This window comes from Mesorhizobium sp. LSHC420B00 (assembly GCF_000503055.1).
GTDB lineage: Bacteria > Pseudomonadota > Alphaproteobacteria > Rhizobiales > Rhizobiaceae > Mesorhizobium.
Map to the genome: position 1 here is coordinate 680,138 of NZ_AYVY01000002.1, position 55,994 is coordinate 736,131.

At 62.7% G+C, this 55,994-nt stretch carries 56 protein-coding genes and 1 pseudogene (2 of these 57 running past the window's edge); 20 read left to right on the forward strand and 37 right to left on the reverse strand.

What is annotated here, in order from left to right; all coding sequences use genetic code 11:
- The 4 genes in view from trpD to glp are tightly spaced (at most 4 nt apart) and all read left to right on the forward strand, a layout consistent with a single transcriptional unit that may run on beyond the window.
- Positions 1–394 carry the end of an anthranilate phosphoribosyltransferase gene (gene trpD / locus X760_RS47190; protein ID WP_023717710.1) on the forward strand. Its footprint begins 617 nt before the window's first position, so 394 of the gene's 1,011 nt are visible here — the last part of the coding sequence; its start codon lies off the left edge, out of view; the stop codon is at positions 392–394.
- A gap of 4 nt (positions 395–398) precedes the next feature.
- Positions 399–1,211 carry an indole-3-glycerol phosphate synthase TrpC gene (gene trpC / locus X760_RS47195; protein ID WP_023717711.1) on the forward strand — a complete coding sequence of 271 codons (813 nt, stop codon included), beginning with the start codon at positions 399–401 and terminating at the stop codon, positions 1,209–1,211.
- A 2-nt stretch (positions 1,212–1,213) separates the two neighbouring features.
- Positions 1,214–1,720: a cyclic pyranopterin monophosphate synthase MoaC gene (gene moaC, locus X760_RS47200; protein WP_023717712.1), complete on the forward strand. Its 507-nt coding sequence runs from the start codon at positions 1,214–1,216 to the stop codon at positions 1,718–1,720.
- Positions 1,720–2,925: a gephyrin-like molybdotransferase Glp gene (gene glp, locus X760_RS47205; protein WP_023717713.1), complete on the forward strand. Its 1,206-nt coding sequence runs from the start codon at positions 1,720–1,722 to the stop codon at positions 2,923–2,925. Before moaC ends, glp begins: the two co-directional genes overlap by 1 nt.
- Positions 2,926–2,932: 7 nt before the next feature.
- On the opposite strand, the gene X760_RS47210 is transcribed toward glp, so the two are convergent.
- Positions 2,933–3,763 (reverse strand): alpha/beta hydrolase, encoded by an 831-nt coding sequence (locus X760_RS47210; protein ID WP_023717714.1) that lies wholly within the window; start codon positions 3,761–3,763, stop codon positions 2,933–2,935.
- A gap of 95 nt (positions 3,764–3,858) precedes the next feature.
- A complete protein-coding gene (gene kynU / locus X760_RS47215) occupies positions 3,859–5,106 on the reverse strand; it encodes a kynureninase (RefSeq protein ID WP_023717715.1) in 1,248 nt (415 codons plus the stop codon).
- Between the two features lie 471 nt (positions 5,107–5,577).
- On the opposite strand from kynU, the gene lexA reads away from it, so the two are divergent.
- Complete coding sequence (gene lexA / locus X760_RS74425; RefSeq protein WP_084642503.1) at positions 5,578–6,309, forward strand: transcriptional repressor LexA; 732 nt, start codon at positions 5,578–5,580, stop codon at positions 6,307–6,309.
- A 21-nt stretch (positions 6,310–6,330) separates the two neighbouring features.
- Here the strand turns inward: lexA and X760_RS0137270 are convergent.
- Positions 6,331–8,769: pseudogene (locus X760_RS0137270) on the reverse strand (ComEC/Rec2 family competence protein); the annotation flags it as partial.
- A 96-nt stretch (positions 8,770–8,865) separates the two neighbouring features.
- Here X760_RS0137270 and gltX point away from each other — a divergent pair.
- Both gltX and gltA read left to right on the forward strand, forming a co-directional pair.
- A complete protein-coding gene (gltX, locus tag X760_RS47220) occupies positions 8,866–10,287 on the forward strand; it encodes a glutamate--tRNA ligase (RefSeq protein ID WP_023717717.1) in 1,422 nt (473 codons plus the stop codon).
- A gap of 178 nt (positions 10,288–10,465) precedes the next feature.
- Positions 10,466–11,794, forward strand: coding sequence for a citrate synthase (gltA, locus tag X760_RS47225; protein WP_023717718.1), 1,329 nt, complete (start codon positions 10,466–10,468; stop codon positions 11,792–11,794).
- A gap of 116 nt (positions 11,795–11,910) precedes the next feature.
- Here the strand turns inward: gltA and lpxB are convergent, their stop codons facing one another.
- From lpxB to X760_RS47285, 12 genes are all read right to left on the reverse strand, one after another.
- The gene (lpxB, locus tag X760_RS47230) at positions 11,911–13,077 is read right to left on the reverse strand and encodes a lipid-A-disaccharide synthase (RefSeq protein ID WP_023717719.1); all 1,167 of its coding nucleotides are present in this window, start codon (positions 13,075–13,077) and stop codon (positions 11,911–11,913) included.
- Positions 13,067–13,969 (reverse strand): UDP-2,3-diacylglucosamine diphosphatase LpxI, encoded by a 903-nt coding sequence (lpxI, locus tag X760_RS47235; RefSeq protein ID WP_023717720.1) that lies wholly within the window; start codon positions 13,967–13,969, stop codon positions 13,067–13,069. The genes lpxB and lpxI overlap by 11 nt, the downstream gene beginning before the upstream one ends.
- Before the next feature lie 6 nt (positions 13,970–13,975).
- On the reverse strand, positions 13,976–14,809 hold the full coding sequence (lpxA, locus tag X760_RS47240; protein ID WP_023717721.1) for an acyl-ACP--UDP-N-acetylglucosamine O-acyltransferase: 834 nt from the start codon (positions 14,807–14,809) through the stop codon (positions 13,976–13,978).
- A 13-nt stretch (positions 14,810–14,822) separates the two neighbouring features.
- Positions 14,823–15,287, reverse strand: coding sequence for a 3-hydroxyacyl-ACP dehydratase FabZ (gene fabZ / locus X760_RS47245; protein WP_023717722.1), 465 nt, complete (start codon positions 15,285–15,287; stop codon positions 14,823–14,825).
- Positions 15,280–16,338 (reverse strand): UDP-3-O-(3-hydroxymyristoyl)glucosamine N-acyltransferase, encoded by a 1,059-nt coding sequence (gene lpxD, locus X760_RS47250; protein WP_023717723.1) that lies wholly within the window; start codon positions 16,336–16,338, stop codon positions 15,280–15,282. Before lpxD ends, fabZ begins: the two co-directional genes overlap by 8 nt.
- A gap of 182 nt (positions 16,339–16,520) precedes the next feature.
- On the reverse strand, positions 16,521–18,875 hold the full coding sequence (bamA, locus tag X760_RS47255) for an outer membrane protein assembly factor BamA (protein WP_023717724.1): 2,355 nt from the start codon (positions 18,873–18,875) through the stop codon (positions 16,521–16,523).
- A gap of 217 nt (positions 18,876–19,092) precedes the next feature.
- Entirely contained in the window at positions 19,093–20,235 is a 1,143-nt protein-coding gene (gene rseP / locus X760_RS47260) for an RIP metalloprotease RseP (protein WP_023717725.1), read from the reverse strand.
- Positions 20,236–20,339: 104 nt separating this feature from the next.
- Entirely contained in the window at positions 20,340–21,173 is an 834-nt protein-coding gene (locus X760_RS47265) for a phosphatidate cytidylyltransferase (RefSeq protein WP_023717726.1), read from the reverse strand.
- 3 nt (positions 21,174–21,176) lie between these two features.
- Positions 21,177–21,899, reverse strand: a complete 723-nt coding sequence (locus X760_RS47270; protein ID WP_023717727.1) for an isoprenyl transferase — start codon at positions 21,897–21,899, stop codon at positions 21,177–21,179.
- Positions 21,900–21,931: 32 nt separating this feature from the next.
- Entirely contained in the window at positions 21,932–22,486 is a 555-nt protein-coding gene (gene frr / locus X760_RS47275) for a ribosome recycling factor (RefSeq protein WP_084642476.1), read from the reverse strand.
- A 105-nt stretch (positions 22,487–22,591) separates the two neighbouring features.
- On the reverse strand, positions 22,592–23,314 hold the full coding sequence (pyrH, locus tag X760_RS47280; protein ID WP_023717729.1) for a UMP kinase: 723 nt from the start codon (positions 23,312–23,314) through the stop codon (positions 22,592–22,594).
- A 133-nt stretch (positions 23,315–23,447) separates the two neighbouring features.
- On the reverse strand, positions 23,448–24,554 hold the full coding sequence (locus X760_RS47285; RefSeq protein ID WP_023717730.1) for an aldo/keto reductase: 1,107 nt from the start codon (positions 24,552–24,554) through the stop codon (positions 23,448–23,450).
- Between the two features lie 599 nt (positions 24,555–25,153).
- Here X760_RS47285 and X760_RS47290 point away from each other — a divergent pair.
- Positions 25,154–26,092 (forward strand): LysR family transcriptional regulator, encoded by a 939-nt coding sequence (locus X760_RS47290; RefSeq protein ID WP_023717732.1) that lies wholly within the window; start codon positions 25,154–25,156, stop codon positions 26,090–26,092.
- A 1-nt stretch (position 26,093) separates the two neighbouring features.
- Here the strand turns inward: X760_RS47290 and tsf are convergent, their stop codons facing one another.
- The 6 genes from tsf to X760_RS47320 form a co-directional block, all read right to left on the reverse strand.
- Positions 26,094–27,017 carry a translation elongation factor Ts gene (gene tsf / locus X760_RS47295; protein ID WP_023717733.1) on the reverse strand — a complete coding sequence of 308 codons (924 nt, stop codon included), beginning with the start codon at positions 27,015–27,017 and terminating at the stop codon, positions 26,094–26,096.
- Between the two features lie 119 nt (positions 27,018–27,136).
- Positions 27,137–27,934: a 30S ribosomal protein S2 gene (gene rpsB / locus X760_RS47300; protein WP_023717734.1), complete on the reverse strand. Its 798-nt coding sequence runs from the start codon at positions 27,932–27,934 to the stop codon at positions 27,137–27,139.
- A 177-nt stretch (positions 27,935–28,111) separates the two neighbouring features.
- Positions 28,112–28,723 carry a LysE family translocator gene (locus X760_RS47305; RefSeq protein WP_023717735.1) on the reverse strand — a complete coding sequence of 204 codons (612 nt, stop codon included), beginning with the start codon at positions 28,721–28,723 and terminating at the stop codon, positions 28,112–28,114.
- The gene (locus X760_RS47310) at positions 28,720–28,998 is read right to left on the reverse strand and encodes a DUF4031 domain-containing protein (protein ID WP_023717736.1); all 279 of its coding nucleotides are present in this window, start codon (positions 28,996–28,998) and stop codon (positions 28,720–28,722) included. The genes X760_RS47305 and X760_RS47310 overlap by 4 nt, the downstream gene beginning before the upstream one ends.
- Before the next feature lie 43 nt (positions 28,999–29,041).
- Entirely contained in the window at positions 29,042–30,340 is a 1,299-nt protein-coding gene (locus X760_RS47315) for a hypothetical protein (RefSeq protein ID WP_023717737.1), read from the reverse strand.
- Positions 30,341–30,478: 138 nt separating this feature from the next.
- On the reverse strand, positions 30,479–31,306 hold the full coding sequence (locus X760_RS47320; RefSeq protein ID WP_023717738.1) for a cell envelope integrity EipB family protein: 828 nt from the start codon (positions 31,304–31,306) through the stop codon (positions 30,479–30,481).
- A gap of 138 nt (positions 31,307–31,444) precedes the next feature.
- Here X760_RS47320 and X760_RS47325 point away from each other — a divergent pair, with 138 nt between their 5' ends.
- From X760_RS47325 to X760_RS47340, 4 genes are all read left to right on the forward strand, one after another.
- Complete coding sequence (locus X760_RS47325) at positions 31,445–31,909, forward strand: RidA family protein (RefSeq protein ID WP_023717739.1); 465 nt, start codon at positions 31,445–31,447, stop codon at positions 31,907–31,909.
- A gap of 14 nt (positions 31,910–31,923) precedes the next feature.
- A complete protein-coding gene (locus tag X760_RS47330) occupies positions 31,924–32,652 on the forward strand; it encodes a glycerophosphodiester phosphodiesterase (RefSeq protein WP_023717740.1) in 729 nt (242 codons plus the stop codon).
- 40 nt (positions 32,653–32,692) lie between these two features.
- Positions 32,693–33,907 (forward strand): GNAT family N-acetyltransferase, encoded by a 1,215-nt coding sequence (locus tag X760_RS47335; protein ID WP_023717741.1) that lies wholly within the window; start codon positions 32,693–32,695, stop codon positions 33,905–33,907.
- A 121-nt stretch (positions 33,908–34,028) separates the two neighbouring features.
- Positions 34,029–34,460 (forward strand): HIT family protein, encoded by a 432-nt coding sequence (locus X760_RS47340; protein WP_023717742.1) that lies wholly within the window; start codon positions 34,029–34,031, stop codon positions 34,458–34,460.
- Between the two features lie 86 nt (positions 34,461–34,546).
- On the opposite strand, the gene clpA is transcribed toward X760_RS47340, so the two are convergent.
- From clpA to X760_RS47355, 3 genes are all read right to left on the reverse strand, one after another.
- Positions 34,547–37,015 carry an ATP-dependent Clp protease ATP-binding subunit ClpA gene (gene clpA / locus X760_RS47345; RefSeq protein WP_023717743.1) on the reverse strand — a complete coding sequence of 823 codons (2,469 nt, stop codon included), beginning with the start codon at positions 37,013–37,015 and terminating at the stop codon, positions 34,547–34,549.
- 6 nt (positions 37,016–37,021) lie between these two features.
- Positions 37,022–37,348, reverse strand: a complete 327-nt coding sequence (clpS, locus tag X760_RS47350) for an ATP-dependent Clp protease adapter ClpS (protein ID WP_023717744.1) — start codon at positions 37,346–37,348, stop codon at positions 37,022–37,024.
- Between the two features lie 275 nt (positions 37,349–37,623).
- Positions 37,624–37,953: a phasin family protein gene (locus X760_RS47355; RefSeq protein WP_023717745.1), complete on the reverse strand. Its 330-nt coding sequence runs from the start codon at positions 37,951–37,953 to the stop codon at positions 37,624–37,626.
- 300 nt (positions 37,954–38,253) lie between these two features.
- Between X760_RS47355 and X760_RS47360 the strand changes: the two genes are divergently transcribed.
- A complete protein-coding gene (locus X760_RS47360; RefSeq protein WP_023717746.1) occupies positions 38,254–39,642 on the forward strand; it encodes a D-alanyl-D-alanine carboxypeptidase in 1,389 nt (462 codons plus the stop codon).
- A 45-nt stretch (positions 39,643–39,687) separates the two neighbouring features.
- On the opposite strand, the gene X760_RS47365 is transcribed toward X760_RS47360, so the two are convergent.
- The 4 genes from X760_RS47365 to X760_RS47380 all read right to left on the reverse strand — a co-directional run bounded on the left by X760_RS47365 (position 39,688) and on the right by X760_RS47380 (position 43,168).
- The gene (locus X760_RS47365; protein ID WP_023717747.1) at positions 39,688–40,386 is read right to left on the reverse strand and encodes a DnaJ domain-containing protein; all 699 of its coding nucleotides are present in this window, start codon (positions 40,384–40,386) and stop codon (positions 39,688–39,690) included.
- On the reverse strand, positions 40,386–41,117 hold the full coding sequence (locus X760_RS47370; protein ID WP_023717748.1) for a hypothetical protein: 732 nt from the start codon (positions 41,115–41,117) through the stop codon (positions 40,386–40,388). The genes X760_RS47365 and X760_RS47370 overlap by 1 nt, the downstream gene beginning before the upstream one ends.
- A gap of 124 nt (positions 41,118–41,241) precedes the next feature.
- Complete coding sequence (locus X760_RS47375; RefSeq protein ID WP_023717749.1) at positions 41,242–41,679, reverse strand: DUF1489 family protein; 438 nt, start codon at positions 41,677–41,679, stop codon at positions 41,242–41,244.
- Positions 41,680–41,764: 85 nt separating this feature from the next.
- Positions 41,765–43,168, reverse strand: a complete 1,404-nt coding sequence (locus X760_RS47380) for an L-serine ammonia-lyase (protein WP_023717750.1) — start codon at positions 43,166–43,168, stop codon at positions 41,765–41,767.
- A 170-nt stretch (positions 43,169–43,338) separates the two neighbouring features.
- Between X760_RS47380 and X760_RS47385 the strand changes: the two genes are divergently transcribed.
- A complete protein-coding gene (locus X760_RS47385) occupies positions 43,339–44,058 on the forward strand; it encodes a DUF599 domain-containing protein (RefSeq protein ID WP_023717752.1) in 720 nt (239 codons plus the stop codon).
- Here the strand turns inward: X760_RS47385 and X760_RS47390 are convergent.
- From X760_RS47390 to X760_RS47415, 6 genes are all read right to left on the reverse strand, one after another.
- Positions 44,031–44,828, reverse strand: coding sequence for a YdcF family protein (locus X760_RS47390; RefSeq protein ID WP_023717753.1), 798 nt, complete (start codon positions 44,826–44,828; stop codon positions 44,031–44,033). The two genes, X760_RS47385 and X760_RS47390, sit on opposite strands and share 28 nt — an antisense overlap.
- A 28-nt stretch (positions 44,829–44,856) precedes the next feature.
- The gene (locus X760_RS47395; RefSeq protein WP_023717754.1) at positions 44,857–46,422 is read right to left on the reverse strand and encodes an amidase family protein; all 1,566 of its coding nucleotides are present in this window, start codon (positions 46,420–46,422) and stop codon (positions 44,857–44,859) included.
- Positions 46,422–46,880, reverse strand: coding sequence for a GNAT family N-acetyltransferase (locus X760_RS47400; protein WP_023717755.1), 459 nt, complete (start codon positions 46,878–46,880; stop codon positions 46,422–46,424). The genes X760_RS47395 and X760_RS47400 overlap by 1 nt, the downstream gene beginning before the upstream one ends.
- A gap of 7 nt (positions 46,881–46,887) precedes the next feature.
- The gene (gene gatC / locus X760_RS47405) at positions 46,888–47,175 is read right to left on the reverse strand and encodes an Asp-tRNA(Asn)/Glu-tRNA(Gln) amidotransferase subunit GatC (protein ID WP_023717756.1); all 288 of its coding nucleotides are present in this window, start codon (positions 47,173–47,175) and stop codon (positions 46,888–46,890) included.
- 75 nt (positions 47,176–47,250) lie between these two features.
- A complete protein-coding gene (locus X760_RS47410; RefSeq protein WP_023717757.1) occupies positions 47,251–47,667 on the reverse strand; it encodes a hypothetical protein in 417 nt (138 codons plus the stop codon).
- 23 nt (positions 47,668–47,690) lie between these two features.
- Positions 47,691–48,398 (reverse strand): metal-dependent hydrolase, encoded by a 708-nt coding sequence (locus X760_RS47415; RefSeq protein ID WP_023717758.1) that lies wholly within the window; start codon positions 48,396–48,398, stop codon positions 47,691–47,693.
- Positions 48,399–48,515: 117 nt separating this feature from the next.
- On the opposite strand from X760_RS47415, the gene ruvX reads away from it, so the two are divergent.
- Positions 48,516–49,001, forward strand: a complete 486-nt coding sequence (gene ruvX / locus X760_RS47420) for a Holliday junction resolvase RuvX (RefSeq protein WP_023717759.1) — start codon at positions 48,516–48,518, stop codon at positions 48,999–49,001.
- Here the strand turns inward: ruvX and X760_RS47425 are convergent.
- From X760_RS47425 to X760_RS47435, 3 genes are all read right to left on the reverse strand, one after another.
- Complete coding sequence (locus tag X760_RS47425; protein WP_023717760.1) at positions 48,968–49,279, reverse strand: DUF6105 family protein; 312 nt, start codon at positions 49,277–49,279, stop codon at positions 48,968–48,970. The genes ruvX and X760_RS47425 overlap by 34 nt on opposite strands.
- On the reverse strand, positions 49,279–49,833 hold the full coding sequence (locus X760_RS47430; RefSeq protein WP_023717761.1) for a hypothetical protein: 555 nt from the start codon (positions 49,831–49,833) through the stop codon (positions 49,279–49,281). Before X760_RS47430 ends, X760_RS47425 begins: the two co-directional genes overlap by 1 nt.
- A 163-nt stretch (positions 49,834–49,996) precedes the next feature.
- Positions 49,997–51,625: a DNA alkylation response protein gene (locus tag X760_RS47435; protein WP_023717762.1), complete on the reverse strand. Its 1,629-nt coding sequence runs from the start codon at positions 51,623–51,625 to the stop codon at positions 49,997–49,999.
- A gap of 155 nt (positions 51,626–51,780) precedes the next feature.
- On the opposite strand from X760_RS47435, the gene X760_RS47440 reads away from it, so the two are divergent.
- The 5 genes in view from X760_RS47440 to X760_RS47460 are tightly spaced (at most 57 nt apart) and all read left to right on the forward strand, a layout consistent with a single transcriptional unit that may run on beyond the window.
- Positions 51,781–52,746 carry an aspartate carbamoyltransferase catalytic subunit gene (locus X760_RS47440; protein ID WP_023717763.1) on the forward strand — a complete coding sequence of 322 codons (966 nt, stop codon included), beginning with the start codon at positions 51,781–51,783 and terminating at the stop codon, positions 52,744–52,746.
- Complete coding sequence (locus tag X760_RS47445) at positions 52,743–54,029, forward strand: dihydroorotase (RefSeq protein ID WP_023717764.1); 1,287 nt, start codon at positions 52,743–52,745, stop codon at positions 54,027–54,029. Before X760_RS47440 ends, X760_RS47445 begins: the two co-directional genes overlap by 4 nt.
- Positions 54,030–54,086: 57 nt before the next feature.
- Positions 54,087–54,674 (forward strand): glycerol-3-phosphate 1-O-acyltransferase PlsY, encoded by a 588-nt coding sequence (gene plsY, locus X760_RS47450; RefSeq protein WP_023717765.1) that lies wholly within the window; start codon positions 54,087–54,089, stop codon positions 54,672–54,674.
- Entirely contained in the window at positions 54,671–55,795 is a 1,125-nt protein-coding gene (dprA, locus tag X760_RS47455) for a DNA-processing protein DprA (RefSeq protein ID WP_023717766.1), read from the forward strand. Before plsY ends, dprA begins: the two co-directional genes overlap by 4 nt.
- Before the next feature lie 44 nt (positions 55,796–55,839).
- Positions 55,840–55,994, forward strand: the 5' end (the start) of a protein-coding gene (locus X760_RS47460) for a hypothetical protein (protein ID WP_023717767.1). 241 nt of this gene lie beyond the right edge of the window; 155 of the gene's 396 nt are visible here — the first part of the coding sequence; the start codon lies at positions 55,840–55,842; its stop codon lies off the right edge, out of view.

Genomic DNA, 55,994 nt, shown 5'->3' on the forward strand with positions numbered 1-55,994 from the left:
AACGTTGAAGGAGCTTGGTGCCGACCATGCCTGGGTCGTCCATGGCGACGGTTATGACGAGATCACCACCACCGGCGAGACGCAGGTCGCCGAATTGGCCGGCGGCGAGATCCGCAGCTTTGTGCTGACCCCGGAAGCGGTCGGGCTGAAGCGTCACACCAAGGACGAGTTGCGCGGCGGCGACGCCGCCCACAATGCCCAGGCACTGCGCGACATGCTGGGCGGCGCCGCCGGCGCCTTTCGCGACACGGTGCTGATGAATGCCGGCGCCGGGCTGGTGGTGGCCGGCAAGGCGACGACACTTGCCGACGGCATGGTGACGGCGGCGCAGGCCATCGACAGCGGCCGCGCGCTGAAAGTGCTCGACAGGCTGGTCGAGATTTCGAACGGTTAGAACTATGTCCGACATCCTGCGCAAGATCGAGGCTTACAAGCGCGACGAGATCGCGGCGGCCAAGGCGCAAGTGCCGTTTGCCGAGATCAAGGCACGGGCAACGGACGCCGAAGCGCCGCGCGGCTTTCTTTCCGTCCTTGAAGCAAAGCGCCAATCCGGCAGGTTCGCGCTGATTGCCGAAATCAAGAAGGCTAGCCCATCCAAAGGCCTGATCCGCGCCGATTTCGATCCGCCGGCGCTGGCCAGGGCCTATGCGGAAGGCGGTGCCGCCTGTCTTTCGGTGCTGACCGACGCACCCTCTTTCCAGGGGGCGCCCGCGTTCCTCAGCGATGCGCGCGCTGCCGTCGAGTTGCCTGCCTTGCGCAAGGATTTCCTGTTCGATCCCTATCAGGTCTACGAGGCCAGGGCATGGGGCGCCGATGCCATACTGATCATCATGGCCAGCGTCGACGACGCGTTGGCAAGAGAACTCGAAGCGACAGCTTTCGGGCTCGGCATGGACGCGCTGGTCGAAGTGCATGACGAGGCTGAGATGGAACGCGCGCTGCAGCTGTCGTCGCGGCTGATCGGTATCAACAACCGCAATCTCCGGACCTTCGAAACCAGCCTCGAGACCTCGGAACGGCTGGTCGCGATGGTGCCCGCCGACCGCCTTCTGGTCAGCGAGAGCGGTATCTTTTCGCATGACGATTGCCGCCGGCTGGAGCGGAGCGGCATCGCCACTTTTCTGGTCGGTGAGAGCCTGATGCGTCAACAGGACGTGGCCGCTGCAACGCGCCTGCTTTTGACGGGCAAGGCGCCGGCAGAGGCGATCTGAGGATGGCGGCCGCCCTCACCCATCTTGGCGCGCGCGGCGAAGCCAACATGGTCGATGTCGGCGACAAGGCTGAGACGGTGCGCACGGCAGTCGCGGAGGGCTTCGTGTCGATGCGGCCCGAGACGCTGGACATGATCCTCGCCGGCGATGCCAAGAAGGGCGACGTGCTCGGTACCGCGCGTATCGCCGGCATCATGGCGGCCAAGAAGACGCATGAACTGATCCCGCTCTGCCATCCACTGCTGCTGACCAGGATATCTGTCGATATCGAGCCGGACGCAGCTTTGCCCGGCCTGAAGGTCACAGCATTGACCCGCGTCACCGGCAAAACCGGCGTTGAGATGGAGGCCCTGAGCGCCGTCTCGGTCGCTTGCCTGACCATCTACGACATGGCCAAGGCGGTCGACCGCGCCATGGTCATCTCCGGCATCAGGCTGGTTGAAAAGACCGGCGGCAAATCCGGCGACTACAAGATCACCGAAGATGGGGTCACCGAGGCAGGCCGCTGATGGCGCTGGTCCCAGTTGCTGAGGCGCTCGAGCGCCTGTTGGACGGCGCAGCTGCACTGCAGGGCGAACGCGTCGCGCTGCTGGATGCCGCCGACCGCGTGCTGGCGGAGCCGGTTGTGGCGCTCCGCACCCAGCCGCCGTTCAACGCCTCCGCCATGGACGGCTATGCCGTGCGGGCGGCTGATATCGCGTCCTTACCAGCAAAGCTTTCGGTGGTCGGCATGGCGCCGGCCGGAAGCGGCTTTGCCGGGACGGTGCAGCAGGGGCAGGCCGTCCGTATCTTCACCGGCGCGCCGCTTCCCGAAGGCGCCGACACCATCGTCATCCAGGAGAACGTCCGCGATCTCGGCCGCGGTGTCGTCGAAGTGACGGAGCCGACGGTGCAGGGGCGAAACATCCGCCGCCTCGGGCTCGATTTCGCCAAAGGCGACGTCCTGCTGCACAAAGGCCGCCTGCTCGACCCGGCGGCCTTGTCGCTGGCGGCATCGGCCAACCACCCCGAGGTCGGCGTGGTCAAAAGGCCGTTGGTCGCCATCATCGCCACCGGCGACGAATTGCTGCCGCCGGGCAGCGAGCTTGGCCCCGACCAGATCATCTCCTCCAACGCCTATGGTGTCGCCGCCGCCGCACAGTCGGTCGGTGCGCGAGTGCTCGACCTTGGCATCGCGCCGGACCGCAGGGAGGCGATCGCTGCGCTGGTGGAAAAGGCCGTGAAGGCTGGCGCGAACGTCATCGTCACGCTGGGCGGTGCCTCGGTCGGTGACCACGATTTCGTCCATGACGTGCTGACCGGGCAAGGCATGACTCTCGATTTCTGGAAGATCGCCATGCGGCCGGGCAAGCCGCTGATGTTCGGGCGGCTGGGCGACATTCGCTGCATCGGCTTGCCCGGCAATCCGGTGGCGAGCCTGGTCTGCACCCAGCTCTTCCTGAAGCCGCTGCTGGCGCGGCTCGGCGGCCGCGCCTTTCAGCAGGATATGCGTGAGGCACGGCTCGGCGCTGCCATGCCGGCCAACGATCTCAGGCAAGATTATGTGCGGGCTGTTGTCACAGACGACGCCGGCACGCTCGTGGCGACGCCGTTCAGCATCCAGGATTCCTCGATGCTGAAAATGCTGGCCGATGCCAACGGGCTGATCGTCCGTGCGCCGTTCACGCCCGCCGCGGCGGCGGGCGCCGCTTGCGACGTGCTGATGCTACGCTGAACCTGCCTCACTCCGAGATCAAGGTCCGGGTCAGCGGATGGTCTGGATCGGCCAAACCGTCGATGATGTTGAAATGATGCCGGTCAGGCTCGACCACCGAACTGGTCGCGGCACCCAGGCCGATCCAGATGTTGGCCAGCAACGCGCTCTGGCGCAGGAATTCGGCGCGCTCACCGCCGCCGGCCCAGCAGGTCAGGCGGGCCTTGTCCATCGGGCGCAGCAGCACCGGGCTTTCGGCCTGCGCCTCGGCCTCATCGATCGCCAGCGTCTCGTTCATGTCGGTGCGCATGATCGGGCGCAAATCGTGCACACCCGAGATCGATACGACATGGCGAATGCGCCGGACAATTTCGGGCGCCAGCGGCGTCGTCGTAGTAACCATCCGGCTAACAAGATGGCCACCGGCCGAGTGTCCGGTCAGCATCAGCGGCCCTGCGACCATCCCCGCCGCCTTGCCGATCGCCGCGCCGACTTCCTTGACGATGCCGCCAATGCGCATCTGCGGACAGAGCGTGTAGGACGGCATCGCCACGGCATAGCCGCGATCAACAGCGCCAGCGGCAAGATGCGACCAGAAACTCTTGTCGAATGCCATCCAGTAGCCGCCATGGACGAACACCACGAGCCCCTTGGGCTTGGTGGCCGGCAGGAAAAGATCGAGCCGGTTGCGTGGGCCATCGCCATAGGCCATGTCGAGCCGCGCCCGGCCCTCGGTCGAAAGCACGTCGCGAAAAACCCGCGCGGGCTCGACCCAGGCCGCCGGCCAGCGATCGCTGCCGGCTATGTTGGCGCCGTTGGCATAGGCGTTGTCCCAATCGGCAATGTGACGTTCGAACACCCTGCGCCCTCCCCTGGCAATATGGCCCTGCAACGAGCGTGAGCATCGCGCGGCGCGTCGTCGCCAGCCTCACGATTCCAGCTCTCGCATCAATCTCAAGTGACAGCCGCCTTGATGGCGAAGCGCGCATCCTTCCACGCACCGGTGCGCAGGATGTCCTCAAGCACTTCGACGGCCTGCCAGACATCGGCATAGCCGACATAGAGCGGGGTGAAGCCGAAGCGCATGGTCGATGGCGCGCGAAAATCGCCGATCACGCCACGTTCGATCAGCGCGCGCATGATCTGGTAGCCATGCTCGTGCATGAATGAAATCTGGCTGCCGCGTTTTTCCCCGTCGCGCGTGCTTTCGAGCGTTAGCCCGTAAGTGCCGCACTTTGCCTCGACAAGCTCGATGAACAGATCGGCCAGCGCGATGCTCTTCTTGCGCACCGCCGTCATGTCGACATCGTTCCAGATGTCGAGCGCGCCCTTCAGCGTGCGCATAGACAGGACCGGCTGGGTGCCGCACAGAAACCGGCGGATGCCGGTGCCGGCCGCATAGCCTGGCTCGAAGGCGAAGGGCCGTGCATGGCCCCACCAGCCGGTGAGCGGCTGCTGGATGTCGGCAAGATGCCGCTCAGCCGCATAGATGAAGGCAGGCGCGCCCGGTCCGCCATTCAGATATTTGTAGGTGCAGCCAACGGCAAAATCGGCGTTTGCCGTGTCGAGCTCGACTGGCATCGCACCGGCGGTGTGGCAGAGATCCCAGACGATCATCGCCCCGGCTTCCTGGGCCCTGCGCGTCAGCGCCGGCATGTCGCGCAGTTCGCCCGACTTGTAGTTGACGTGGTTGACCAGCACCACGGCGGTGCGTTCGTCGATCAGCTCTTCGATGCTCGGCGCGTCGACCCCCGAGAGGCGCAGCAGCGTATCTTTTCGCGTCGAAACCACACCCTCAGCCATGTAGAGGTCTGTCGGAAAACTGTCGCCCTCGGCGACGATGACCTGCCGCTCCGGCCGCATGGCCATGGCGGCGTGCAGCAGCTTGTAGATGTTGACCGATGTCGTGTCGCAGACCACCGTCTGGCCGGCCGCGGCACCGATCAGGCGCCCGAGCTGGTCGCCAAGTTCGAGCGGCATGTTGAACCAGCCGGCCGTGTTCCAGGCGCGGATGAGATCATGCGCCCATTCTTCGGTCACTGCCTTGCTCAATTCATCGAAAGCGGCACGCGAAGCGGCCCCTAGCGAATTGCCGTCGAGATAGATCACTCCTTGCGGCAGCACAAAGCGGTCGCGCATCGCGCGCAGCGGATCTGCAGCATCCATCGCCCTTATGGCCACGAGATCGGGAATTCCTGTCATGATTTGTCTGCTCCCCAAGATTCACCGCAACGCCGGACACGCATCGACGGCATCCATCGGTCACGAGCGGTTCTCCATTACCTGGTATCGCGCAGCAAGGCTCCACCGGCGACAAGTTGCCTGACCACGCGGTGGAAACCAGGAGCCAAGCCAACCCAAGGTTGGCGTTTTGAGTTCGTTTCGTTCACGGTGCATTGACCAAACCGCACAGTCGATACGGCTTCAATTCCGTGCCCCTTTGCCGGCTGACGGCCGATACCAGTGCCGCCTTCTGGAAACCCAGAGGCCGCAAACGAAAGCAGAATCAAGGCGATGAGGCCCGCGGCGGTGAAAATGCAGCGTCCCGGTTTGGCGAGTGGTATCGTTACCCGAGCCCTAACACATTCATTAAACTTTAAACAGTTGCGGAACACAACTGGAACAGATAGTGTTTGTTCTGGGTTTGTTTTTCTGATTCTGTTGGGGGTCGCTATGCTGACACGCAAACAACACGAACTGCTTATGTTCATCCACGAAAGGCTGAAGGAAAGCGGTATCCCGCCCTCCTTCGACGAGATGAAGGAAGCGCTCGACCTGGCTTCCAAATCGGGAATCCACCGGCTGATTACGGCGCTGGAGGAGCGCGGCTTCATTCGCCGTTTGCCCAACAGGGCCCGTGCGCTGGAGGTGCTGCGCCTGCCCGATTCGATCGCCCCCGGCCTCAATGCGGCACGCAAGTTCTCGCCGAGTGTCATCCAGGGCAGTCTTGGGCAAGGTCCTCGGCAAGGCAAGCCGACATCGTCGCGCGTCCCTGCAGCCGGCAATGACGACGATGTCGTCGCCGCCGTGTCTATCCCGGTGATGGGCCGCATCGCCGCTGGTGTGCCGATCGATGCCATCCAGCACCAGACGCATTCGATCTCGGTGCCGCCGGACATGATCATGGGCGGCGAGCATTATGCGCTCGAGGTCAAAGGCGATTCGATGATCGAGGCTGGCATTTTCGACGGCGACACGGTGATCATCCGCAATGCCGATACGGCGAGCCCCGGTGAGATCGTGGTGGCACTGGTCGACGAGGAAGAAGCGACGCTGAAGCGGTTCCGCCGCAAGGGCGCCTCGATCGCCCTGGAAGCCGCCAATCCGGCCTACGAGACGCGCATCTTCGGACCAGACAGGGTCAAGGTGCAGGGCAAGCTCGTTGGGCTGATCCGCCGCTACTGAGCTGCGCCCTTGGCGCCGGCTTTTTGGCTTGTCGGCTCTGCGGTATGGCGGCATGCCCCGCGCCGCGCGTGAAAATTTCCGCTGCACGTGCCAGGGCCGGTATGATTTTTCGACGGCGAAGCGGATTTCGGCGCGTGTTGCCGCTTGTGGATCGAAATAGACGGCCGCACTTCCCGCGCGCGCCAGTTGCCGTTTGGTGACGACGAGGACCAGCCGGTCGTAGTAGCAGGGATTATGGGCGGTGGCGTCGTCGATGACGATCAAGCTGGCAAAGGCGCAGGCTGGCCGTGCAGTATCGCGGTCATTGGCTAGCGCGATGATCGCGCCGGATGGATGCCTGGCAAGGCAGAGACCGTCCGTGCAAATGAACGGCATGCCCGGCGGTAAGTCGGCCGGATCGGCAATGTCGAATTGCGGATCGTTCTTTCCAGGTGTTTCCGGCGCGACGATAGCCTCTGATGTGAGCGCGCGTTTCCAGTTGTCGATGGTGAACTCATTCGGGCGTGCCCGGTTGACCGCGAGTTCACCGCTGCCGATCGGCAGCGCGACGAGCCGTGCGTCCTCCGAGATCAATACATCGGGTACGCGCGTCTGCGTTGTCGTTAGCAAGCCGGCGAGCGCAAAAGGAAGGGCCACGAGCCGCAACCAGGTCGTCGCCATGCTGGCAATGACGAGGGCGATCGTCACCAAAAGGACAGATCTCAGCGAAATCAGCCCGACCGCATCGATCGGCGAGCGCTCGGAGATCCACCCGGACAGGGCGATCATCGCCGTCAGCCCCTTGCCCATCACGTAGAGGAAAGGCCCATCCGCGCCGAACGGCATCGCCAGCGCACTGAGGACGGCGAAGGGCATGACGACCAGTGAGACGATAGGCATGATGGCCAGATTGGCGAACAGGCTGAGCGGCGCCACGCGCTGGAAATGCCATATGGCGAAAAGCGCCGTGGCGCTCCCTGCAATGATCGAGGTCATCGCAAGGCCGCCCATGCCCATCAGTACCTTTCTAGTGGCAAAGCGTAGCGGCGACCGCCGGGGCGGCGGCGTGGTGGCCCCGCCGGCGCGGTAATCGGACCAGCCTGCATAGGCGCCGACAAGGGCCGCCGTCGCGGCGAAGGACATCTGGAAGCTCGGACCGACCACCTCGTGCGGCGACACCAGAATGACCGCGATGGCCGAGATCGCCAGGTTGCGCATGGTGAGCGCGGCCCGGTCGAACAGCACGGCGATAAGCATCACCGCCAACATGATGAAGCTGCGTTCGGCCGCCACCACAATGCCGGAAAAGACGAGGTAGGCCGCAATCGAAAAAAGCGCGGCGGCCGCCGCGTATTTCTTGACCGGCCGTCGCGATGAGAAATCGGGAAACAGCGCAAAGGCGCCGCGCAGCAGCGCCATAATGGTGCCGGCGACCAACGCCATATGCAGCCCCGAGATGGAGATGATGTGGTAGATGCCGGTACGCCGCATCGCTTCGTTGATCTCCTCGGGAATGCCGGCGCGCACGCCGACGATCAGCGCAGCAGCAATCTCGCCCTCGGCGCCGCCGATGCGGCTGCGGATATGGTCGGCGATGGATTCGCGCGCGTCTTCGATCGCGGAAGAAAGCCGCGCGGCAAACGGCATGCTGCCCGACGACACGACTTTCGGATTGCCGAGAAAAAAGCCGCTGCCGCCGATACCGGCAAAATAGCTGTCGAAGGAGAAATCATAGCTGTCGGGCCGCACCGGCCCGGTCGGCGGCAGCAGCCGCACATAGCCGGCGATCTCGGAACCGGCGGTCAGCTCAGCCGGTATTTTCATCGCCGAAACGCGGACCCGTTCCGGCATGTAGCGCAGTGTCGGCCTGGCGGTTGAGATCACATCGATCGTCAGCCTGATGCGGCCGCTCGCCATGGGCTCGAACGATACGACGCGACCCGTGAGGCGCGTCGAGATTTCGGAACCGAGCATATGCGTTCCGACACGCCAGGTCTCGACCTTGGCGGCAAGCACGCCAAGCGCGCAGAGCAACGCCGCCATGAAGCACAGGCGGGTTCTGGGCCACGACCGCGAGGCGACGGCACAGAGGGCTGCCAAGGCGACGATTGCGATCGGCTGTGGAAAGGCCGGCTCCACCGCCAGCGCAAAATATACGACCACCCCGCATGCGAGGAACACCGGCACCAGCAGGAAGGCGACCCCACGGTCGAGCTCCAGGCCGACCGCCGAGGTTACGCCGTTGCGGATACGGGACGGTGACGGGAGGCGGAAACGCCGGCGTAGGCGCACGATGGGCTCGGCCGCGGGCACGAGAACCGTTGCTGGGTCGCTCGCCGGCAGCGACGGGGCATCAAAGCGTGGAACCGGCAGCAATGCCGGTGCCGGCAGGACAGGCACGGGCGCGGCAAACAGCAAGCGTTCGCTGACGCCGCTGCCAACGTCCTCGCCCTCGCCCGCACCACGGCCTCGCACAGCCATCGGGTCTGCCCCTTGCGCCCTCGACCTCCTATGCTACATGAACGCGCAACGCGCGAAAGTCCGCAAACCCACTTCCTTCGCCTGCCTGAGAGTTCCATGCCCGACAAGGTCGTCACCCGTTTTGCCCCCTCGCCCACCGGCTATCTGCATATTGGCGGGGCGCGCACGGCGCTGTTCAACTGGCTGTATGCCAAGCACACAGCCGGCACGATGCTGCTGCGCATCGAGGACACCGACCGCGAGCGTTCCACCGATGCGGCAACCGCGGCCATCCTCGACGGGCTTTCCTGGCTTGGCCTGACATGGGACGGTGAGCCGGTGTCGCAGTTCGAGCGTGCGCCGCGCCATCGCGAGGTGGCCGAGGAACTCGTTCGCATGGGCAAGGCCTATTATTGTTACGCGACGCCTGCCGAGTTGGAGGCAATGCGCGAGAGCGCACGAGCCAAGGGGCTGCCTCCCCGCTATGACGGCCGCTGGCGCGACCGCGACCCCTCCGAGGCGCCGGCCGGCGCCAAGGGGGCGATCCGCATCAAGGCGCCGACAGACGGCGAGACGGTTGTGCATGACCGCGTCCAGGGCGACGTGCGCTTTCCCAACAAGGATCTCGACGATTTCATTATTCTGCGCTCGGACGGCAACCCGACCTACATGCATGCCGTCGTCGTCGACGATCACGACATGGGCGTCACCCACATCATCCGCGGCGACGACCATTTGACCAACGCCGCCCGCCAGACGGTGATCTACCATGCCATGGGGTGGGAGGTGCCGTCGATGTCGCATATCCCGCTGATCCACGGTGCCGACGGCGCCAAGCTGTCGAAACGGCACGGTGCGCTCGGCGTCGAGGCCTATCGCGCCATGGGCTACCTGCCGGAGGCGCTGCTCAATTATCTGGCGAGGCTTGGCTGGAGCCACGGCGACGATGAGATCATGTCGATCGCCAACATGATCGCATGGTTCGACATTGGCGACGTCAACAAGGGCGCCGCCCGTTTCGACTTCGCCAAGCTCGAGGCGCTGAACGGCGTGCACATGCGCCGCATGAACGACGCGGCGCTGCTCGACATCTTCATCGCCACTCTGCCCTATCTCGACGGCGGTCCGGCGATCGCAGCTAGCCTCGACGACAGACGCAAGGCGCAATTGCTTGCCGCTTTGCCAGGCCTGAAGGAGCGCGCCAAGACGCTGGTCGAACTTGTTGAAGGGGCTGCATTCCTGTTCGTCGAGCGGCCGATGCCGGTCGACGAGAAGGCGGCGGCGCTGCTCAGCGGTGAGGCGCGCGCGATCCTGCGGGGCGCTCATGCGGCACTGGCCACGATTTCGGACTGGTCTGCCGCCTCGGCGGAAGCCGCGATCCGCGACTATGCGCAGGCCGGCGGCCACAAACTCGGCGCCGTGGCCCAACCTCTGCGCGCCGCGCTCACCGGCAAAAGCACCTCGCCCGGCGTCTTCGATGTGCTGGCCGTGCTTGGCCGCGAGGAAGGCCTGGCGCGGATTGCCGATCAAATCGATTAGGAAACTGGCCCAAGAAGATTGGCATTGAAAGGTGTGTTTCGCAGTGCAACATTGGGTCTTGGCCTAATCTGGCGCGCAGATTCAATTGCGGGCGCAAATGTGCGTATTCCGATGCTTTTGACGTGTTGGGTTCAATGTTTTGCCGTTGCCGGCCTGAGGAAACAAAAAGGAGTTTGCTATGACCGAACCTGCGACAAAGATGGAATTTGGCGGCAAAACCCAGGCGTCGACGGCAAAACTGGAACTCGACGGCAAAACCCATGAATTCAAGATACGAAGTGGTTCGGTAGGACCTGATGTCATCGACATCGGTTCGCTCTACAGCACCACCGGCGTATTTACCTACGATCCCGGTTTTACGTCGACGGCGAGCTGCGAATCGGAAATCACCTTCATCGATGGCGATGCCGGTATTCTCTTGCACCGCGGCTACCCGATCGACCAGCTGGCCGAGCACGGCGACTTCCTCGAAGTCTGCTATCTCTTGCTCTACGGAGAACTACCGACCAAGGCGCAGAAGGACGATTTCGACTACCGGGTGACGCGCCACACCATGGTGCATGAGCAGATGTCGCGCTTCTTCACCGGCTTTCGCCGCGATGCCCATCCGATGGCGGTGATGTGCGGCGTGGTCGGCGCGCTGTCCGCCTTCTATCACGATTCCACCGATATCTCGGACCCTTATCAGCGCATGGTCGCCTCGATGCGGCTGATCGCCAAGATGCCGACGATCGCGGCGATGGCGTATAAATACCACATCGGCCAGCCGTTCATTTATCCGAAGAACGAACTGAATTTCGCAGCCAACTTCCTGCATATGTGCTTCGCCGTGCCTTGCGAGGAATACAAGATCAATCCGGTGCTGGCGCGCGCGATGGAGCGCATCTTCATCCTGCACGCCGACCACGAGCAGAACGCCTCGACCTCGACCGTCCGCCTCGCCGGCTCGTCGGGCGCCAATCCCTTTGCCTGTATCGCTGCCGGCATCGCCTGCCTGTGGGGTCCTGCACATGGCGGAGCCAACGAGGCAGCCCTGAACATGTTGGGCGAGATCGGCCATGTCGATCACATCCCGGAATTCATTGCGCGCGCCAAGGATAAGAACGATCCGTTCCGATTGATGGGCTTTGGCCACCGCGTTTATAAGAACTACGATCCGCGCGCCAAGATCATGCAGAAGACCGCGCACGAAGTCCTGGGCGAGCTCGGCATCAAGGACGATCCGCTGCTCGACATCGCCATGGAGCTGGAAAAGATCGCGCTGACCGATTCCTATTTCATCGAGAAGAAGCTCTACCCCAACGTCGATTTCTATTCCGGCATCACGCTGAAGGCGCTGGGCTTCCCCACTACCATGTTCACCGTGCTGTTCGCGGTTGCCCGCACCGTCGGCTGGATCGCGCAGTGGAAAGAGATGATCGAGGACCCGCACCAGAAGATCGGCCGTCCGCGCCAGCTTTATACCGGTGCGCCGGAACGGGATTACGTGCCGATCGCGAAGCGGTGAAGGTAGCGAGTAGCGAGTAGCGAGTAGCGAGTAGCGAGTAGCGAGTAGCGAGTAGTAGCTGAAGCAGCTTGGCTGTTACGGCCAGCACCATTTCCTATTCGCTACTCACTACTCGCTCACTTCCTCACCATGCCCATCACCACCCCCGCCGCCATCTCGCCTGACGGCTTGTCGGTTGCCATACGCCCGGCGATGTCGGCAAAACCGTCCTTCTGCCAGGCGCGGTAGGCGGTATCGGAGAATAGCGCCTCCAGCTGGCGCGCCAGATAATGCGGACGCACATATTGGTTGTAGTGTTCCGGCACGACCGGCCGGTCGGCGATGAGATTGGGCAAGGCTGCGCTCCAAACTTTGATCAGTCCCTGCGCCATGCGCATGACCGGATCGAGCCGGTAGCAGGAGATCATCGGCACGCCCGCCAGTGCCAGTTCCAGCGATACCGTCCCCGACGCGATCAGCGCCGCATCGGCCTTGCCGAAGGTCTGCCATTTGCGTTCGGCATCAAGGATGATCTCCGGCTTCTCGTTCCAGCTCGCGACCGAGGTCCTGACCAGGTCGGCGACGTGCGGCACCGTCGGCAACAGCAAGCGCAAGCGGTGCCCGCGCGCCCGCAGGATCGATACCGTTTCGCCGAACGGCCCGACCAGGCGCCGCACCTCGCCGCGACGCGAACCGGGCAATACAAGCAACGTTTTCACACGGTCGGCGGAGAGGTCACGCGGCTGCGCCTGCGCCCTGGCGGCACTGACTATGCCCGGATCGTGTGCAAGGCGATGCCCGACATAGGTGCCGGGCGGCCCGCCCAGGCGAGCGAGTTCCTTCACCTCGAACGGCAGGATACAAAGAATGTGATCGACATATGGCTTCATCGCCGCCGCCCTGCCCGGCCGCCAAGCCCATACGCTCGGGCAGACATAGTGGACGATCGGGATCGTCGGATCGGCGGCGCGCACCTTCTTGGCGACGCGCAGCGAGAAATCCGGACTGTCGATGGTGATAAGGCAGTCGGGCTTTTCATCGACAATCGCGTTTGCCGTCTGGCCGATCCGCCGCATCAGGCGCGGCAGGTCGCGCAGGATAGCGCTAAGCCCCATCAGCGCGATCTCGCTGCCGTCGAACAATGGCGCCAAACCGAGCGCCTGCAAATGGCGGCCGCCGATGCCTACGAGCCGAACTTCGCGCCCGGTCATGCGCTTTAACGCCTGCACGAGGTCGGCGCCAAGCAGGTCGCCGGACTCCTCGCCGGCGACGACGGCTATCTTCAACGGCTGCTCATTCGCCATGCGCCGGCTCCGCAGCAGGCAGGCCGATCACGAACAGGCCGAGTGCATTGGCACGCCCGATGGTGGCAGGACCTTCGAGCACCAGCGAGCGGCCGGCTTCGACGGCAATGCCGGCCAGTCCGGCGGCATGCGCCGCCTCGACGGTCAGCGGGCCAATGGAGGGCAGATCGGCACGCAGTTCCTGACCGGGCTTGGCGCATTTGACCAAAACACCACGGCTCCTGCCAGCCAGCCTGCCGTGCCCGCGCAATTGTTTTGTCCGCTCGAGCAGCCCGTCTGTGCCCTCGACGCCTTCCAGCGCGATGGCGCGGCCACCAACCGCAACAGCCGCCTGGCCAATATCCAGCGCGCCGATAGCTTTTGCTGCAGCGTGCGCCGCCTCGATGTCGCGCCAGTCGGATTTGCGTGGCGCCATCTTGGTCAGCGGGCCTTCAGCGGCGACCAGTTCCGGCACGATCTCGTGAGCGCCGACAACCTTGATGCCGCTGCGCTCGATCCTGCGCACGAACAGTTTCAGCACCGTATCGTCCCCCCGGGTTACACCGACGAGAAGGCTGGGTAGCCAGGCGAGCAGGCCCAAATTGAGGCGCATGGCGCTCAGCCTGGGGCGGCGCGTAATATGTCCCGCGGTCACCAGATGCGTAACGTGATGCCGCTTGAGCATCGGCAGCAGCGAGCCGACGTCCTCCAGCCTCAAGCTTGCCTGCTCATAGGGCTCGAAATCGACTATGCGGTCGACCTCGCCCGCCGCCATGACGACGAAGGGAGGTTTGCCTTGCCGGGCGAGCGCTCGGGCAATTTCGACCGGGAGACTGCCGCCGCCGGCGATGATGCCGACCTTGGCATCTGGCGCGAGATCAAGGCCCTTTCCGGCAGCCTCAATCTTCGTCATCTGCCCTCAGTCTTCATCATCGGTATCGTCGCCGTCGCCACCTTTGAGCGACGGCACGGCATAGTGCCGCTTGCCGCGGCCAGCGATGAAATCGACGATCTTCATGGCCGTCGGCGACGAGGCGAATTCCGCCTTGGCGAACTCGATGTTTTCGCCGACGGTCCGAGAGCGATCGAAGATCGTGTTGTAGGCTTTGCGCAGCAAGTGGATCTCGGAACGCGGCAGGCCGGCGCGCTTCAGGCCAATGATGTTGAGGCCGCGAAGGCTGGCACGGTTGCCAACGGCGATGGCGTAGGGAATGACGTCGCCGACGATCGCCGAGCAACCGCCGAGAAAGGCGTTATCGCCGATGCGGACAAACTGATGAACCGCGGTAAGGCCGCCGATGTAGACATTGTCACCGACTTCGCAATGCCCGCCTAACGTCGCTTGATTGGCGAAGGTGGCGTTCCTGCCGACCACGCAGTCATGTGCAATGTGGGCATAGGCGAGGAAATTGCCGTTGTCGCCGATCGTCGTTTCGCCGCGGCTGGAATCGGTGCCGAGATGCATGGTGACGCCTTCGCGGATCGCGCAGTTCTCGCCGATCACCAGCGTGGTACGGCCGCCCTTGTGCTTGGTGTTCTGCGGCGGCCCGCCCAGTATCGCCATCGGATAGACCTTGGTCGATGCACCGATGGTGGTCGCGCCCATCACCGACACATGGCTGACCAGTTCGACACGGTCGCCGATCACGGCGTCGGGGCCGACGTAGCAGAAGGGTCCGATGCGGGCGCCTTCGCCGATTTGGGCGCCTGCCTCGATGACCGACGATGGATGGATGACTGTCTGGATTTTCATTAGCATTCGTTTGTCAGCCGCTTGCGACCATCATTGCCGAGATCTCGGCTTCCGCCGCCTTGGTGCCATCGACGAGGGCCTCGCAGGCGAATTTGAGAAGATTGCCGCGTTTCTTGATTTTCTTCACATGAATTTTCAATTGGTCGCCTGGAACGACCGGCTTGCGGAACTTGGCGTTGTCGATGGTCAGGAAATAAACCAGCGACGGCTTTTCCGTACCGAGGCTGCGGATGCAGATGGCGCCGGCCGTCTGCGCCATCGCCTCGATGATGAGCACGCCGGGCATGACCGGCTGGTCGGGGAAATGACCTTGGAAATGCGGCTCGTTTATGGTGACGTTCTTGATGCCGATGGCGGATTCGTCGCCATCTATGTCGACAATGCGGTCGATCATCAAGAACGGATAGCGGTGCGGCAGGAGCTTCATCAGCCGCATTATGTCAACCGCTTCGAGCGTCGCCGCTGCGATCTCAGCCATTTCCCCCCTCACCCTGTTTGCGCGTCCGTGCAAGTCTGCGCAAGGCCGCTATCTCGCGCATGGCTTCCGCCATCGGCTGCGCCGGATATCCTCCCCAAATCTCACCTGCAGGCACATTGCTCATAAACCCGCTTCTTGCGGCAAGCTTGGCCCCGGACCCGATGGTCAAATGATCCGCAAGGCCGACGCCGCCACCCATGGTGACGTTGTCGCCTACCGTCACGGAACCGGAAATACCCGAAAGCCCGGCTATAATGCAATTGCGGCCGATGCGAACGTTGTGGGCGATCTGCACCAGATTGTCGATCTTGGTGCCCTGGCCGATGATCGTGTCGGACATGGCGCCGCGATCGACGGTCGTATTCGAGCCGATCTCGACGTCGTCCTGAATGATGACGCGGCCGATCTGCGGAACCCGCTCCGGACCCTTGGCGCCGGCAACGAAACCGAAGCCATCCTGGCCGATCCTGGCACCGCCATGGATGATGACGCGATTGCCGATCAACGCATATTGCACGCTTGCACCTGGACCGACATAGCCGTCGCGGCCGATCTGAGAGGAAGGACCGATAACCGCATGCGGGGCAATGACGGTTCCGCTGCCGATGGCAGCGCGCGGCCCGATGACCGCGCCTGCTTCGATGATCGCACCGGCCTCGACATGGGCGGTCGGATCGAGATGGGCGTGCGGCGAGATACCGGTTTCGCCGGTCATCGGTCCAGGCGTTGCAGCCGCCGGGAAAAGCAGGCGCCCGACCATTGCGAAAGCCTGCTGCGGGCGCGGATGCACCAGCACCGCAATGCCCGCCGGCGCCTTGCCGGCAAATTCGGCGGGGCAGAGAACCGCTGCCGCCCGCAGTGACTGCATCAGCGCGAAATTGCGCCTCCCATCGACGAAGACAAGCGCGTTCTCGCCGCCTTCGTTGGCGGGCGCCAGAGCCTCGATCGATACATCGGAGAGACCGGAATCGACAAGCGTCGAGCCGGTCAGATTCGCGACTTCGCCGGCCGTATACCGGCGTGAGGGCGCGAAGAACACCGGATCGGTCATTCCAGAAGCAATATCCAGCTAGCGCATGACCCCGGAAATCGGAAGTCGATCCTCGGAAAGGATCATGCGCAAAAACAAAGTGCTACAACATCCTTTGCGTGTCCAATAGGACGCGCTGCGCTGTAGTGTCGGGTCACCGCCCATCCGGATCCAAACGAGCCGGAAGCATCGTTACCCGCTCATCAGAAGCGGGTCGATATACCGAAGTTGAATTCCTGCACGTCGTCGGTCTTTTCCTTCTTGACCGGGATCGCATAGTCGATGCGGATCGGACCGAAGGGCGATGCCCACATCAGGCCGACACCGACAGAAGCGCGCCATTCCATTCCGGTTGTCGACTGATCGACGAGGCCACTTGCAATCTTGCTGCCGTAGAGCGTTGCCGCATCGGCAAACACTGCCCCGCGGAGGCCGAAGCTTTCCGGGATAACCGGCAGCGGGAACTGGGCTTCGGCCGAGGCGTTGAAATAAGTGGTTCCGCCGAGATGGTCGTTGCGGTTGTCCAAGGCAACCGGGCCGATGCCACCATATTCGAAGCCGCGGATCATACGGTCGCTGCTCTGGAAATGGTCGAAGACACGTAGATCGCCGCCGCCATATCCCTGGACATGGCCGGCGCCGCCGGAAATGAGGCCTACCAGATCCAATTGTTCGGACAACGTCTGATAGATGCTGCCGCGCGCCGTGACCTTGATGAACTTGGCGTCGCCGCCGACGCCGGCCACTTCGGTGTTGACATTGGCATAAAGCCCGTCATGCGGGTTCTTCATGTCGTCGATGGTGTTGTAGATCAGGCCGAGGCTGACCGACGACTTGAGCCATGGGCTCTCGTTAACTCCGTTTTGGATCGCCTGGGAGACGTTGCAACCGGCCATTGGGTCGCAGTCTTCGTCGAACTCGTACTTCTCTTGCGCGATATTGTACGCGAGCTGCGTCGTGATGTTGTCGGTGATCGGCAGACCGAAACGCACTGTCGCGCCCGTCGTATCGCTGTCGTAATGGTCGTAGTTTCGGCTCTGCTTGTAGATGTCGAAGCCGGCCGCGATGCGCCGCCCAAGGAAATAAGGTTCGGTGAAAGAGAAGCTGTAGTCGCGCGAGTTCTTGCCGCCGCCCGCCGCCACCTTGATGAATTGGCCGCGACCGAGGAAATTGCGCTCACTGATAGAACCTTCGACGGACGGACCTGACGTTTCGCCACCAGTCGAATAGCCGGCACCGATCGAGAATTCACCGGTCGACTTCTCGACTACGTCGACCACCAACACGACCTGGTCCGGCTCAGAGCCCGGAACGGTGGAAATCTCGACTTTCTCAAAATAATCGAGCGCTTCCAGCCGCCTCTTCGCGCGCTGGATGAGAACCTGGTTGAACGCATCGCCTTCGCTGACATCGAATTCGCGGCGAATGACGTAGTCGCGCGTTCGATCGTTTCCGCGGATCTCGATGCGCTCGATATAGGCCTTGGTGCCCTGGTCGATTGTATACACAACCGAGATCGTGTGGTTTTCGAAGTTGCGATCGCCGCGCGGCGTCACCTGGGCGAAGGCATAGCCCGAACCGGCGACTTTCTCGGTCAGCGCGATGATCGTGTCCTCGACGTCCTTGGCGTTATAGACATCGCCCCTGTGGGTCTGGACTACCGATTCAAGCGACTTGCTGTCGACCTCGGGGATTGTGCTTTCGACACTGACATCGCCGAACGTATAACGCTCGCCCTCCTGCACCGTGATGGTGACGGTGTATTTGTTGGTGGTGTCGTCGAGTTCGCCGACAGCCGAGACGACCTGGAAGTCGGCATAGCCGTGATTGTAATAGAAGCGGCGCAACAGCTCTTGGTCGGCCCGCAGCTTGTCCTCGTCATAGACGTCGTCGCGCAGCACGAAGGAAAGGAAGGACGAGCGCTTGGTGGAGATGATGTCCGACAGACGGCGGCTCGAATAGGCGCTGTTGCCGACGAAATTGATCGCTGCGATCTGGGTGCGGCCGCCTTCGTTGATGTTGAAGACCACGTTCACGCGGTTATCGCCGAGATCCATGATCTGGGTGGTCACGGCGGCGTCGTCGCGGCCGATACGCCTGTAAGCGGCCTTGACCGCCTCAACGTCGGTGTCGAGTTGCTGTTGCGAGAAGGTGCTGCGCGGCTTCAATTGCACCGCAGCTTCAAGCGCGTTGTCCTTGAGCTTCTTGTTGCCCTGGAACAGCACCTGGTTGACGACCTGGTATTCGGAAACCTTGATGACCAGCGTCGATCCGACTTGGTTGATCTGCACGTCCGAAAACAGCCCGGTGCCGAACAGCGCCTTGACCGCATCGTCGATGTCGGAGCTGGAAAACGCCTTGCCCGGCTTGATCGTCACGTAATTGCGGATGGTGTCCGCGTCGACACGCTGATTGCCGGTGACTTCGACTCTGGAGACGACAGCCGCCTCGGCGGCCGATGTGGCAACGAACTGCACTGCGAGCGCGCCTGGTACAACCAGAGCGGCGGACATAGCCACCGCGGACGCGGCGCTCAGAAACTTGGATGCTGCCTTCATCGGGCTTTTGTACCTTTTCTCGAAGTCCCCACGGCGAGAAAACCGGACGTGCGGTAATTTCCCCTACCGTATTAACCGGATTTTCCCTACACGCAAGGCTTCTGGTTAATTTGTATTTACTTAACCCTGTGGCGTGGCTTTCGCGTCACGCATATCCCCACGCATGGTAAACGGCGTCTCAACATTGCTCGTGCCGAAGCCAAATTCCTTCATGATTTCAGCACCCAAACAGATCGTTCCAGAAAACAAAGCCCATGAAGCCGAGCACCAATATGAGGCCGCTTCGGTAAGCCATTTCCATCATCCGTTCGGACACCGGCCGCCGGATGACAGCCTCCACGCCGTAGAACAGAAGATGCCCTCCGTCGAGGGGGGGAATCGGCAAAAGGTTGAGAATCCCGATCCCGACTGACAGGAATGCAACAAGCTGTACGAGCCATTCAAAGCCGAGCTTTGCCGCCTGACCCGACATCTTGGCGATCTTGATAGGGCCGCCCAGCTGGCACTTGTCCTCGCGACCGACAACGAAACGTTGCAGGAACTGGCCGGTGCGCTGAATGACGTGTCCGGTTTCCTGGACCGCTGCCCCGACCGCCCCGGCCGGACTGTAGGTGATCAGCCGTGGCTGGCCGAGTTCCTTGTTGTTGACGACGCCGATCACGGCCACCTGGACCTTGTTGCCCAGTGCGTCCTGTTGTTCCATCAAGCGCGGCGTCGCCGTGACGGTGATTTCCTTGCCGCCGCGTAGCATGACGAAGGTGATGCTGTCGCCGGCACGGCCGGAGACCAGACGCTGGACTTCGGCAAAGGTCTCGACCTTGCTGCCGTCGACGCTGACGAATCGGTCGCCGGGCATGATGCCGGCCGCCGCCGCCGGACTGCCGACGGTAACCTCAGCCACCATCGGCTCCAGCACGGGACGGCCATGGACAGAAAAAAGCACGGAAAAGACAGCGATCGTCAGCAGGAAGTTGAACAGCGGCCCCGCCATCACTGTCGCCGCGCGCTTCCAGATCGGCTGCGTGTGGAAGGCGACCTTGCGTTCTTCGTCGCTCAGCGCCTCGATCTCCTCCGAGCTGGGCTGGCTCGACGTCGCGTTCATGTCGCCGACGAACTTGACGTAGCCGCCGAGCGGTATGGCGCAAAGCTTCCAGCGCGTGCCGCGGCTGTCGTTGAAGCCGATGATTTCAGGACCAAAACCGATCGAAAAGGCCTTTGCGCCGATACCGCACCAGCGGCCGACGAGGTAGTGGCCCATTTCGTGGACGAAAACGACCACGGTCAGCACGAACAGGAAAGGCACCAGCGTGCCGAGGACAAAGCCCTCTGTGCTGAAAACCGCGTGAAGAATCTCGTTCAATTCATGCCCTCAAATTCATCCACGGCGCAGGTCACGCCGCGACTGTGACATCAATCCAGGCGAATCCATGGCGCAACCCGCGCCAGCCCGCCGTCGGATGCCGCTCAAACCGGGAACAGTCCCTGTGCGGGATGGTCGGCGGTCGCGGAAATCCAGCCGATGACGTATAGGGCGAAAGCCGCCGCGACAAGCCCGTCGACCCGGTCCATGATGCCGCCATGGCCGGGTATTAGCGCGCCGGAGTCCTTACGGCCGTGGCGTCGCTTGACCCATGATTCGAACAGGTCGCCGGCTTGCGCGACGATCGAAAGCACCAGTGCGATCACGCCAAGCACGACAACGTTGCCCGTTCCGGCTATGGCGGCCAGAAGCAGCCCGGCCACCACGCCGCCGATCGCCCCGCCGAGCGCCCCGCTCCGCGTCTTGCCCGGCGAGATCGACGGCGCCAGCCTTGGACCACCGACGGAGCGGCCGACGAAATATGCAAAAATATCGGTCGCCCAAACCACGGCGAACAGAAAGAGGATGGCCAGCAGCCCGGAACGGTCGCCGTCGCGCAAGAAGGCCAGCGACAGGCCGGAAACCGCCGCATAGGCAAGGCCGGATGCTTCCCACGGTCCTGCCTTGCGCATCGACGCCGCGATGGCAGCGACAGCAACCAGAGCCGCGACGAGCGGCAGCAGCAAAGACGCAGGCAGGCCGGCGATGAGGGCACCGATAAAGACCACGATCAGCGCCTCGGGCAGAAAGCGGAAACCTGCCGTAGCATTAGCACCTGCAGGCGCAACGGGGCGGCTCATCCGCGTCCACTCGTAGAAGATCACCGCCGCCATGGCAGCGCAAAGCAACCGGAAGGGCAGTCCGCCAAGCCAGGTCAGGCCGAGCGTAACGATGGCAAGCACGACGGCCGAAATGACGCGGAGCTGAAGGTTGCTCATCCCTCAGCCCGAGGCGACGTCTTGGGCGGCAAGTCCGCCGAAGCGGCGCTCGCGGCCGGCGAAATCGCGCAGTGCATCGGACAGGTGCTCGCGACTGAAGTCGGGCCAGTAGCAAGGCAAAAAAACAAGTTCGCTGTAGGCGGCCTGCCATAACAGGAAATTCGACAGCCGAAGCTCGCCGCTGGTGCGGATAACCAGTTCCGGGTCCGGAATGCCCTCTGTATCGAGCGAGTTGGCGAAGGACTCTGCCGTGATCGCTTCGCTGTCGATCTCGCCACGCGCCACCGCCGCGGCGAGCTTGCGCGCTGTGCGGACGATCTCGTCGCGCCCGCCATAATTGAAGGCGATGACCAGCGTCAGCGCCTCGTTGCGGAGAGTGAGCGTTTCGGCTTCCTCGAGCAGGCCTCTTATGTCGGGCTGCAGCCCTGCCCTGTCACCGATGACCCTGATTCGGACGCCGCTCTGGTGCAACTCGGCGAGATCGCGTCGGATGAAAAGCTTCAGCAGGCCCATGAGGTCGCTGACTTCGGATTTCGGCCGTGACCAGTTTTCCGACGAGAAAGCGTAGACGGTCAGGAAGGAGATCCCCAGGTTAGGGGCGGCGCGCACCGTCTTGCGCAGCGCTTCGACGCCGGCGCGGTGACCGGCGAGCCGCGGCAAGCCGCGCGCCTTGGCCCAGCGTCCGTTTCCGTCCATGATGATCGCGACATGCGCGGGCGTTGCCATGTTCTCGCTTCCGGGCCAGCCGTGGCCAGACCCTAGACCTGCATGATTTCCGCTTCCTTGTCGGAAAGCAGGTGGTCGATGGTGCTGATTGTCTCGTCGGTTAGTTTCTGAACCTGGTCGGCCCGTTTGCGGTGGTCGTCCTCGCTGATGTCGCCGTCCTTTTCCGCCTTTTTCAGAAAGTCCATGCCGTCCCGGCGAACGTGACGCACAGCGACGCGGGCATTCTCGGCATAGCCGTGCGAGATCTTGACAAGCTCCTTGCGGCGCTGCTCGTTGAGTTCAGGCAACGGGATCCTGAGATTGGTGCCGTCTACGATTGGATTGAAGCCGAGATTGGATTCACGGATGGCGCGGTCGACGGCACTGACCATCGACTTGTCCCAGACCGAAACCGAGATCATGCGCGGCTCCGGCACCGACACGGTTGCCACCTGGTTGATCGGCATGGCGGTGCCGTAGGCCTGCACCTGGATGGCGTCGAGCAGGCTGCTCGACGCGCGGCCGGTGCGCAGCGAAGCCAGATCATGCTTGAACGCGGCGATCGCCCCGTCCATGCGCCGTTTGAGATCGTCGTATTCGCCACTCATCATCGTCTCCTCGACCCGTTTAGCCCGGGTTCACTGCCTTGAGGGTAAAACCCTGTTCGAGCCTCAATCCGCGAACTGGTCCCTCTTTCGGGTTCACGGTCCGGATTAATCGTCGGCGACAACCGTGCAACGGCCGCCGCCACGCAGGATATCACCGAAACCACCCTTCTCGTGGATCGAATAGACGATTATCGGAATGTTGTTTTCGCGCGCAAGTGCAATCGCCGCGGTATCCATGATCGAAAGCCCGCGTTTTATGACGTCGCTATGGCTGATGCGCTCGAAGCGTGTCGCGTTCGGGTCCTTCTTGGGATCAGCCGAATAGACGCCATCGACCTGAGTGCCCTTGAACAAAGCATCGGCGCCGATCTCGGCGGCGCGAAGGGCTGCAGCCGAATCGGTGGTGAAAAACGGATTGCCGGTGCCACCGGCGAAGATGACGACCTTGCCCTGGTTCATGTAGGCGGTTGCCTGACGCTGCGAAAAACTTTCGCACAGCTCGGGCATGGCGATCGCCGACAACACCACGGCGTCGACGCCGATCTTGTTGAGCGAGGTGCGTAGCGCCAGCGAATTGATGACCGTGGCAAGCATGCCCATATGGTCGCCGGTGACGCGGTCTCCGCCTTTTGATGCAACCGCGACGCCGCGAAAGATGTTGCCGCCGCCGATGACGACACCGACCTCGATGCCCAGTGCGCGGGCCTCGGCAATGTCGGCGGCGATGCGGTCGACCACCGATACGTCGATGCCGAAATGCTGTTCGCCCATCAACGCTTCGCCCGACGCTTTCAGCAAGACACGTCGGTAGAGGGGCTTCACCGTCATCTGGTCCTCGTCATCATGCGTGTGACGCGCTTCGGTGGCGCCCCGAAACACTGGGCGTTCCGATACACGAAGGGCGCCGCGATGTCACGCGGCGCCCGAGCCGGAAAGTTGAGATCGTGGACTGGGATAGCCGTCAGCTCACGCCGGCAAAAGTGCCTTGCATGAGCAGATCCGGCAGATAGCTTGCCGGCTTGTCGCCAACCGCCTGCCCACCGGTCAAGCCGCCTTGTATTTCAGGGCCGAAGAACGAATACGGAAAGGGCGTGACCGGCCGGCTCACCGCATCGAGCCGTGCCCGAAGGTCTTCGGGAATGTCGAAATCAAGCGCGCCGAGATTGTCCTTGAGCTGGTCAAGCCTGGTGGAGCCGACGATGACGGACGCAATGCCTGGCCTGTTTGCCGCCCAGTTCAGGGCGACCTGGGCCATGCTGCGGCCGAGCTGGCCGGCAACCCTCTCCAGTTCGGCGACGATTTGCCAGTTGCGGTCGGTGAATTTCTGGAAACCGGGATTGGTCGAACCACGCATTGTCTCCAGCCGGCCACCATCCTTGACGATTGTATCGAAACGGTATTTTCCGCTGAGCAGGCCGCTGGCCAACGGACTCCAGACCATGATTCCAGCGCCATAGCGCGTGCCGAACGGCACGAACTCGAGCTCGATGTTGCGCTCGGCCAGCGAATATTCGAGCTGAAGCGCCGAAACCGGTTCATAGCCGCGATGCTCGGCGATCGCCTGCGCCCGGCTTGCGTACCAGGCCGGCACGTCGGACAGACCGACATGCCGGATCTTTCCGGCGCGCACCAGATCGTCCAGCATCCGCATCACCTCCTCCGGTGGCGTCAGCCTGTCCCAGGTATGGAGGATGTAGAGGTCGATGTAATCGGTGCCGAGCCGCTTCAGCGAACCGTCTACCGCCCGCAGGATGTTCTTACGGCCGTTGCCGCCGGCATTTGGATTACCCGGTTCGGCGTTGTAGGTGAATTTGGTACTGATCACCGCCTTGTCGCGCAGCCCACGCTCGGCGATGAATTCGCCGAGCCAGGTTTCGGCCGTGCCACCGGTATAGAGATCGGCGGTATCGAAGAAATTGCCACCGGCTTCGACATAGGCATCAACCAAGGCGCGCGCCGTTTCCTTCTCCGCGCCCCAGCCCCATTCCGTGCCGAACGTCATGGTGCCGAGCGCCAGACGAGTGACACGCAGCCCGCTGTTGCCGAGCGTGTAGTAGGACATGGTCATGGATTTTCTCCTGAAATTTGAAAACGGGATTGAGGTCCTTGCCTGGGATATGCAGTCAGGCCTTGGCCAGCGCATCGACCACCACCTGGAACCGACGCGGATCGAAATAGTCGTGGTAGGCGCTGATCAGACCGCTCTCGAAGCGGAAGATCGCGATATTGCTGTTGGTGTATTCAGAGCCGCCAAATCAGCATCGCGCGGTTCTTGTACTCAACGACGATCGCGTCCGAATCCGCTGCCGGATAGACGGCTGTCAGCTGGGAGTCGAAGGATTCGAAATTGCCGAAGAGGCCTCGGAAGGCCGCCAGGATCGCGGCCTTACCATCGATGCTGCTTCCAAATCCTGCCGGCGGGTAGAAGACAAGGATTCAGCCATCTTCAGCCCAAAGGTTGCCCCATGCCTCAATGTCCTTGCGGTGCATCAGGTCAAAGAATTTACGCACTGTCTCGAGATTACGGGTTCGTTCGGACTTGAGGTCGGTCATTGGACGTCTCCTTGGCTGCTCGGCGATTGCCGTGTGATGCAGCCAAAGATGCGTTCTTCTTCCCTATCCGATAAGATTGCATTATCCGAATGGACTATGCGATACCATGCATGAATGGATCGCGATCTGCTTAGCCACCTACCTATAATCGTTGCCGTCGCGCGGCGTGGCGGCTTCGCCTCGGCGGCCGCCGAGCTCGGCATGAGCCCGTCAGCGGTCAGCCATGCGGTGCGGCTGGTGGAGGAGCGAATCGGCCAGCCGTTGTTTGCCCGCACCACACGCAGCGTCTCGCTGACCGAGGCTGGCACCGCCCTCGTCGCTGCGGCGGAGCCGGCGCTGGAAGACATTGCCGACCGGATCGAACGCATCCGCTCTGTCAAAGGCCGGGCAAGCGGACTGCTCAGGATCAACGCGCCGCGTTTGGCGCTGCCTCTGGCGCTGATGCCCATCCTGACGGCGATGGCGGAACGTTACCCTGACGTGACGGTGGAGATCGTCACCGACGAACGTCTGAGCGATATCGTCGGCGAGGGTTTCGACGCCGGCATCCGGCTGGGCGAGATGATCGCCGAGGATATGGTGACGGTGCGGCTGACTCAGCCGTTCCGGACGACCATTGTCGCCTCTCCGGCCTATATCGGCCGCCACGGAAAGCCGCGAACAATTGCTGATCTCTCCACCCGCAACTGCATCGGCTATCGGCTGTTGCGATCACGTGCGCTCTACCGTTGGGATCTGTCAGACCAGGGCAAGGATATCGGCGTCGAGACGCGCGGCAGCGTCGTCGTCAGCGAACCGCTGTCGGCAAAAGACATGGCCCTTGCCGGCATCGGCCTCGCATATCTGTTCGAGCCGCTTGTCAAGCCCGACATCGAGGCAGGCCGGCTGGTCGAAGTCCTTGGCGAGGCATCGATCGAGGAACCGGGACTGTTCCTCTATTTCCCGCGCCGCGCCGCGATGGCCCCGAAGCTCCGCGCCTTTATCGACACCGCGCAAGAAATCGGCCGGGCATCCTCGCGGACACCCGGCCGAAAAAGCCTTTCAAACGAATAGTTTACTTCTTGACCGCTGCCGCGACTTCCGCCGCGAAATCGGTCTCTTCCTTCTCGATGCCCTCACCGAGCGCGAAGCGCAGATAGGCGGCGATTTTGGCTGGCGCGCCGATCTCGCTTTCGGCATCCTTCAGCGCCTTCTCGACGGTGATGTCGGGATTGAGCACGAAAGCCTGCTTGAGCAGCACGACCTCTTCGTAGAACTTGCGCAAACGGCCCTCGACCATCTTCTCGATGATCGCTTCCGGCTTGCCGGACTGGCGCGCCTGGTCGGCGAAGATCGCCTTCTCGCGCTCGACCGCGGCCGGATCGAGCTCTTCGGTGGTCAAGGCCATCGGGTTGGTGGCGGCGACATGCATGGCGACTTGGCGGGCAAAGGCGTTGGCGGCCTGCGCGTTGCCTGTCGTCTCGATGGCGACCAGCACGCCGAGCTTGCCAAGGCCGTCGGCAACCGCATTGTGGACGTAGGTTGCGACAGCGCCGTGCTCGACGGTGAGCTTGGCCGAGCGGCGGAAGCCCAGATTCTCGCCGATGGTGCCGACTGCGTCCTTGATGGTCTCGGTGACCGACTTGCCCGAGCCCGGATAGGGAGCAGCGGCAACGGCCTCGGTCTTGCCGCCATAGGCAAGCGCGACCTTCGCGACATTGGCGACGATCTCCTGGAACGCAGCATTGCGCGCAACGAAATCCGTCTCGGAATTGACCTCGACGATCGCTGCCTCGCGGACGCCGGAATCGACGCCGATCAGGCCTTCGGCAGCAGTACGGCCAGCCTTCTTGTCGGCCTTGGAAATGCCCTTCTTGCGCAGCCAGTCGATGGCTTCTTCCATGTTGCCGTTGGTCTCGTTCAACGCCGCCTTGCAGTCCATCATGCCCGCGCCGGTCAAGTCGCGGAGTTCTTTGACCTGTGCAGCCGAAATGCTCATTGTCGCCTCTTTGTCTAAATGCACCGACGCACCATCGAGTTTCGATGATGCGCCTGGTGCCGGTAGCGCTTACCGCGCCAACATATTGGAAAGATGAAGGCCGCAGCCGGCCTTCGCTATTATGCTTCCGGGGTCTGGGTTGCCGGGCTCTCGGCGGCCGGGGTCGGTTCGAGCGCCGGCTCGACCGGAGCCTCGACCGATGCGCCGATGTCGACGCCGAGTGCGCCCTGCTGGCGGGCGATGCCGTCGATCGCAGCCTTGGCAATCAGATCGCAATAGAGCTGGATGGCGCGGGCCGCATCGTCATTGCCGGGGATCGGGAAGTCGATCTTGTCCGGGTCGCAGTTGGAATCGATGATGGCAACGACCGGGATGCCGAGACGCTTGGCCTCGAGGATGGCGATCGCTTCCTTGTTGGTATCGATCACGAACATCAAATCGGGCGTCGAACCCATATCCTTGATGCCGCCCAGCGCCTTGTCGAGCTTCTCACGCTCGCGGTCGAGGTTGAGGCGCTCCTTCTTGGTCAGGCCCTGAGCCTCGCCGGCCAGCATCTCGTCGAGCTTGCGCAGGCGCTGGATGGAATTCGAGATCGTCTTCCAGTTGGTCAGCATGCCGCCGAGCCAGCGCGAGTTAACATAGTACTGAGCCGAGCGCTGCGCGGCATCGGCGACGATGTCGGAGGCCTGGCGCTTGGTGCCGACGAACAGCACGCGGCCGCCCTTGGCAACAGTGTCGGAAACCTGCTTCAGCGCCTGGTGCAGCAAAGGCACCGTCTGCGAGAGGTCGATGATGTGGATGTTGTTGCGGGCGCCGTAGATATAGGGCGCCATTTTCGGGTTCCAGCGGTGGGTCTGGTGGCCGAAGTGAATGCCAGCTTCCAATAGCTGGCGCATGCTGAAATCAGGCAGAGCCATTCTTATTTCCTTTCCGGTTAGCCTCCACGGACACAGGCATTTTTTGGACTTGGTCCTCGAACGCCACCGGAGGTTTCCGCCGGATTTCTCCCGGGCAGACACCAAAGTCCGTGTGTGGAATGTGCGCGCATATAGAGGGGATGCGCGACAAACGCAAGCGCTGTGGCGTCTTGCGGCTCAGCGTGCGGCGATCAGCGCACCGGTGCCTATCATGGCGCCGCCGGCAAACCTGTTCATCAGCCGCATGCGCCTTGGCGTCTTGAACCAGCTCGAAGCCCGCCCGGAGAGCGCTGCGTAGAAGCCCATGGTGACGATGTTGACGCAGATCACGACCGCAACCACGAGCAGCCCATCGGCGAAGGTCATCGTATTGAGGTCAAGAATCAGCGGCATGATAGAGGCGTGGAACAGGATCGCCTTGGGATTGCCCAATGCGATGGAGATACCGAGGAAAAACGATCGAAACAGTCTTGCCTGGGTTGCCTGCTGTCCATGCGATCGCGCGGAGGCCGATCGCCACATCCGGATGCCGAGAAACACCAGATAGGCAGCACCCGCATACTTCAGGATTAAAAAAACCCATTCGAAGGCCTGTACCAGCGCCACGAGACCGAGCAGTGCCAAGGTGACCAGCACCGCGTCGCCTGCGGCGATGCCGAGACCAGCCAGGAAAGCGCGAACGAAGCCAAGCGAGACGCCATTGGCGATAACCGTGAACATCGCCGGACCAGGCGTGGCGGCGGCAAATGTGATCGCGGCGCAGTAAGCCAAAAATGCCGTCAATGTCATCGTCGCATCTTCCCCCTCGGCACGCGCACACGCCGGAAAACAGCGACGATCTCCTCGCGGCTGCACTCGATGGCGCCGAGCCGCACCGCGCGGTCGCGCTCGAACCCGGTTATGTCATAATGCGGCGCCGATGTCTTCGGCGGCCCTTGGTAGGACGAGCGCTTGATGCCGAGCTGCGCGGCGAAGCGATGCAGCTCGTCGGTGTCGTCTGCCAGCAGATGACACCAGCGGTGGCCGACCCATTTCCAGATCGCCGCATCGACATAGACCGCCATGGGGCTTGCCGCACTCCTTCATCTTGCGCCGACCAACACGCCGCTAACGATGATAGAAGGGATTAGCATAGAAAATGAAGCCGCCGCCGGCCTGGAGTTGCGCTATGGTGCTGGTGATGGTCTCCTGCATGCGGTCGTGCAGTTCGACGAGTGCCGCCTCGACGGAGCCTTTATAGGCGTGCAAGCCTAAAGGGTCCGGCACCCGGATATGGGCGCGGCGTGGGCCTGCCGGCTGCGGCACGAAACGGTCGATCGTATCGCGCAGTGTACCCTTGCAATAATCGTTGCGGATCCGCTTCAAGTGTTCGGCGATCTCCTCCTGCGTGATGCGCGGATTGGCTGAAGCCCAGGGCCCGACACGCCGCAAGCGCTGGATCGTATCCGCCAGCGTTCGGACCTGCTTCCGGCTTCCGGTATCATCCGTGTTTTCTCGCAGCCAGCGGCGCGACCGGCGCAAAAGCTCGCCACTGTCGAGCGTGCCGGCGCCGACCGAGACAAGTTCAGCAAGGCGACGGCCGAGTTCCACGAGCAGGTCCTTCTGACGTGCGTCATACGAAACCCGCTCATCGGACCGCAGGCCATATGCAGCCTCATCGCGCGACAGCAATGTCGCATAGATACGATGGACGCGCTCCGGCAGCGAATCGGCGGCATGGCGTTCGATCTTCAGGCTGCGCTCGACGTAGGCGCACTCCTTTGCCAGCGCTGCCTCGACATTCCCCGTGAAAGCGAGCTTCCAGATCACGGGCGCGATCCAAACTTTGAAATCCGGATCCGTCAGGCGGCCGCGCTTCAGCGCTTCGAGCCCCATCTCGACCGCGCCCGGCAGCAGCGGGGCAACGATGTTGGCATGCCAGCCGACGCCGCCTTCGGGATGCAGGAGAACGCCGTGCCCTTTCAGCGCCCAGGCCACCGAATGTTCCTTGGCGGCCCCGCTATTGCCCGGGATTTGGGCGATTAGATTGTTGGCCAGCCAGAATTTCTGCATCAGCCGGCCAAGCCCGTTGACGACGCCGTGCGTGGCCCAGGATGCCGCCAGCGGGCTTACCCGCGAGACGACCTCCTTGTCGATCATCCAGTCGGTAAAGAACTCCGGATGGTTGGGCGTGATGAACGTCGCCTTGCCCGCGCCGCAACAAGCCTTCAACCTTTGCCGGTCGTCCTCCGGAAAATCGATGTGGCGGACATTGGCGACGCCGCGCAGACCGGCCAGACGGTTGAACGGCAACAGGTCGCGAAGCCCCGGAATGCCGTGCAGCATGACAATGCGGTTGACGAATGTCATGGCCTTGATCAGCGTCGCATTGGGCCGCGGCGCCACAAAAACGTCGATCCTGCTCAACCTGCTCCCCCCGCGGCGCTTACCGTCGTAAGACGTTGATATGCAATTGCGGCATGCTCAAGTCGGTGCAACATGCCCGCAAGATCAAGCGCCACTATCGCGGAGAGCAGCCGGCAGCAGCTTGCCGTCGGTTCGAGCCTATTTCGACGGGCAGGTCTTTGGCTGATCGAACAGCGACAGATTGACCAGCTTGCCGGTCATCGAGAACTCGCCATAGTCCATTACGAGACCGCGCGTGATGCCGTTCTCGTGCAGCTTGAAGCTGATCCGGTATTCCGGCACTTCCTCGCCGCCTTTGTCGGTATCGTCGAAATAGGCGATGTCAACCGGCCAGTATTTGTCGCTGGCGAGCTTGGCCAGCGCCGGCACTTCCGGATCAGTCTTGTCGGCATTGGCTTGCTTGCCGACGACGACGGTGGTGGTCATCACCTTGTTGGCATCCTCCGAGCCGTCGAACAGGTTGGTTTCGTAAAAACGCTCGCCCTTTTCCGCCTTGCCGATCATTTCAACCATTTGCTGGGTCGGGAACTGGGTCGCGGCGAGTTCCAGGCTGTTCTTCTCGGGCTTGTCGATTTCGACCTTGAGACCATTGGCCTCCTTCGTTGCCGTCCCCTTGACCTCCTTGTCGAGGTTCTGGTCGACAAAGGACTTGTTGACGAAGGAGAAGGTCTTGCCTTCGGCATCCTCGAAGGTGGTCATCTGCTGGTCGGTCAGCCTAGTATTGTCGTTGGTGACGATCTGGGTGACCAGGCGGAACTTTACCGTGTAGCCCTCGCAAGGCGAGCCATTGAACTCGTAGACCATACGGCCCGATATGCCGGTGATCCCCGAGCGATCCGACGCCTTGTCCAGGGTGATATCATAGACGGCACGGTGCGCCTGCAGCGCCGGCACCGCAAAAGCGGGAGCCGCCCAGGAAGCCGCTGTCAGAAGAACGGCGTTGAATGCGAGGCGCGTTGCGCGCATGGGGTGCTCCGATCATCGCGGCTAATGGCAGGCCGCATGGAAAGATGGTCCAGCTTAAAAAAAGTCGTGGCGGAAGCGAGGCAAAAATAGCAATTTCGGCCCGGCCTGCGCGGCACCTTCAAGCAATAGGGAAATAGCATGAGCGAAACAATCGAAAAGCGGCTAAGCGATCTCGGCGTGACGCTGCCGGCTGCCGCTGCGCCCGCCGCCAACTACGTTCCCTATTGCAGGACCGGCAATCTGCTGTTCACCGCCGGGCAGTTGCCGCTCAAGGAGGGCAAGCTCCAGGCGAGCGGGCTGCTTGGCCGCGATGTCGACACCGCGACCGGAAAGGAAGCCGCAAAATACTGTGCGATCAACATATTGGCGCAGGCCCAGGCGGCACTTGGCGATCTCGACAAGATCCGCCGCCTGGTGAAGATCACCGTCTTCGTCGCCTCGGCACCGGATTTTGTCGAACAGCATCTGGTCGCCAACGGCGCCTCGGATTTTCTCGTCGCCGTGCTCGGCGACCGCGGCAAGCACGCCCGCTCCGCCGTCGGCACCCCCTCCCTGCCGCTTAATGCCGCAGTGGAAATCGAAGCGATCTTCGAAGTCGAATGACCGGGACTGCGACCATGACCGACCTTTCCTGGCTGACTGCCCGGCCCGTCGCCCATCGCGGCCTCCACGACATGAACAAGGCGCGCTGGGAGAACACTCTTTCCGCCTTCGCCGCGGCAGCCGAGCGCGGCTATGCGATCGAGTGCGACGTGCACCTGTCATCCGACGGCGTCCCCGTCATCATCCACGATGGCGATCTGCGGCGGCTGACCGGCGAGGACGGCTTCGTCTGGCAGCGTACGGCTGCTGAGATCACGGCGCTGAAGGTCGGCGGCACCGCCGACCATTTGCCGACGCTGCAGCAGGCGCTTAATCTGGTCGACGGGCGTGTGCCGATGGTTGTCGAGCTGAAAGGCGCTGCCGGACACGACGAAGGCCTGGTCGAAGGCGTCGGCAAGATGCTCAAGCGCTATAAGGGCAAGACCGCGATCATGTCGTTCGACCATTGGCTGATCCGCGAGTTCCCGAAACATGCACCCGGCATACCCGGCGGGTTGACCGCCTACGGCAACGACAACCATCTGATCGAGGCGCATTTCGCCATGCTGGCGCATGACATCGCCTTTATCTCCTACGCCGCCGGCGACCTGCCGAACCGGTTCGTGTCGTTCGTACGTGAAAGGCTCGGCATGCCGGTGATCACCTGGACAGTGCATGACCAACCTGCCGTCGACCTGACCTTCAAATATGCCGACCAGATGACGTTCGAAGGATTCGAGCCCGATCTTGTGCGGCTTGCTTGAACGGGCTTGTATGGGTTCGCAGCGAGCTTAAGTAAGCCACATGGATCAAGGGGACGACTGCGACAGACAAACGGCGAATGCGGAGCTGTCGATCCGCATCGCCGCGGGCATCGGCGCCTTCACCAGCGCGGAATGGGACAGCCTCGGCGGCACTACGCGGGGCGAGGCAGAAAACGCCTACAGCCCGCTTGTTTCATTCGCTTTTTTGAGCGCGCTAGAAGATTCCGGCTGCGCCGTTCGACGCACCGGCTGGCAGGGTCATCATCTCAGGCTGGAAACCGCGCAAGGCAAGCTGCTCGGTGCGGTCCCCTGCTATCTGAAGTCGCACAGCCAGGGCGAATATGTCTTCGACCATGGCTGGTCGGACGCATTCGAACGCGCCGGCGGGCGCTACTATCCGAAGCTGCAATGCGCGGTGCCGTTCACACCCGTCACCGGCCCTCGCCTGCTGGTCGGCAAGCGCGAGGACAGCCCCACCGTCAAGGCCGGCCTTGCGGCCGGCCTAAAGGCGGTGACGGATAAGCTCGGCGTGTCTTCCGCGCATGTCACCTTCGCGCCGGAGGATGATGTCCAGATCTTGGCGGCAGCCGGCTTCCTGCATCGCACCGACCAGCAGTTTCACTTCTTCAACGAAGGCTTTTCGAGCTACGACGATTTTCTCTCGACGTTGGCCTCGCGCAAGCGCAAGGCGATGAAAAAGGAGCGGCGTGAGGCGCTCGCCGACGGCATCTCGATCGACTGGCTGACCGGCAAGGATCTGACCGAAAAAGCCTGGGACGACTTTTACGCGTTCTACATGGATACCGGCAGCAGGAAATGGGGCCGGCCCTACCTCAACCGCGATTTCTTCTCCTTGATCGGCGAGCGCATGGCCGACGACATCCTGCTGGTGATGGCCAAACGCAACGGGCGCTACATAGCCGGCGCCATCAACTTCATCGGTTCAGACGCGCTCTACGGCCGCAATTGGGGCTGCATCGAGGACCACCCGTTCCTGCATTTCGAGGTCTGCTACCATCAGGCGATCGATTTCGCCATCTCGCGAAAGCTGAAGGTGGTTGAAGCCGGTGCGCAGGGCGAGCACAAGCTGGCGCGCGGCTACCGGCCGGTGACGATGCATTCGGCGCACTACATCGCCCATCCAGGTCTGCGCAATGCAGTGGCCGACTACCTCCAGCGCGAGCGGCGCGAAGTCGAGCGGATGAGCGAATATCTGGAAGAGCACACCCCGTTCCGCAAGGACATGGCGGAGTAGCAAAACCCGCCCGATCGCTCAACCACGTTCGAGCCTGCATGGCCGATGTCGACCGATCGTCTTGCCCGCCCGCAACAGCTTCGCTACACGAGACCGCGAGCCAAGAACCGGAGCGTGCGCCATGGCCGAAGCAACCTACGACAGCAGCAACATTTTCGCAAAAATCCTGCGCGGAGAAATCCCTTCGCACCGCGTCTACGAGGATGATGCGGTCATCGTCTTCATGGATGTGATGCCGCAAGGACCGGGTCACACGCTGGTCGTGCCGAAAGCGCCGTCGCGCAACCTGCTCGACGCGGATCCGGCGGTGCTTGGCCCCCTCTTCGCTCACGTGCAGAAAGTTGCGCGGGCAGTAAAGAAGGCCTTCGATGCCGATGGCGTCACGGTCATGCAGCTCAACGAACCAGCTTCGGGCCAGACCGTCTACCACCTCCATGTCCATGTCATTCCGCGCTTCGAAGGCATCCCCTTGAAGCCGCACAGCGGACAGATGGAACAGCCTGAAGTCCTGGCTGAGAACGCCGGCAAGATACGGACGGCGCTGGCAAACTGAATCGGGGCGAAGCCGCTCGGCCGACACTCGACCACAAGCTTCATGAAAAAAGCCCCGTTGCCGGGGCTTTTTTACTTGCAGGATTGTCAGTTCTTACGCGGCAGTTGCGGCACCAGGCTGCGCTTGCCGCCATCCTTGCCCTTCGGCTCCGACTTCTGCGCCACCGCCTTTTTCCCGGCGGGCTTTTTCGCCACCGCCTTCTTGGCTTTCGGCACGTCGTCCGGCTCTTCCTTCTTCGGCTTCACCGGCGCCTCGTCGGCGAGCGATTCGAGCTTCAGGCCGGTCTCGCCGGTTTCCTTCTTCTCGACGGTGACACGCACCGTGCCGCCCTTCTTGAGCTTGCCGAACAGCACCTCGTCGGCCAGCGGCTTCTTGATGTGCTCCTGAATGACACGGCCAAGCGGCCGCGCACCCATGCGCTCGTCATAGCCCTTGTCGGCCAGCCAGGCGATTGCATCCTGCGACAGGTCGAAGGTCACGCCGCGTTCGGAAAGCTGCGCTTCCAGCTGCATGACGAACTTCTGCACCACCTGATGGATGACCGGCACCGGCAGCGAGCCGAACGGAATGATCGCATCGAGACGGTTGCGGAACTCCGGCGTGAACAGCCGGTTGATCGCTTCGACATCGTCGCCTTCGCGTTTGGTCGAACCGAAACCGATCGCCGCGCGCTGCGCGTCGGATGCGCCCGCATTGGTGGTCATGATCAGGATGACATTGCGGAAGTCGATCTGCTTACCGTTATGGTCGGTCAGCTTGCCGTGATCCATGACCTGCAACAGGATGTTGAACAGGTCCGGATGCGCCTTTTCGACTTCGTCCAGCAACAGCACGCAATGCGGATGCTGGTCGACGCCGTCGGTCAGAAGGCCGCCCTGGTCGAAGCCGACATAGCCGGGAGGCGCGCCGATCAGCCGCGAAACGGTGTGGCGTTCCATATATTCCGACATGTCGAAGCGGATCAGCTCCACGCCGAGCGAGGCGGCGAGCTGCTTGGCCACTTCCGTCTTGCCGACACCGGTCGGACCGGAGAACAGGTACGAGCCGATCGGCTTTTCCGGTTCCCGCAGGCCGGCCCGCGCCAGCTTGATGGCCGAAGTCAGCGCGGTGATCGCGGTGTCCTGGCCATAGACGACGCGCTTCAACTCGATGTCGAGACCTTGCAGCACCTTCTCGTCGTCGGCGGAAACCGTCTTCGGCGGGATGCGCGCCATCGTGGCGATCGTCGCTTCGATCTCCTTGATGCCGATGGTCTTCTTGCGCTTGGCTTCGGGCACCAGCATCTGCGAGGCGCCGGTCTCGTCGATCACGTCGATCGCCTTGTCCGGCAGCTTGCGGTCGTTGATGTAACGGGCCGAGAGCTCGACCGAAGCCTTGATCGCTTCACTCGTGTAGCGAACCTTGTGGAACTCCTCGAAATAGGGCTTCAGTCCCTTCATGATCTCGATGGCGTCCTCGACGGTCGGCTCGTTGACGTCGATCTTCTGGAATCGCCGCACCAGCGCGCGGTCCTTCTCGAAGAACTGCCGGAACTCCTTGTAGGTGGTCGAGCCGATGCAGCGGATCGCGCCGGACGACAGCGCCGGCTTCAACAGGTTCGACGCATCCATGGCGCCACCAGAGGTGGCTCCTGCCCCGATCACGGTGTGGATCTCATCGATGAACAGCACGGCGCCGGGATAGTCCTCGAGCTCCTTGACGACCTGCTTCAGCCGCTCCTCGAAATCGCCGCGATAACGGGTGCCGGCCAGCAGCGTGCCCATGTCGAGCGCGAAGATGGTGGCATTGTGCAGCACTTCGGGAACGTCGCCCTCGACGATGCGCTTGGCGAGGCCTTCGGCGATCGCCGTCTTGCCGACGCCGGGATCGCCGACATAGAGCGGGTTGTTCTTGGACCGGCGGCACAGCACCTGGATAGTCCGGTTGATCTCGCTCTCGCGACCGATCAGCGGATCGATCTTGCCAGCCTTGGCCTTGTTGTTCAGGTTGACGCAATAGGCAGTCAGCGCGTCCTGCTGCTGCTTCTTCTTGCCGCCTTCTTCTTGCGGCTCAGCTCCGCCCTGGCTGCCTTGCTCGTCGTCGGCGCCGCGCGGCGTCCGCGTCTCGGAAGCGCCTGGGCGCTTGGCAATGCCATGCGAGATGTAGTTGACCGCGTCGTAGCGGGTCATCTGCTGTTCCTGCAGGAAATAAGCGGCGTGGCTCTCGCGCTCGGCGAAGATGGCGACGAGCACGTTGGCGCCGGACACCTCCTCGCGGCCTGACGACTGCACATGGATCACCGCGCGCTGGATGACGCGCTGAAAACCGGCCGTCGGCTTGGAATCTTCATCGTAGCCGGTGACGAGATTGTCGAGCTCGGTGTCGATATAGGTGAGAACCGTATGCTTCAACTCGTCGAGATCGACGTTGCAGGCACGCATGACTGCGGCCGCCTCGGTGTCGTCGATCAGGGCGAGCAGCAAATGTTCAAGGGTTGCATATTCATGGTGCCGCTCATTGGCGAGCGTCAGCGCTTGGTGAAGCGCCTTTTCCAGGCCTTGGGAGAAAGCCGGCATGTTACCTCACTTCTTCTCCATCACGCATTGCAGCGGATGCTGATTCTGTCGGGCGAAATCCATGACCTGAGACACTTTGGTCTCGGCCACCTCGAATGTATAGACCCCGCACTCGCCCACCCCATGATTGTGAACATGAAGCATTATGCGTGTGGCGGCTTCGCGATCCTTCTGGAAAAAACGCTCCAGCACGTGAACCACGAACTCCATGGGTGTGTAGTCGTCGTTAAGGATGAGGACCCGATACAGACTGGGCTTCTTGGTCTTGGTTTTTGTGCGCGTGATGACGGCCGTGCCGCGACCGGCCTCATTGCCGTTGCTGCCGTTCTGCATTCGCACCACGTAGCTCGTGGCAGTCAAACCTGTAGTCACGTAGTCCTGCCTCTTTCGAATCCTCATGCATGCTCGACATGTAGGTGCTCGATGGACGATTTTAAGCCCTTCTGTTTAGCTGACAATATGGCTAGGTGGCCAAACTTGACCGATTTTTCAAATCGTGAAGACCGCAAGGACCCCGATTTCGAGCTGGCATGAAAAAACCCGGCCGCGCGTTCGCGACCGGGTCTGTCTTTTGAGGCCCAAGGGCCGGCTTGGAACGTTCGTCGAATTTACTTCGCCTTGGCGACAATCGATTCGAACGGCTTGTAGGCTTCCTTGGCGAGTTCGGCATAGAGATCGCCAAGCTTGGTGGCCTCGGTGACGAAGCTCTCATAGGACTGCTTGGCGTAGTCGGACTGGATTTCGATCGCCTTATCCAGCGACTTGGCGGAGAAGAGCTTCTCGACAACGGCGCTGCCGGCCTCAAAACTTTTCTTGGTGTACTCGCCCGCCTCGGTGGCGATGGCCTGCGCACCCTTGGACAGCGATGCAAAGCTCTTCAATCCGGTGTCGGCAAATTCCTTGCCGTATTTGCTGAAATCTTCATAGGTCTGGGTCATTTCACGCATTCCCTTGAACGGTTGCCTTTGGACGATGGACGCGCCTTGTCCGGGCCGCGTTGTGCAATGCGTGTAAATATATTGTGCAGTGCACAAAAAGTCAAGATTTCCGCGGCAATGCGCATCGTGAGCCGCCGGCAATCGCTAAGATTCGAATAAAGAGAGGCTCAATCCCGCAGAAAAGGGTGAACGCGGCGGTTACCATAAACGGATTGGTAACGCTGCCCGCGTTAGCGTGGCCCGAGGTGAGGCAGGACCCTTTGCCGCCTCCAAGGCAACGGAAATTCAAAGGAACTATCAGTGCGTAAGGCGTTGTCGGGCTTCGTTTCCAAATCCGCGTCCCCCCTCAAAACGATCATGATTCTCGCTATGGCGATGAGCTTCGTCGTCGCGGACGCGGCTTCATCCATGGCGGCCAAGTCGGCGGCCATCGTCATCGATGCCAAGTCCGGCAAGGTGCTTTATTCGTCGGATGCCGATGGCCGGCGCTATCCGGCCTCGCTTACCAAGATGATGACGCTCTATCTGACGTTCGAGGCATTGGCGAAGGGCAGGATCAGCAGGAATTCTCCGGTCGTGTTCTCGGCCAATGCCGCTGCCGAACCGCCAACAAAGCTCGGCGTCAAGCGGGGCGGCTCGGTCACGGTCGAGACCGCCATCCTGTCGATGGTGACCAAATCGGCAAACGATTCCGCAACTGCGCTTGGCGAGATGCTCGGCGGCAATGAGGCCAATTTCGCCCGCATGATGACCGCCAAGGCGCGGGCGCTGGGCATGCGGGGAACCGTTTTCCGCAACGCCAACGGCTTGCCTGATCCCGGGCAGTTCACGACGGCGCGCGACATGGCGCTGCTCGGTATCGCCCTGAGAGAGCATTTTCCACAATATTACGGCTATTTCTCGCAGCGCTCCTTTCTTTACGGGCGACAGCGCATCAACGGCCATAACCGTCTGCTCGGACGCATCAAGGGCGTCGACGGCATCAAGACCGGTTATACCCGCGCCTCCGGCTATAACCTGGTCTCCTCGGTATCGGATGGCGACCGGCGCATCGTAGCGGTGGTCATGGGCGGCAGGTCCGGCGGCAGCCGCGACAGCCAGATGGCCGGGTTGATCAATGCCTACATGCCGAAGGCGTCGTCGCGCGGCGGCGGCATGCTGATTGCCAAAGCCGGTGGCGGCAATCCGATTTCAGCCCTGGCCAAGGTGCTTCTGCCGAAGCATGACGCGCCGACGCCGGATAGTAAGCCGGACGACGATGCCGTTGCCTCCCTCGTCGAGGAAAATGCTCCCGTCGTTGAAGAAACCACTCCGGTCGTTCAGACCAGAAAGGTCAAGACGGCGGCCGTGGCGACAGCGGACGATGTGGCGACGGCCCGGGTCGCCGCAGCCTATGCCGAACCGGCTGCAGAGGTCGATCCGGTCAGCACGGCGTCGGTGCCATCCGGCTGGGCAATACAGGTCGCCTCTTCGCCAAAGCAATCCGAAGCAAAGGCTTTCCTCGACAAGGCGACGAAGCAGGTGCCCTCCGTTCTGGCCGATGCCTCCGGTTTCACCGTCGCCTTCGACAAAGACGGCGTCACCTATTACCGCGCCCGGTTCGGTGGTTTTGGTTCGAAGACCGCCGCCTGGAGGGCTTGTAACGCTTTGAAAAAGAAGAAGATCGAGTGCTACGCCGTCCAGCAGTAAGGGCGCGAAACGATATCTTTCCCGAAAGTTCTGCGTCGAAGGAGACTAGTTGTGATTGGAGAGCAAGACGTCCTTGGCTTCGTTGATCCGCGCCGCCAGGAAAGACGTGCCACCGATATCGGGGTGCAGGCGCTGCATCAGGCGGCGGTGCGCCTTGCGGACATCCGCCGCGGCAGCCCCCGCTTCAAGACCAAGGATCTTGTAGGCCTCCTCCTTAGTCATGGCGCCCGAACCTGGCGCAACACCCAGCCCTTCGCCACCATTCGCATCAGCGTCTTTGCGCCAGATGGGAAATCTGCCGTCAAGATACGTCTCTAGCAGCTGGCGGCTCTCCGGATCGCCGGAGAGCTCGCGATAAAGTTGCTGCAATTCGGCAAGCCCCATCGAGCCAAGCATCTTGCCTTCATGGCGCCCAGCCAGCACGAGGCCTTCGAGGCCGCCGGTGTCGTGATCGAGTTCCATCTCAAGCGCCGCGGTACGCACCGTCGAACGCTTGCCCGGTGCCAGTTTTGCGGCCGGCTGATTCATGCGCATGGAGCCATACCAGGCGAGCGCGGCCGACAGGATCAAGCCGCCGAGGCCCTCGCGCCCGACCAGCAGCACGGCAACGCCGACCAGCCCGAGCAGCACGGGTCCAAGGGTCCTCATGCCGCCTGCAAGCTTCCCCGGATCGGCGCGCAGGAAGATGGTGAGCATGCCGAGAAGCACCAGAAGCAATGCTACAAAAGCGATAATCGCGCCCATCAGTTTCCGCCGCCCCGCAGATGCTCGATCATCAGCCGGTCCTCCGGCCTGCCCCGGTCCTCCAGTGCTTTCAGACCGCCGGTCGCAAACACGGCGACGGACGAAAGCAGGCCGGCCAAGGTCGCGGCAGCCCGCCCATCAAACCGGAACCAGGCCCCTTTGGACAGCCGTGCAATTTCCTTGAACGCCTTTTCTGCACCGGCATCATGGCCTTCCTGAAAAACGAAGACAGGAACGCCGTGCAGACCTAGGCTACCGGCCTTTTCGGCCAGATCATCTATGTTTTCTTCCATCGCATCGCCGATATAGACCAGCGCGTTGACCTTGGCCGCCGCCGTCTGTTTCAGCGCATGGGCGAGCACCTTGCCGATCTGGGTGTGGCCGCTACGGCAGTCGATGCGCGTCATCAGCTGCTTCAGAGCTTCGGTATCGGTGACGAATGCGGAGGAACGGCACTCGCCAAGCCCGCGGAAATAGACCAGTTGAACCTTGAGCACCCCAGCCTTGCCGACGGCGTCGAACATCTCGGCCTGCAGCGCACAGGCGAGATCCCAGGTCGGCTGGCGGCTCATCGTAGCGTCGAGGGACAGGATCAGCCTGCCTGAACCGGTGGCGGATGCAGCGAGCGTCCTTGCCTGACGGAGAAAGGCGTCGATCTCGCCGGTGCTCGATTGGGACTCGACCGGCGCAGGATTGGCCTTTGCAGGCACGGGCTGCTTCTTGTCGCTCATGACATTCAAGATGTGGCGTTGTTCCCCAGCTTGCAAGCCCAGATCAGGCGACCTGCAGGACCGGTGATGATGGCAACTGCGGACAAGCGTTCGGCCGGTGCCCTTGGCGTTACGGTTCTTGGCGTCAGAGTAGGCCGAGATCGGCAAGCTCACGCCTGAGCTTCGGCGGCATTTCGATCAGCCCGGCTTTGCCCTTGCCGAGATCGGCCGGCGCGTCCGCCGGCTTCAGGTAGCGCCACCCTTGGAATGCACGGCGCGGCTGCCAGTCGGTGCGCACGACCTCGGGATCGAGGATCAGATGGCAGCGGCCGATGCCATCGTCATCAGTGAAGGGCCGGATTTCGGTGATCAGCTGACGGCATTGGACATTGCCCTTGACCACCCAGTAGAGCGAGCCGCCGTCGGTGATCTCGGCGCCGCGCGTCGGCACCATGCGGGTGGTGTGGTAGTGTTCGGCCGGTTCGCCGGCGCGGCGCCGCTCGTCGAGGCGGAAGGCAATCCACTCTTCCAGATCCTCGACGCTGTCACAGCCGACGCAAAGCTTTATGAGATTGAGAGACATCGTTTAAGGTTTAGCCCAGCACGCGAACGCGTCAACGGCCTGATCGACTTCTCCACAGTGGTGGTCCAGGCCGCCAGACTGGCGCTCAGCACTCCACGACATTGACGGCCAATCCGCCAAGGCTGGTTTCCTTGTACTTTTCGTTCATGTCGAGGCCGGTCTGGCGCATCGTCTCGATCGCCGCATCGAGCGGCACGAAATGAACGCCATCGCCCTTGATGGCCAGCGAAGCGGCGGTCACCGCCTTGACAGCGCCAAGCGCGTTGCGCTCGATGCACGGCACCTGCACCAGGCCGCCGACCGGATCGCAGGTCATGCCGAGATGATGTTCCAGCGCGATTTCGGCAGCGTTCTCGACCTGCTCGGGCGTGCCGCCCATGACGGCGCACAATCCCGCCGCAGCCATCGCCGAAGCCGAACCGACCTCGCCCTGGCAGCCTACCTCGGCCCCCGAGATCGAAGCATTGGTCTTGATGATGCCGCCAACGGCCGCCGCCGTCAGCAGGAAATCGCGGATACTCGGCTGGTCGGCTTCGGGATGGAAATGCAGCCAATAGCGCAACACCGCGGGCAGAGTGCCGGCCGCCCCATTGGTTGGCGCGGTGACGACACGGCCGCCGGCGGCGTTCTCCTCGTTGACCGCCATTGCATAGATCGACAGCCAGTCATTGGCGAGCAGCGGGTTGGGCCGGTTCTGCTGCCATTGCTCCTGCAACTTGTCGTGCAGCATCCGGGCACGGCGGCGCACCTTCAGTCCGCCGGGCATGATGCCGTCTTGCGACAGGCCGCGCTCGATGCATCCCTTCATGGCGCTCCAGATGCCGTCGAGGCCGGCGTCGAGCTCCTTGCGCGACATCTGCGTCTCCTCGTTGACGCGCTTCATCTCGGCGATGGAAAGGCCACTTTTCGCTGCCATTGAGAGCATTTCGACGGCGTTCTTGAACGGATATGGAACCTTCTTGCCTTCGGTTGTCGCCGAGCCCCTCGCCTTCATCCGCTGCAATTCTTCCTCGGAAACGACAAAGCCGCCGCCGATCGAATAGTAGACGCGCCTCAGCAGCAACCGGTCTCCGGCATCATAGGCAGAAAACGCCATGCCATTGGCGTGACCCGGCAGCGGCGTCTTGCGATCCAGCACCAGATCCGTTGCCGGGTCGAAACGATAGGACGGATGGCCGGGCGGCGAAATCCGCTTCTCGGCGGCGATGCGAGCGGCGATGCCGTCGGCGTGGTCAGGATCCACCGTCTGCGGCGTCTGGCCGGCGAGGCCGAGCACCACGGCGCGATCGGAGCCATGGCCGATACCGGTATAGGCGAGCGAGCCATGCAGGCTGGCCGCGATTCGGTCGACCCTGGCGTCGGCCGGACGCGGCCAGTCGTCTCCCGCAATCTCGTCGAGAAACCGCCGCGCAGCCGTCATCGGCCCCATCGTGTGCGAACTCGATGGGCCGATGCCGATCTTGAACAGGTCGAAAACCGAAAGGAACACGTGGGCGTTTTCTCCTGGGACCCTGTTGAGATCTACATATAGGAATTCCCATGATGTTTTCCGCTGTTTTGAAGATCGCGGCGCTGCGCCTGCCGACCTTGTTTGCTCCGGCAGCGACATTCCGGCTTCGGCCATCGAAGCGTCCCCTCCGCCTGTGGTAAAAGCACCGCATGAGCGATTCCTTTCATTTATCGACGGCCGACCTTGCTGCGCTGGGGTTCTTCCTTGCCGCGTGGGTGCTGCATACGCTCGCCGCCGACGGAATGCTGGTCAGCCGCATGTCGCTGACGAGGGCGATGAACGCGCAGCGCGAGGCCTGGATGAGGACCATGGCCGAACGCGAGATCCGCATCGTCGACACCGCCATCATGAGCGGCCTGCAACAGGGGACCGCCTTCTTTGCCTCCAGTTCGCTAATTGCGATCGGCGGCTGTTTTGCCTTGCTCGGCACTTCCGATCAGGTTCTCACTGTGCTGAGCGACCTGCCGTTTGGCGCCACATCCTCACGCGCCGCCTTCCAGACGAAGGTGTTCGGGCTGGTGCTGATCCTGGCCTTTTCCTTCTTCAAGTTCGGCTGGGCTTACCGGCTGTTCAACTATTGCTCGATCCTGATCGGCGCGGTGCCGATTCCGCATGGCGAGGCGTCGCGCAATCCGGTCACCGAGACGGCGGTGTGGCGCGCGGCCCGCATGAACATGCTGGCCGGGAAGCATTTCAATTCCGGGCTGCGCGGCGTGTTCTTCTCGATCGGTTATCTTGGCTGGTTCGTCGATCCCGCCGTTTTCGTGCTATCGACGCTGCTGCTTCTGGCGGTGCTGGTGCGCCGCCAATTTTTCTCGGCGGCGCGGCAGGCGGTGCTCGGTCAGCCGCCTGGCCCGGGAAAAGGCTGATCAATGCGGCCCGACAGCCAATAGGCGACGAGCCCGATCCATTCGCGAATCGCGATGGTCGTGGTCTGCAGCGCTTCGTTGGTAGATTTGCGGAACAGGCTGATACCTTCCTTACCGGAGGTGCGGTAGTCGACCGGCCATGGAACCGTCGGGAAGCCGGCTCTGTCGAACAGCGCCTTGGCGCGCGGCATGTGGAAGGCTGAGGTCACCAGCAGCCAGATCTCGCCGGGTTTCGGCGTAATCAGCCGCTTGGTGAAGACGGCATTCTCGTAGGTGTTGCGTGACTTGTCTTCCAGGATCAGACGATCGGCCGCCACGCCGAGCGCAGTGAGTACGCGTGGCGCCGTGGTTGAGTCGCCTTCGTCCTCACCGATTATTGCAACGGGGCCGCCTGAAATGACGACTCTCGCTGTCGGAAAACGCCGCGCCAGCACGGCTGCCTCGACAATTCGATCGCCACTGGCGTTGAGTTCATAACCGCCGCGAACGAAATTGATGGCGCCGTCCATACCGCCGCCGAGCACAACGATTCCGTCAACCCTTTCCGGCAGGGGTGGCTTAGGGAAACGCTCCTCGAGCGGATTGAGCATCACTGCGCCGAGCGAGGTCCATGCTGACAGTGCCAGGACAAGGAAGGCCAGCACGCTGCCGGTGGCAAATAGCCTTTTGCGCCCGACCAATGCCGCAAGCAATCCAGCCAGCAGCAGGATGATCGCGAGATTAAGCGGCTGGACGAAGAGCCACAGGACCTTGGAGACATAGAAGAACATCCCTCACCCCCTCAGATGAGAAACGATCCTACCACCATTTTTCCGGCTGAAATGTGCCGGCCGCCTGTTCGATGACATGGGCGGTCTGGAACAGCGTTTCCTCGTCGAAAGGCCGGCCGATCAGCTGCAGGCCGAGTGGCAGCCCCTTGGCGTCGAGCCCGGCCGGAACCGCGATGCCGGGCAAGCCGGCCATGTTCACCGTCACCGTAAAGATGTCGTTGAGATACATCTTGACCGGGTCGGCGGCCATGTCTTCGTCTGCGATGCCGAAGGCGGCGGACGGCGTTGCCGGCGTCAGGATGACGTCGACACCTGCGACAAACACATTTTCGAAATCGCGCTTGATCAGGTTACGAACCTTCTGCGCCTGCAGATAGTAGGCATCGTAGTAGCCAGCGGAAAGCACATAGGTGCCGATCATGATGCGGCGCTTGACCTCACGCCCGAAGCCGGCGGCGCGGGTCTTTTCATACATGTCGACAATGTCCTTGCCGGGCACGCGCAATCCATAGCGGACGCCGTCGTAACGGGCGAGGTTGGACGAGGCTTCGGCGGGCGCAACAATGTAATAGGCCGGCAGCGCGTATTTCGTGTGCGGCAGCGAGATGTCGACAATCTCGGCGCCGGCATCCCTCAGCCAGGCAATGCCCTTCTGCCACAACGCCTCGATCTCCTCGGGCATGCCGTCGACACGGTATTCCTTGGGGATGCCGACCTTCATCCCCTTGATCGAGCGGCCGATCGCCGCCTCGTAATCCGGCACCGGCAGGTCGACGGAGGTCGTGTCCTTCGGGTCGACCGAAGCCATCGACTTCAACAGGATCGCGGCATCGCGCACGTCGCGCGCGATCGGCCCGGCCTGGTCGAGCGACGAGGCGAAGGCGACGACGCCCCAACGCGAGCAGCGGCCATAGGTCGGCTTAATGCCGACCGTGCCGGTGAAGGCGGCGGGCTGGCGGATCGAGCCGCCGGTGTCGGTGGCGGTAGCGCCGGCGCACAGGAAGGCCGAGACGGCTGATGCCGAGCCACCGGACGAACCGCCCGGCACCAGCTGGGCATTGTCCAACGTGCGCGCGGTCCTGGTGCCGCCCGCCGAAACGAAGCCGCCCTCGCCCTGATGTGTCGTCGGCATTACCACCGTGTCGAGCCGCGAACGCCGCCACGGGTTGATGACAGGCCCGTAATACGAGGTCTCGTTGGACGAGCCCATGGCGAACTCGTCCATGTTGAGCTTGCCGAGCATGACGGCGCCATCCGCCCACAGATTGGCGGTGATAGTCGATTCGTAGCGCGGCTTGAACCCGTCAAGCACGTGGCTGCAGGCCTGGGTGTGGACGCCTTCGGTGCCGAACAGATCCTTGATGCCGAGCGGGATACCCTCGAGCGACCCGCCCTCGCCCTTGGCCAGTTTCGCGTCGGAGGCCTTGGCCATGTCGCGCGCTTTGTCGCCAGTGACCACCACATAGGCATTGAGCGCCGGATTGGCTCGCTCGATAGCCGAAAGATAAGCCTCGGTGACTTCGGTGGCGGTGATCTCCCTGGAGCGCAATTTGGCGCGGGCCTGCGAAATCGTCAGCTGGGTCAGGTCGCTCATCAGGCAAGACTCTTTTCGTAAAACACCGACCACTCGGAATTGGGATAATTCAGCACCGGCCCACAGCGCGAAAAACCGGCGCGTTCGTAGACGGTCCAGGCGGCGGGATGACGGTCGCCCGTCTCCAGCACCAGACGCTTCAGCCCTTCTTGGCGCGCCAAGCCCTCAATCCGCTCGACGATCATCGCACCGATTTTGCGGCCGCGATGCGAAGGCCGCGTATACATACGCTTGACCTCGCCGACGACAGCATCGTGGCGCTTCAGCGCGCCGCAACCGATGGCAAGGCCGTTATCGCGGGCGATGAAGATGGTCGTGTCGCGGTCCGCCATCTGCTCGACCGTCAAATGGTAGCAATGCTCCGGCGGCGTCAACTCCAGCAATGTGGCGTTGAGCTCCTCGACCAGCCCACGCACATCGTCCTGCAGCGGCGTCTCCGCGGCGATCTCGATTACCATCGGCCAGCTACTCCACGACCTTTGGCACGAGAAAGAAGTTCTCTTCGGTTGCCGGCGCGTTGGCGACGATGTCGGCTGCCTTGCTGCCGTCGGTGACGACGTCCTGGCGCTTCTTCATTGCCATCGGCGTGACCGAGGTCATCGGCTCGACGCCGGAAACATCGACCTCGTTCAACTGCTCGACAAAGCCCAAAATGGCGTTCAATTCGCCGGTCATGCGCTCTGCATCCTCCTCGCTCACCGCAATGCGGGCAAGGTGCGCGACGCGCTTCACGGTTTTAATATCAACGGACATGTTGTGCCTCGGGGAAAACCAGCGCTATAGCGGCGCAGCGCGTGCCGCGCAACATGCATCGTGCCGACAACTGCCCTACGGCATCGCCACGCCGTCGCAGAGGAAATAGCTGCCACCGTTGCCGCTCTGCTCGCTTTCGTCCGCGGCAGGCCGAACCGAAACCAGGTCGATCTGCTTCGGGTTCATCTGAGTCAGTGAGAGAACATCCGGAAAGACGTAGCCCGGCTCCTGGCAGATGGCGGTCACCGCCCAGCTTGGCGACCGTGTCGCCTTGGTGATCTGCAGGAACTCGCAGTTATATTCGATGCTTTCCAGTCCGTTTGCCGACAGTACGATATTGCCGCCCTCGATCACCGTCTGCAGCGTATCCTTTTTGGCCTGCGCGCAGAGATCCTCCGATTGCAGATAGATGCCCTCGATGAAATCCTCGGCGGCCAGCGCCGGCGATGCGGCAACCAGCATAGAAATGCAAAGAGAGTTTCTCAGACCCATGTCGTCATTCCGGTTCGCTATTCCTACAGCGTAATCGTCTCGCCGATCTTCGGCAACGCCACTTTCACACCCGATCCGTCCAGCCCGGCCACAAACTTGTCGGCGGTCTGATCTATCATCGGAAATGTGCCGAAGTGAGCGGGAACGACCGTCTCGAACTTGAAGAAACGCTGGCAGGCAAGAGCTGCCACCGCGCCACCCATGGTGAAGCGGTCGCCGATCGGCACGATGCCGATCTTCGGCTCATGCAACTCGTTGATCAGCGCCATATCGGAAAAGATGTCTGTGTCGCCCATATGGTAGAGCGTCTTATCCTCGGGGAAGTGCAGGACGAGCCCGCCCGGATTGCCGAGATAGGTGTTCTGGCCGCTCTCGCCTAGAAAGGACGATGAATGCAGAGCCTGAACGAAAGTGGTGGTGAAGCCGCCGCAATCGACGGTACCGCCGATATTGCCGGGATTGATTTGCTTGTCACTGACGCCTTTGCCGACCAGGTACATGCAAATCTCGAAATTGGCGACAAGCATCGCGCCGCTTTTCTTGAGCACTTCGACGGCGCCGCTGATGTGGTCGCTGTGGCCATGGGTAAGCAACACGTGCGTGACCCCTTCGGCCGGCTCTTCCCAGCCGCCTGTCCATGACGGATTGCCGACCAGATACGGGTCGATGAGGATTTTCGCGCCTTCGATTTCGACGCGGAATGCCGAGTGTCCGTACCAGGTAAGTTTCATCAATGCCTTCCTCGATTTTTGCTTCGGTAGAGGCTAGAACGCCGACGGCGAAATTAAAGTGCCGCGGCATATGTTGCGCGTATAGGAAGTGCGGCGTCGCGGTCAAAGGAAAAGCCGTTGGGCATCATCACGATCGAGGAGTTGCCGGGCCGGCTCGGCGGCGGCAAGACCCTGGCTGGGCTTGACCTCGGCGACAAGACGATCGGCGTGGCGGTTTCGGACCGCGGCTTGTCCTTCGCGCACCCGCGCCCTGTCATCATGCGCAAGAAATTCTCGCTCGATGCCGCGGTGCTGCTCGCTCTGCTGCAGAAGGAAAATGCCGGCGCAGTGGTGATCGGCCTCCCCATCAACATGGACGGCTCGGAAGGCCCACGCGCCCAAAAATCCCGCGCTTTCGTCCGCAACATGGCTGGATTGACCGATCTGCCGTTCGTCTTTTGGGACGAAAGGCTGTCGACGGTGGCGGCCGAGCGGACACTGATCGAGATGGATTTTTCCCGCAAGAAACGCGCCGGCAAGATCGATTCAGCGGCGGCGGCCTTCATCCTGCAGGGTGTTCTCGACCGGCTTCAGGCGCTCGGAGTCGATGCCTGGTCGAAATAGCGATTGCGCGTTGCCTTGATCCAGCTGCCGATCGCCTTGCGGCGGCGAAATGCCCAGAACGCCATCAGCAGTAGGCCGTCGAAGACGCAAGCCTTCGCCACCATGCCCGGGATGAGCGCCGGATCGACGCCGAGCATCTGCCCATAAAGCTGGAAAACGAGATCGTGCAATTGGCGGCTCAGCATGACATAGCCGAAATTGATGTCGTTGAGCGACAGAAAGAACCAGCCCCAGAACAGGAGGAGCGGAGCCGCCCACAGCGCGAACAAGGTGCGCATCAGCGATCGTCCCTCGAATCCGGCCGGCCCGAAATGCGCGCAAGCGAGGAATTGTACGCCGCTGCCTTGGCCATGATATGCGCGGCCGCGCGGATTTCGCCGGTCACTGGAACTGCCGCGGCAGCGGCTGAGCGCCGCTCGGCGAGCATCGCGACATATGACGCCAGAAGTGCCGCCAATTGCACGGCGACAACCATGAACAGCCCATTGATACCTTGCGCAGCGCCGCCGATGACGATCAACGACAGCACGCCCGAGGCCGAGATGAAGGCGATCCGCACAACACTGTCGGCTGGGTCCGGGTTGGTGGCGTCGCTGGTCAATGCTTCAACAAAGGCCCAGCAGAACAGCACCGCGACGACAAGCAATGCCACGGCGAGCGGCGCCACGACGACGGCGTTTTCAAGATCGGCAAAGCGAGTGTTCTGGACGGGAACGCCGAGCACGCCAAGGGCCGCCGCGACGCCACGATTCCCATCGATGCAGATGAACGCCAGCAGGGCGAAAACGGCCGCCCAATGCAATGCCAGAAAAGAGCTCAAAATATGCCGCATGACGCTCCTGCTTCGCAGGACAAAGACCGCTCAGCCGAACAGTCCTTGCCTTAACCATAACACTGGGCTTTGCCACCGGCCGCCGCAATGGAAACCATTTGTTAAGGTTAACGATCATCCACAGGGCGCGCGAAAAAAAGCGGCTACGACCCGGGCGACGGCACTAGTTGATCGGCGGGTAGAGCGTGTCGATGATCATCCGCGCATCGTGGCGCGAATCGAGCATTCCATAGGTGTTGCGCCACTGGCCGGCGAGGCGCGTCTCGACGAAGGCGTCGGCGATCCGCCCTGCCCCCAGCCTGCGAAGCTCTGCCGCCGCCGCCGACAATGCCAATTGCTCGGTCAACAGCCGCGCTGAGCCCTCGTCGGTTGCAGCGACCTGCATTGCTGCCTTGAGCACGCCGACGGTGCCGCGTCCGCCAGCGCCGAGATCGCGGTCGATGCCGGCCAGCACGTCATCGAACAGGCCTGGCGCGCGGCCGAGCACTCGCAACACGTCGAGCGCCATGACGTTGCCTGAACCCTCCCAGATCGCGTTGACCGGAGCTTCGCGATAGTAGCGGGCGAGCGGCCCCTCCTCGACATAGCCATTGCCGCCGAGGCATTCCATCGCCTCATAGAGCAGCGGCGGCGCAATCTTGCAGACCCAGTATTTGACGACCGGCGTCATGGCGCGGGCGAAGGCCGCCTCGCCGCGGTCGCCGGCCGCCTCGTCGAAGGAGCGCGCCAGCCGGAACGACAGCGCGGTAGCGGCGGCAACGTCGAGCGCCATGTCGGCCAACACACGCTGCATCAGCGGCTGCTCGATCAGATTGGTTCCGAACACCTGGCGGTGGCGCGTGTGGTGGACGGCCTCGGCCAGTCCGGCCCGCATGATCGCCGAGGAGGCGACGGCACAGTCGAGCCGCGTCAGGGTCACCATGTCCATGATCGTCTTCACGCCGGCGCCGGGCTCGCCAACCATCTCGCCGATTGCATTGACGAATTCCACCTCGGAGGACGCATTGGAGCGGTTGCCGAGCTTGTCCTTCAGCCGCTGAAAGCGGAAGCCGTTGCCGGATCCGTCGCCAAGCAAGCGGGGAACCAGAAAGCACGACAGTCCCTCCGGCGCCTGTCCGAGCACCAGGAAGGCATCCGACATCGGCGCCGACATGAACCATTTGTGGCCGGTCAGGCGATAAAAACCGCTGCCGGCGCGCTCGGCCTTGGTGACGTTGGCACGAACATCGGTACCGCCTTGCTTCTCGGTCATGCCCATGCCGAGCGTCAGCCCGGCTTTTTCGACCGGCGGCTTTTGGCCCTGATCGTATTTGCGCGTCGTCACCCGAGGCGCCCATTCGCGAAACAGTTTCGGGCTGGCCATCAGCGCTGCCAGCGAAGCGCTGGTCATGGTGATCGGGCAAAGATGCCCGGTTTCGAGCTCAGCCGTGAGGTAAAAGCGCGCGGCGCGCACCTGGTGGCGGCGGCCGATCTCGGCGTCGCCATTCTCCCAGACCGACGAATGCAGCCCGTTGGCGACCGAGCGGCGCATCAGCGCGTGATAGGCGGGGTGGAACTCGACCTGGTCGATGCGCCGGCCCTGGCGATCATGGGTCCTGAGCTTCGGCGTCTCGACATTGGCAAGACGGGCCAGTTCCTGCGCCTCATGCGTCAAAACGAAACGGCCAAGCCCGTCGAGGTCCTTGCGCACCGGATCGGAAAAGCGCTCGGCAAGCTGGATCAGCAACGGATCGCCCCGCCAGGCGTTGCCGCCGGCCAGCGGCGGCGGCTGGTTGGTCACGTCGTCGGTCACGCTTCGTCCTTATCACCTGAAGTCTGCGAATCCAAAGTCATCGCGGTTTATAGCCTATGGCCGGCGGCGCGCGACGAAAATACCGGGGAGAACCGATCCAATCCCAAGCCGGTGCTTGCAGCCGCGGAGCCTCCCCCCTATAGCAGCGACTTGAGATGACTGACGCATCGTCCCTTCCACTTTATCCCCACCGCCATCTTCTAGGCATCCGCGATCTTTCCCCCGCCGACATCGAGCTTCTGCTCGACCGGGCGGACCGGGCCGTTGCCATCTCGCGGCAATCGGACAAGAAGACATCGACGCTGCGCGGCCGCACCCAGATCAATCTCTTCTACGAAGCCTCGACCCGTACGCAATCGTCGTTCGAGCTGGCCGGCAAACGGCTCGGCGCCGACGTCATGAACATGTCGGTGGCAAGCTCGTCGGTGAAGAAGGGCGAGACGCTGATCGATACCGCGATGACGCTGAACGCCATGCGCCCCGACATATTGATCATCCGCCACCAATCGGCGGGCGCGGCGGCACTTCTTGCTCAAAAGGTCGGCTGCTCGGTGGTCAATGCCGGCGACGGCGCTCATGAACATCCAACGCAGGCGCTGCTCGACGCGCTGACCATCCGCCGCGCCAAGGGTCCGTTGTCGAAGCTGATCGTGGCGATCTGCGGTGACATCCTGCATTCGCGCGTGGCCCGCTCCAATATCATTCTGCTCAACGCACTCGGTGCCCAAGTACGGGTCGTCGCCCCTTCGACGCTTTTGCCCGCCGGCATCGAGAAGATGGGCGTCATCGTCACCCGCTCGATGGGCGAGGGTCTGAAGGACGCCGACGTGGTGATGATGTTGCGCCTGCAGCGCGAACGCATGGAAGGCGCTTTCGTACCCTCGGTGCGCGAATATTTCCGCTATTTCGGGCTCGACGCCGAGAAGCTGAAAGCGGCCAAGGACGGTGCGCTGGTCATGCATCCCGGCCCGATGAACCGCGGAGTCGAGATCGCCTCCGAGATCGCCGACGGCCCGCAAAGCGTTATCCAGGAACAGGTTGAGATGGGCGTCGCCGTGCGCATGGCGGTGATGGAAGCGCTGCTCGACCCCCGTCGAAACCACGAGGGCCACGGCGCATGAGCATAACGGTCTTCAGCCGCGCCCGCATCGTCGACCCATCGCGCGGCATCGACGAGATAGGCACCGTCATCGTCGAAGGGCGCAAAATCGTTGCCGCCGGCAAGGCGGCCTTGAACCAGGGCGCGCCCGAAGACGCCACGATCATCGAGTGCGCTGGTAAGGCGATCATCCCCGGCCTGATCGATGCACGTGTCTTCATCGGCGAACCGGGCGGCGAACACCGCGAAACCATCGCATCGGCGAGCATTGCTGCGGCGGCGGGCGGCGTCACCTCAATCGTCATGATGCCCGATACCGACCCGGTGATCGACAATGTCGCACTGGTCGAGTTTGTGCTGCGCACCGCCAAGGACACGGCAATCGTCAACATCTTTCCGGCGGCAGCGATCACCAAGGGGCTGGAAGGCCGCGAGATGACCGAATTCGGCCTATTGCGCGAGGCTGGAGCGGTCGCCTTCACCGACGGCCGGCATTCTATTGCCAGCGCGCTGGTGATGCGTCGCGCGCTGACCTACGCGCGCGATTTCGACGGCGTCATCGCGCATGAAACCCAGGACGCCGATCTCGCCTCGGCCGGCGTGATGAACGAAGGCCTTTACGCAAGCTGGCTTGGCCTTGCCGGCATTCCTCGCGAGGCCGAATCAATCCCCCTGGAGCGCGATCTCGCGCTGGCTCGCCTGACCGGCGGCTCCTATCACGCTGCCAAGATCTCGACGGCTATGGCGGCAGACGCGGTAGCGCGCGCAAAAGCCGACGGCGCCAACGTCACAGCAGGCGTGTCGATCCACAATCTGTCGCTCAACGAGAATGATGTCGGCGAGTACCGCACCTTCTTCCGGCTGACGCCGCCGCTGCGCGCCGAGGAAGACCGGCTGGCGATGATCGAGGCGGTCAAGGACGGCACCATCGACCTCATCGTCTCCTCGCACGACCCGCAGGACGTCGACACCAAGCGCCTGCCCTTCGCCGATGCTGCGGCCGGCGCCATCGGGCTGGAAACGCTGCTGGGCGCGGCGCTGCGGCTCTATCACAATGGCGACGTGACGCTGCTCCGGCTGGTCGAGACCTTATCCACCGCGCCGGCTAGATTGTTCAGCCTGCCCGGCGGCACGCTGAAACCGGGGGCTTTGGCCGACCTTGCACTCGTCGATCTGGACGAGCCATGGATCGTCAGCGAGAGCGGCATCCGCTCGCGCTCGAAAAACACCTGTTTCGAAGGCGCGCGGCTGCAAGGCAAAGTCTTGCAAACGATGGTGGCGGGCCGCACAGTGTTTTCGGCCTAGGACGGAACAGGCGTCACGCCTTCAAATCCGTTCAGCCAAGGAAACTTCGGGGGAACAATGGCTTACAGTCCCGTCTTGGCATTGGTGTTCGGCTATCTTCTCGGCTCGATCCCCTTCGGGCTGCTGATCACCCGTGCCGCCGGCCTCGGCGACGTGCGCAACATCGGCTCCGGCAACATCGGCGCCACCAATGTGCTGCGCACCGGCAACAAGGGTCTGGCGGCGGCCACCCTGCTGCTCGACGCCCTTAAAGGCACCGCGGCTGTGCTGATCGCCGGCCGCTTTGCACCTGAGCTCGGACTCTGGGCCGGTTTCGGTGCGTTTCTAGGCCACCTCTTTCCGGTCTGGCTCGGCTTCAAGGGCGGCAAGGGTGTCGCCACCTACGTCGGCGTGCTGATCGGCCTTGCCTGGCAGGTGGCGGTGATCTTCGCCGTTGTCTGGCTCGCGGTGGCTTTCCTGTTCCGCTACTCCTCGCTGGCGGCATTGACGGCAGCGGTCGTCGTGCCAGTGGCCTTGTACTTCCTGAGCACGCCGCAGATTGCCGGGCTTTTCGCGGCGATGAGCCTGATCGTCATCATAAAGCACCGCGCCAACATTGCGCGGCTGCTTGCCGGCACCGAGGGTAAGATCGGGGCAAAGGAGTGAGCGAGCCCGCCGCCGGGCCGCGCCTCAGCGACCGGCAGCGGCTGAGCTGGCTTCGCCTGATCCGCACGCCGAATGTCGGCCCGGCTTCCTTTCGCGACCTGATCAACCGGTTCGGTTCGGCCGAAGCAGCGCTTGCGATGCTGCCGGAGCTGATGATTTCGGGTGGCGCCAAAAAAATCGTCCGCATTCCGTCCATTGCCGAGGCCGAGGCCGAGCTGGAGGCAGCCAGGCGGGCGGGCGCCCGCTTCGTCGGCATCGGCGAGGCGGATTATCCGCCGCTGATGAAGAGCATGGACCATCCGCCGCCGTTGCTCGCGGTCAGGGGCAGTAGTGCGGTTTTCCGCTTGCCCGCGGTCGCCATCGTCGGCGCTCGCAACGCCTCGCTGGCCGGCATCAAGATGGCGCGGATGCTGGCGGCGGATCTCGGCCGCGACGGCTATGGCATCGTCTCCGGCTTGGCGCGCGGCATCGATACGGCCGCGCACCAGGGCAGCCTTTCGACCGGCACGATCGGTGTGCTCGCCGGCGGCATCGATTTGCCCTACCCGCCCGAAAATGCCGGGCTGTGCGACGAGATTGCCGAGCGCGGTGGCGCCATCGTCTCGGAAATGCCGTTTGGCTGGCAGCCGCGCGCGCAGGATTTTCCGCGCCGCAACCGGCTTGTTGCTGGCGCCGCATTGGGATTGGTGGTGGTCGAGGCCGCACAGCGCTCCGGCTCGCTGATCAGCGCCCGGCTTGCCGGTGAGATGGGCCGACTGGTCTTCGCCGTTCCCGGTTCGCCGCTCGATCCGCGCGCCGCCGGCACCAATGGCCTGCTCAAGGACGGCGCCACCCTTGTCACCGAGGCCGCCGATGTCACCAGTGCGATCGCGCCGCTGGTCGGCGCCTGGGCGCCAAGGACATCGCCGCTTGAAGAGCCGCCCGACTTTCCGGCAACGCCGCCGCCGCGCGAGGATGACCGCGACCGCGTCGTCGAGGCACTCGGCCCGACGCCGGTAGCAGTCGACGAGATCATCCGCCACACCGGCCTGCATCCCGCCCAAGTGTTCATGGTGCTGCTGGAGCTCGACCTCGCCGGCCGGCTCGAACGCCATGCCGGCGGTAGTGTCTCGCTGATTTGACCGGGAGCTTGCGCATGTCCCGGCGCGCATTCAGACGTGATTTCATGACCGATCTAAGCAACAAACCAAAGCGGACGCTGTTCACTCGTAAGACGGCCTTCGTTTGGGCGGCATTGAGCGTCGTGCTGGCGCTGCAATGGTCGATGGATCTCGGCACGCTGGGTTTTCCCGACAGCTATACAACGCCCTTCGCAAGAGG

Coding starts and splice junctions, on each gene's coding strand:
- X760_RS47400 (WP_023717755.1), bottom strand. CDS start 46,880: ATGGTAATCGAGATCGCCGCGGAGACGCCGCTGCAGGACGATGTGCGT.
- moaC (WP_023717712.1), top strand. CDS start 1,214: ATGGCGGCCGCCCTCACCCATCTTGGCGCGCGCGGCGAAGCCAACATG.
- lpxB (WP_023717719.1), bottom strand. CDS start 13,077: ATGGCGAATGAGCAGCCGTTGAAGATAGCCGTCGTCGCCGGCGAGGAG.
- rpsB (WP_023717734.1), bottom strand. CDS start 27,934: ATGGCTCTGCCTGATTTCAGCATGCGCCAGCTATTGGAAGCTGGCATT.
- tsf (WP_023717733.1), bottom strand. CDS start 27,017: ATGAGCATTTCGGCTGCACAGGTCAAAGAACTCCGCGACTTGACCGGC.
- glp (WP_023717713.1), top strand. CDS start 1,720: ATGGCGCTGGTCCCAGTTGCTGAGGCGCTCGAGCGCCTGTTGGACGGC.
- X760_RS47285 (WP_023717730.1), bottom strand. CDS start 24,554: ATGACCATGTCCTACTACACGCTCGGCAACAGCGGGCTGCGTGTCACT.
- X760_RS47375 (WP_023717749.1), bottom strand. CDS start 41,679: ATGTCTCTCAATCTCATAAAGCTTTGCGTCGGCTGTGACAGCGTCGAG.
- X760_RS47430 (WP_023717761.1), bottom strand. CDS start 49,833: ATGCGGCATATTTTGAGCTCTTTTCTGGCATTGCATTGGGCGGCCGTT.
- plsY (WP_023717765.1), top strand. CDS start 54,087: ATGGCTTACAGTCCCGTCTTGGCATTGGTGTTCGGCTATCTTCTCGGC.
- gatC (WP_023717756.1), bottom strand. CDS start 47,175: ATGTCCGTTGATATTAAAACCGTGAAGCGCGTCGCGCACCTTGCCCGC.
- X760_RS47445 (WP_023717764.1), top strand. CDS start 52,743: ATGAGCATAACGGTCTTCAGCCGCGCCCGCATCGTCGACCCATCGCGC.
- X760_RS47395 (WP_023717754.1), bottom strand. CDS start 46,422: ATGAGCGACCTGACCCAGCTGACGATTTCGCAGGCCCGCGCCAAATTG.
- X760_RS47330 (WP_023717740.1), top strand. CDS start 31,924: ATGACCGACCTTTCCTGGCTGACTGCCCGGCCCGTCGCCCATCGCGGC.
- bamA (WP_023717724.1), bottom strand. CDS start 18,875: ATGAAGGCAGCATCCAAGTTTCTGAGCGCCGCGTCCGCGGTGGCTATG.
- X760_RS47415 (WP_023717758.1), bottom strand. CDS start 48,398: ATGAAACTTACCTGGTACGGACACTCGGCATTCCGCGTCGAAATCGAA.
- X760_RS47390 (WP_023717753.1), bottom strand. CDS start 44,828: ATGTTCTTCTATGTCTCCAAGGTCCTGTGGCTCTTCGTCCAGCCGCTT.
- X760_RS47425 (WP_023717760.1), bottom strand. CDS start 49,279: ATGCGCACCTTGTTCGCGCTGTGGGCGGCTCCGCTCCTCCTGTTCTGG.
- gltX (WP_023717717.1), top strand. CDS start 8,866: ATGCCCGACAAGGTCGTCACCCGTTTTGCCCCCTCGCCCACCGGCTAT.
- X760_RS47270 (WP_023717727.1), bottom strand. CDS start 21,899: ATGGCAACGCCCGCGCATGTCGCGATCATCATGGACGGAAACGGACGC.
- lpxA (WP_023717721.1), bottom strand. CDS start 14,809: ATGAAAATCCAGACAGTCATCCATCCATCGTCGGTCATCGAGGCAGGC.
- trpC (WP_023717711.1), top strand. CDS start 399: ATGTCCGACATCCTGCGCAAGATCGAGGCTTACAAGCGCGACGAGATC.
- lpxD (WP_023717723.1), bottom strand. CDS start 16,338: ATGACCGATCCGGTGTTCTTCGCGCCCTCACGCCGGTATACGGCCGGC.
- kynU (WP_023717715.1), bottom strand. CDS start 5,106: ATGACAGGAATTCCCGATCTCGTGGCCATAAGGGCGATGGATGCTGCA.
- pyrH (WP_023717729.1), bottom strand. CDS start 23,314: ATGACGGTGAAGCCCCTCTACCGACGTGTCTTGCTGAAAGCGTCGGGC.
- frr (WP_084642476.1), bottom strand. CDS start 22,486: ATGAGTGGCGAATACGACGATCTCAAACGGCGCATGGACGGGGCGATC.
- gltA (WP_023717718.1), top strand. CDS start 10,466: ATGACCGAACCTGCGACAAAGATGGAATTTGGCGGCAAAACCCAGGCG.
- X760_RS47325 (WP_023717739.1), top strand. CDS start 31,445: ATGAGCGAAACAATCGAAAAGCGGCTAAGCGATCTCGGCGTGACGCTG.
- X760_RS47340 (WP_023717742.1), top strand. CDS start 34,029: ATGGCCGAAGCAACCTACGACAGCAGCAACATTTTCGCAAAAATCCTG.
- X760_RS47320 (WP_023717738.1), bottom strand. CDS start 31,306: ATGCGCGCAACGCGCCTCGCATTCAACGCCGTTCTTCTGACAGCGGCT.
- X760_RS47440 (WP_023717763.1), top strand. CDS start 51,781: ATGACTGACGCATCGTCCCTTCCACTTTATCCCCACCGCCATCTTCTA.
- X760_RS47365 (WP_023717747.1), bottom strand. CDS start 40,386: ATGGGCGCGATTATCGCTTTTGTAGCATTGCTTCTGGTGCTTCTCGGC.
- X760_RS47290 (WP_023717732.1), top strand. CDS start 25,154: ATGGATCGCGATCTGCTTAGCCACCTACCTATAATCGTTGCCGTCGCG.
- X760_RS47335 (WP_023717741.1), top strand. CDS start 32,693: ATGGATCAAGGGGACGACTGCGACAGACAAACGGCGAATGCGGAGCTG.
- lpxI (WP_023717720.1), bottom strand. CDS start 13,969: ATGACGAAGATTGAGGCTGCCGGAAAGGGCCTTGATCTCGCGCCAGAT.
- X760_RS47305 (WP_023717735.1), bottom strand. CDS start 28,723: ATGACATTGACGGCATTTTTGGCTTACTGCGCCGCGATCACATTTGCC.
- fabZ (WP_023717722.1), bottom strand. CDS start 15,287: ATGGCTGAGATCGCAGCGGCGACGCTCGAAGCGGTTGACATAATGCGG.
- lexA (WP_084642503.1), top strand. CDS start 5,578: ATGCTGACACGCAAACAACACGAACTGCTTATGTTCATCCACGAAAGG.
- X760_RS47370 (WP_023717748.1), bottom strand. CDS start 41,117: ATGAGCGACAAGAAGCAGCCCGTGCCTGCAAAGGCCAATCCTGCGCCG.
- X760_RS47310 (WP_023717736.1), bottom strand. CDS start 28,998: ATGGCGGTCTATGTCGATGCGGCGATCTGGAAATGGGTCGGCCACCGC.
- X760_RS47385 (WP_023717752.1), top strand. CDS start 43,339: ATGAGCGATTCCTTTCATTTATCGACGGCCGACCTTGCTGCGCTGGGG.
- clpS (WP_023717744.1), bottom strand. CDS start 37,348: ATGCAGAACGGCAGCAACGGCAATGAGGCCGGTCGCGGCACGGCCGTC.
- X760_RS47355 (WP_023717745.1), bottom strand. CDS start 37,953: ATGACCCAGACCTATGAAGATTTCAGCAAATACGGCAAGGAATTTGCC.
- X760_RS47265 (WP_023717726.1), bottom strand. CDS start 21,173: ATGAGCAACCTTCAGCTCCGCGTCATTTCGGCCGTCGTGCTTGCCATC.
- X760_RS47410 (WP_023717757.1), bottom strand. CDS start 47,667: ATGGGTCTGAGAAACTCTCTTTGCATTTCTATGCTGGTTGCCGCATCG.
- clpA (WP_023717743.1), bottom strand. CDS start 37,015: ATGCCGGCTTTCTCCCAAGGCCTGGAAAAGGCGCTTCACCAAGCGCTG.